Origin of the sequence: Pseudobutyrivibrio sp. MD2005 (assembly GCF_000621865.1) — a bacterium.
In the GTDB taxonomy this organism is placed as follows: domain Bacteria; phylum Bacillota; class Clostridia; order Lachnospirales; family Lachnospiraceae; genus Pseudobutyrivibrio.
This window is the reverse complement of sequence record NZ_JHXE01000016.1, coordinates 1-57,671: the sequence shown is the minus strand read 5'-3', so window position 1 is coordinate 57,671 and position 57,671 is coordinate 1. Positions and strand designations below refer to the sequence as shown.

The following is a 57,671-nucleotide window of genomic DNA, read 5'->3' as shown; positions in this document are numbered from 1 at the left end:
TATGAAGTGTTCTTGGAATTGGCGTAGCAGATAAAGACAAAACATCAACAGTCTTTTTCATCTGCTTGATACGTTCCTTGTGATTTACGCCAAAGCGCTGTTCCTCATCTATAATAAGAAGGCCTAAATCTTTAAACTCTACATCCTTTGAAAGAAGGCGATGGGTTCCGATAACAATATCTACCATTCCTTTTTTCAAATCTTCTATTGTTTTCTTTTGTTGCTGAAGGCTTCTAAAACGGCATAACAATCCTACATTAACAGGGTATCCGCCCATTCTTTGAACAAAGTTATTGTAATGCTGCTGGGCAAGAATTGTGGTAGGCACAAGATACGCTACCTGCTTTCCCTCCTGTACAGCTTTAAACGCAGCACGCATTGCAACTTCAGTCTTTCCGAAGCCTACGTCACCGCAGATAAGTCTATCCATAATCTTTTTCGATTCCATATCAGACTTTACTGCTTCAATGGCTGCAAGCTGGCCTTCTGTCTCTTCATAAGGGAAGCTTTCTTCAAATTCTTTTTGCCAAACGGTATCCTCACCATATACAAAACCATCCGTATTCTGTCGAAGGGCATATAGATCTACGAGCTCTTTTGCTACAACTCCAACTGCAGACTGAACCTTCTGTTTTGTCCTCGTCCATTCCTGCGTTCCAGCCCCAAGGCTATTAAGCTTAGGCTTTTTACCATCTGGACCAGAATACTTTTGAATCATGTCAAGCTGTGATGTAAGTACATAGAGATTACTGCCCTTGGCGTATTCAATCTTTATGTAATCACGGATGACTTTATCCACTTCCATCTGCTCAGTGCCTTTGTACACGCCCAAGCCATAGTTTTCGTGAACAACGTAATCTCCCACATGCAAATCGGAGAAAGATGAAATTGTCTCTCCCTCGTACTTTTTAATCCTATGCTTTTTCTTTCTAACATGGCCAAATATATCACCGTCAGAAAGCATTACAAATGCTGAGTCAGGATAATCAAATCCTCTTTTAATATTACCAACACATAGCATAGTTTCGCCAGGATTGATCTTATGATCTAAATCGTCAGTGAAATATGCGTTAAATCCTTCCTCCAATAAATCATCAGCGAGACGCTTTCCTTTTGTGCTGGAACTTGTTACAAGCAAGACTTTGTATTTTCTCTTTTTATATTGTAAAAGCTCTTTTGTCAGAAGCTCAAAACTTCCGTTGTATGCATTTACACCCTGAACTGCAACACTGAAATGTTCTTCAGATTTTAAAAATTTATTTTTCGCATCCAAAAGTGACATTAAAACAGTTGGTTTTTTCCCAATTCTGGCAAAAATGTCCATTGAACCGTACAACATATCCATCTGTCGTTGAAGCATGTATCCAGCTTCTACTCGTCTTGTCATTGCCTCAGCAAATTCAACCTCAGTTGATTCAGCTTTCACTATAAGTTTCTGCACCTCATCGAGAAATAGATAGGTGTTTTTAGGCATAAAATCTATAAAACTCGCCAAATCTTCACAAAAATAGTTTAAATTAGTTTCAACTTCTTGGCTCAATCCCCAGGCTCTTGTCTCCTCAATTACCCTATCAACATAGGTTTTTAGCCTGTAAGCCTCCTCAGTTTTCATCTCCTTACGATATTTTTCGTATCTGAGATTCTTCTCTTCCTCCATTTTGTGTAATCCTGCCTCAACTTCTTCAGTCGAAAGAATCACCTCTACTGCAGGAAATATTATTACAGAATCAATATTTTCTATAGACTTCTGATTGCTAGCATCATAAGAACGAATGCTATCTACTTCATCACCCCACAGCTCAATTCTTACAGGCAACTCAGCTGTAAGGGGATAAACATCAATAATTCCACCTCTAACGGCAAATTCTCCTGGATGCTCACATGTACCAACGTTTTCATATCCCATTGCAACGAGCTTTCTGCGCAATGCCTCTAATTCAATGGTATCTGTATCTGAGATGGCTACAATACCGTTCTCAAAATACTTTGGAGCAGGTAATTTGTTCATTAAAGCGTCGATTGTGGTAATAACTGTGCAGCTCTCATCACTCAAAATCGACTCTATGGCCTTCATACGCTCCCTTGTAAGGGCATTACCTCTAATATCAGACTGATAGAAAAGGAAATCCTTTGCAGGGAAAAATACAGCATTCTCATCAAAAAACCGATATTCCTCTAAAAGCTCTCTGGCCTTAAGTTCGTCCGATGTAATAATCAGCTTGTATTTTACGTCGTGGCTTATACCAAAAATAAGGTGCGCCTTATCGGCACACCCTGTTATATCATACACTTTACCATGTTTAGATAGAGCCTCTCTAAGAGACTCTATCGCTGTAAGATTTTCAAATGGTTCTAAAAATGTTTTCATATTTATTCGCCTATTAATTCTTGTGCTCTATCTAAAGCTGCATCGATATTTGGCTGGAAGTTATCCTTGCCTACGATGCTGATAAAATCAGCCTTTTCCATCATATGCATTGGCTGTTCATTAACATGTGAGAATACAACTGTTACATTCTTTTTCTTTGCTCTTTCAACCAAATCTCTAAGAGCTCTAAGAGCTGTAACATCGATAGCTGGTACAGAGCGCATTCTCATAACAAGAACCTTTGTATAATCCTTTACATTGATGCTTTCTGCTAATATATCTGAAACACCAAAGAATAATGGTCCAGTGATTTCAAATACTCTGATGCCCTTGTGAACTGGTCTAAGATCATCTACAAATTCAGCGTCATCACTCTGGTATGTCCAGCCACTAACGTGTGTTTCCTCGCTCATTCTCTTGATGAATAGGATACATGCAACAATCATACCCCATTCAATAGCTACTACTAAATCGAATACTACTGTAAGAACGAATGTAAGTACAAGTACGATGATATCTGACTTTGGAGCATACTTTACAAGTCTTACAAAAGGTCTCCACTGGCACATGTTGTAAGCAACCTGGAAAAGAATAGCTGCGATACATGGCATTGGGATAAACTTCGCATATGGCATTAATACAACAAGCACAATAAGAAGTGTGATTGAATGAACAATACCTGCGATTGGTGTACGTCCGCCGTTTTTAATATTGGCTGCTGTACGTGCAATAGCACCTGTTGCAGGGATACCACCGAACAGTACAGAACCGATGTTACCGATACCCTGGCCAATAAGCTCCTGATTACTACGATGCTTGCTATTAACCATTCCATCAGCAACTACCGCTGAAAGAAGTGATTCGATAGCAGCAAGAATAGCTATCGTAAATGCGTTAGGCATTTCATTTCTAATTAAACCAAATGATAATGATGGTAATGAGATTGTTGGAAGTCCAGCCTTTAAATCAGGATAGAGTGTTCCAATAGTGTTTACATTTAAGTGTAAGCCCTGAACCAATGCGATACTTACAAATACTGCAATGATAGATGCAGGAAGCTTAGTGAAAAACTTAGGCCAGATAATAAGTACTGCAAGACAGATAACACCTACTAAAGCTGCCTGAATGTTGATAGTATCAATATTTTCAAAGAAAACCTTTAACTTATCAATTGTTTCAATTGGCTTTTCGCCGTGGAAATCAACTCCAAAGAAGTCTTTAAACTGACCAATTAAGATTGTTACGGCAATACCTGCTGTAAAACCAGTTGTGATTGTGTATGGGATAAATTTGATTAATGCACCAGCCTTAACCACACCAAGGATTATCAAAATAATACCTGCCATGATTGTGGCAACAATCAATCCATCCATTCCGTCAGTAGCAATAATACCAGCTACAATAGTAGCAAATGCTGCTGTCGGTCCTGCAATCTGAACAGTACTTCCACCAAAAAATGAGATTAAAAAGCCTGCTACAATCGCTGTATAAAGACCTGGCTCTGGGCCAACTCCTGATGCCAAAGCGAGGGCAATAGAAAGTGGCAATGCGATGATTGCCACAATGATTCCTGATACTAAATCTTTTGCAAACTGCTCCTTGCTGTATTTCTTCATGCAAGTGAACAGCATTGGTTTAAAACTTTCCATTTCTTAATTTAAACTCCTAATCTTCTTCCTAGCATTTCTGCGTTTACCGCATACTCCATGGCCGTCTCTTTTGTAATCTTGCCTTCTCTAACCAGCTTGAATAGACTAGAATCCATTGATACCATCTCGTCAGTATCACTAGAATAAATGACACCTTCGATTTGTGGTACCTTGTTTTCTCTGATCATATTTCTAATGGCTGGGGTCACGGTCATAACCTCAAACGCTGGCACAAGTGAACCATCAATTGCAGGCACAAGCTGCTGAGAAACAACTGCTTTAATTACCATAGAAAGCTGCAAAGCTATCTGGTGCTGCTGCTCTGATGGGAACACATCAATAATTCTGTCGATAGTGTTTGCTGCTCCAATTGTATGCAATGTAGACAAGATCAAATGTCCTGTCTCAGCCGCTGTCATTGCAACAGAGATTGTCTCAGCATCACGCATCTCTCCCAGAAGAATAACATCTGGGCTCTGTCTAAGTGAAGCTCGAAGTGCAGTAACATAGTTTTCTGTATCCAAATGAATCTCTCGCTGTGACACTATTGATTTACCGTGTCTGTGCAAATACTCTACTGGATCTTCAAGTGTAATGATGTGTTTATTGTAATTTTTATTAATTTTATCAACGATACATGAAAGTGTTGTTGATTTACCACTTCCTGCAGGGCCTGTAACAAGTACAAGTCCCTTTGATTCGTTTGACAAATTGATAACTGATTCTGGTATGAGCAATTCCTTGTAATCTGGCAATGTAAATGTGATTACACGGACTACTGCTGCATATGTACCTCTTTGCTTAAAAGCATTTACTCTAAATCGAGATACATCCTTAATTGCGAAGGAGAAATCATCATCGCCCTCCTCCTTGTATTTGGTGATATCTCGGTGAGCCAGCTCATAAATCTGCTGCACTAATTCCTCTGCCATTGCAGGCATTACAGGGCCGTCATCACCCTCTGATTTATCTTCATAAGATGCTTCCAACTCAGAACGTGTCATTACCAAATCATTAACTCTGAATGAAACCTCACGTCCAGTGATGATAAATACATCGGAAGCCTTGTATTTCTTAACTGCATCTGTCAAATAAGTAACAATATTTGCGCTCATTTTTTCTCCCCCTACTCCAATATTGTAATAACTGGCTGAGTGCTATCTGCTTCCCAGCTAGATGTATTCTGTACCTGCCAACAAGTTATTTCCCCAGATGTTACCTTTACATTTAAAACCTGATTGTCATTAATGTCTACTGAAAATTCCTGATCTACCCAATCAGTTGCAGCAATTTTCTCGTATGCCTCATTTGAAGCCGCGTAGTAATCATTTGTATGGTCCCTTAATTTCATACTAAGACTGTAATTGTTGTGACTAGACGATATTGCAAGTGCAGCAATAACAGCGAAAGCCATACCTATTAAAATTACAACCATCAAAGAGGTTCCTATATTTATTATTGTACGATTTTCCCTTTTCTTCTGCTCCATATTATCTCCTATTTAAGAGCTTTTTCAACCTCTAATGAATAGATTTCTTTATCTTCCATTGTTGAAACTACTATATGCATTGTCTGACACTGGCCTGGGCTTGCAGGCTCAACCACAAGGCTTGTAACCTTATATACACCTTCCTCACCATCAGAAATGTTCCAATCCTTATCGTAATAATTGGTGTAGCCCTCGTAATCATCAGTTACTAAGTAGCTCTCTGCTGCATTTGAAGCAAGATTAATAGCCTGTGTCATTTCCTTTGCCTCTCTACTTTTTGCGAAGCTTCCGGCAAAACACTGCACACATATCGCTGAAACTATAATGAAAAAGAATATTGCAAACATTAGCTCCGTCATGAAAATTCGGGAACCATTATTCCTGTTTTTCATTTGATTCCACCTCCACTGACTTCAGCCCAATGATAACTTCTTGTTTATTGCCTGATATATCTTCGATTTGAATGTTGATTTCATTAGGATTATCCTGAGAAATTTCCATTCCGTTAATCTCCAAAATCTTATTACCAAAATCCGCTGTAATGCCTGCGCCATCTTTAGCCTCAAGCTCCATAAGGTTGCCCTCATACTCGTAAATATACAAGCTGTAGCCACTTCCCTCAGGCATCTTGATACATTTAATTCCATCTAGTTCATCAATGGATATTGCGCCACCATTGTCATGCTGTCTAACTTCTTCGCGGATGTAGGCAGTGGCAGTTCTGGCATTGGCATTAGACTCATTGGCATAAACAACTGCTCTGTAAGAGTTTACTGCCATCAAAAGAACACTCACCGCCGAAAAGGTGAATATCAAAAACAATACCATTAGAAACATGATATCTATGTTGTGTTTTCTAAGTCGCCCCTTTACCAAAGCTGCTCCTTTCAAACCATTACTTTAGGTTAATAATTGTGACATCTGGTCTCATATTTGAACCGTAAATCACATAATCTACCCTGAATTGCTCATCATCGTATATTATGCCGTAATTTTTCTGTAGATATTCGAAGCTTTCCGGGTATCTTCCCTCTGTTACATAGCATTGAATTATCGCCCTATCTATGGCATCTGAAAGACTCTGGCGCTGCTCATGGACTGAGCCAGATGATGCTTTTGATACAGCAAATAAAAATAGTACGAATATGAGAAGAAACAGTGCGGCAGAAATCATTGTTGTTCCTGCTACGTTCTTCTTTTTGATTTGATGTATGCCATCTAGGCTTCCAAATCTGGTCTTTGACATATTAAATCATCCCCGACATGATATTCAAAAGTGGTAACATAACTGAAAGTAATATGATACCAACAATAACTGACAAGATAATTACAAGTGTAGGCTCAACTACAGCGATTAAATCGTTAATCTCCTCGTCTGCCTCCTCCTGATAAGTGGTTGCAACCTTCTCAAGGACGTTTTCCATATTTCCAGTCTTTGCACCAAGAATAGCCATTCTTCCATACAAACCACCAAAAATTCCTGACTGTGAAAATGCCTTTCCTATATCCATTGTTTCAGCAAATGAATCCTTACACTTTTCTACCTTTGATTCGAATTCAGGCGCCTCAACAATTCGACCACTTACATCTAATGCCTGCATAACATCCATACCACTTGATAGTGTCATAGCCATTGCAGATGCAAATCTACTTGTTGCGATTTTCGAATGAATAGATTTGAAACGACGGCTCTTATATAGTATTCCGTTTCTGTGATTCTTTCCCCAAGATGTCTTGTTTAAGACAATGATATAGGCAACTATTGCCAAAAGAATAATAAGAAGAATCAGGCCATTGGATTTCATAAATGTACCCACAGCCAAGAAACCTGCTGATAACCCATCCATGGTACCACCAAGTTGATTGAAGACTCTACTAAAAACTGGCATGATTTCTGTAACAAGAACTATGATTATTACAAGCATCATTGCCACCATCATAAGTGGATATGTAACCGCACTTCTGATAGCATTTGAAATAGCCATTTCTCTAGAATAGTGGGCTGCAAGATTGGTAAGAACTGAGTCCATCTTACCTGTTGTCTCGCCCATCTTGGCCATTTCTACAAAATAATCCGGGAACACTCCGGTCTCATCAATTGCTTTTGATAGAGAACCTGTCTCCCCTACTACCTGTTCCATCTGAGTGAGTAGCTCTTTCTCTTCGCCTCCCTCAGATTCATCCATCATCATAGTGATTCCCTGAATTGCAGAAACACCACTATTGATCATCATTCCCATTTCGTCCGAGAATGCATATAGCTCCTCAGCAGTAAGTTTCTTTCGTAATTTTTCGCTCATAATCACACCTTTAATATTTATACTTCAGTTGATAATACGTATCATCTTCTAAATATTTCTTTACAGTACTACTACTTGCATAAGATCCAAGTGTTGGATCCATAAGTGTCCACTGAGAACCATCGAACTGGATTATCTTATCTATCCAGCCAGACTCCTTTGTGTATACAGATATCCATGCATGGTATTCAGTCCCTGCATAACCTATCTCCAACCGTGTAGGTATACCCTGACTTCTAAGCATTGCACCCATAAGTGATGCATAGTCAAAACAGATGCCTGTACCAGTTGCCAAGGTCTCGTCTACCTTTGGGATATAGCCTGACTGTACAGTCGCTGCTTTATCATGGTCGTAAGTAACGTTTTTGGTAATGTAATGATAAACATTCTGTACGACCTCGATATCCGTATTCGCACTTGATGCCAGTTCCTGTCCCTTTTTTACCGCCTTAGAATTTGCATTAAAATCTACATATGCGTTAGGGTACAAAAACATACTATAATCATCTTTTAATGTTACATTCACTGACTGAGTAAATGCTGCTGCGTATTGGTCATCATGTAGGTTCTCGTAAACGCCTATTTTGTATGTTCCGCTACCTTCTGATAATGGATAAACATCGTAATTGCCATCCAAATCCATCAGGTAATTGTAAGTATTTCCCGCTGGCGTTTCTATTAGCATTCTTACCTTAGCCGCGCTGCCGGTGTATTTGACCATTACGTATCCGTCACTGGAATTGCTCGCATCTATTGATGCATCCATGTTTTCGTATACTTCTGTTCCTCCAGCCTTAGGCTCCAACACCCTTATGGTGTTGTCCCAAGAGCCTTTAGATTCCTTTGCCACCGCCGAAGTGGAATCAGAGGATGAACCTCCGCCTCCTGTAGTTGACGGTTGCTGGCCACCACCGCATGCAACTAAGCTAATACTCAGAACAATCAGTGAAAGCAAATATCTTGTTCTTTTCATTTGCTTCCTCCACTGCTTGCCTATCCTATAATGTTTATTATTTATTATTGATAATTCTAAGAAGCTCTACCTCGCTATTAAAGCTGCTTTCTATATCCTTTGCTTTGCTATAGATTGTGCCCTGCCATGTTGCATTATCTCTGCCTGTAATCATCATAAGATATGCTTTTTCTTTACACAGCTCGAGCAAATGCTCTACCTCAAATAGCTTTTCTGCTGGATCAATATCAATAAGCTTTAACTCTGGCAATGTCTTTTTAAATGCACGGTACTTTATCTTTTGTTCAGGAAATTCTACCGCATCTAAAAAAGCATTTACCACATTGAAGAAATCATTAACATCATTAAATGTCTCTGCTTTTTCTTCATAGCAATTATAAAGCTCGCCTTTAAATCCATCATTTTCTAGATTGAATCCAACTACATTTGGCATGCGCTTCATTCTGTCTGAAATTGCCATTACTCTTCCCCTCTTACCATATCTTGAAGCTCTGCAGTATCGTAATCTGTACCTGCACTAGCAAGATTAACAGGCGCTAAATTATATTTAATATAGCGTTTTCTTGACTCCTTACTCATGTTTTCATTGATTCTGCTTTGAACCAAAACACAATCTTCTTGTGTAATGCCTAAAAGCAATACTACAAATTGATTGTTGCTATATCTTGCGTACATATCTCCACCACGGGCAGATACGCGAATAGCCTCAGATAATTCCTCAGCTAAAGTCTCTAATCTGTCAGAGCCGCTTAAAGCGTACCCCTTTCCATCTGTGATGGTGCAAAGCATAAGCCATGCTGCTTGTCCAGAACGTCTGATTACTCTTTTGATGTATCTGTAGCTCTCCACAAAAATTGGATATGTACAGTAAAATGCGCCTTCAATATCTTCCTTAGATGTATCAAGGTTCTTTTTAACCTCGCTAATCATATCGGAATTGTTTATAACCTGAGAACCAAGCTTATCAAGCTGTTCTGCCATGCTAGATGAAACTGATACACCAAGCTCTTCGAACATTAATGTCTCAGTGTCTTCATATAACTTGAGAGCATCCTTTGTCTTACCTACTTCGATAAGAGCTTCCATCTCGTATGTCTGCCATCCATCATATGGATAAAGCTTATTTGCCTTATGGCTGAGAGTGTACATATTGTCGTAGTCCTTTTGAACCTTGTACATCTCAAGTAGCTGCTTTAAGCATCTATCAAATAATTTCTTTAATCTTACTCTTGTAGTAACAACCCACTCATAACCGCTTAGAGTAGGAAGGAAATCACCGTTATATGCCTTACAAGCATGCTCTAAAAGCTTCTGCTGCACATCAGCATCATCTGATGCAAGGGCCTGCTTTGCAAGCTCTTCGAAATTGACTGCATCACATTCGATAGAGGCATTAGGAGTAATTCTGTAATTACCTCTTTTAATATATACATAATCCTCTTCTGGAAGGCCTGTCTTGAGTAATGCCTTACGAAGTCTAAATACAATTGCTCTAAGGCTGTTTGACTCATCCGCAATGCCTTCATTTTGGAATAGATTATAAATAACCTGATCTCTCGAAATACCATTTACATGGTACAACAGCATCTGAAATAGCTGATTAACCTTTGTGGTATTGTTGCGCTCTAGCACAATATGCATGTCGTTACATTTAACATCCACAGTGCCTAGAAACTTTACATTAAATACAATATTTCCGCTCATAATTCTCCCTTATTTAAATAACAAGCTTATTTTTTCCATTACAAAACTTAGTATAGAATAACAAACCGTTATTGTAAATAACAAAAAGTACAAAATTAGCCTGCATAACTGCAGGCTAATCTCTATTCAAGTTTTTCTTTAACGTTATATTTATTCATAGCTGCATCTAGATCTCCCTCAAGGAACAATTCTAACGCGCCAATCACTTTTTCGAAGGACGCATCCACCTTTTCACGGTCTTCAGCGTCATAGCGACCTAACACATGGGAAACCAAATCACCGTTCTTACATTCTCCCACACCCACTCGAATTCGAGGGAAAGCATTGGTGCCAAGCAAAGAGATGATGTTCTTTAATCCATTGTGACCACCAGCCGAACCCTTCTTTCTAACACGGATATTTCCTGTAGAAAGGGATATATCATCCGATATAACAACAAGTTCGCTCTCGCTGTCAACATCGTAATAGTCACATAAAGGTTGAACACATTCCCCGCTTAGGTTCATGTACGTCATAGGCTTTGCAAGTATTACCTTGTGGCCATTAATGATGCCCTTTCCCACAATTCCCTTTTGTTCCTTGTGGTTTACTTCTATATTGAAGTGCTTTGCGATAGCATCAATAGCTTCAAATCCTACATTATGTCTGGTTCCTTCGTACTTTCTTTCTGGATTACCTAGACCAACAATTAAAAACATACGTCTTATTCTGGGAACTCTTCCTTATACTTGTTAAGAATCATTGTCTGCATCTGCTCTCTTGTGGTTGAGCGAATAGGATGAGCAATATCCTTGTAGCCACCTTCAGAACCACGTCTTGAAGGCATAGCAATAAATAGTCCCTTATCTCCTTCAATAATCTTGATGTCGTGAATTACAAACTCCTCGTCAATTGTCACTGAGACAACTGCTTTCATCTTGCCTTCTTTTTCAATCTTGCGAATTCTAATGTCTGTAATTTGCATTTTGTTATACCTCCCCAACTGGCATGTCGTATCGATTTTTGTTACCTGTAACTATGCGGATTCCGTTTTCCCCAATATATGTAGATCCGCTGAGCAATGTTTCATGGCTCTCAACAATGCAATTCTCCACGTGCACGTTGTCACCGATGTATGCTCCATTTAAAATGACGCAGTTCTTAACAACTGAGTTGTTGCCAACGAACGCCTTTTTAAATAGTACAGAATTCTCAACAGTGCTGTTTATGATACATCCTCCAGCCACAAGTGAGTTTGTAACCTTAGAACCTGCGTTGTATTTTGCAGGTGGCAGGTCGTGTGTCTTTGAGAAGACTCCTGGTTCTGAATGGAAGAAGCTATCTCTAACATCCTTGCGTAAGAAATCCATGTTAGCTTTGAAATAGCTATCAACGTCTGCAAGGTTTGCCCAATAGCCTTCCATCTTGTAACCATAAATCCTCTTCATGTTCTTGTATCTAATGAGAATATCTGTTACAAAGTTGTATCTGCCCTCTCTGTTGCATTCTTCCAACAAATCAATGAGAGCTCTTCTACGGATGACATAGACACCAGCAGAAACGATATCTGAGTTAGCCACCATAGGCTTCTCCTCGAACTCTACTATACGTCCATCTCTATCCATCTCTACCACACCGTAACGATTGATATCATCTCCCTCAGGAAGCTTTGCGCAAACAACTGTGATATCAGCCTGTTTCTTGATGTGATAATCTAAAACCTTGTTGAAATCCAACTTATAAACACAATCGCCACTTGCAATAATAACATATGGCTCATGTCTCTTCTTTAAGAAATCAATGTTCTGCCAAATAGCATCTGCTGTACCTCTGTACCACCAGCTGTTGTTAGTAGTAACAGTAGGAGTGAAGAGGAATAATCCTCCCTGCTTTCTACCAAAGTTCCACCACTTTGATGAATTAAGATGCTCATTTAGAGATCTTGCGTTGTACTGCGATAATACTGCAACTGTCTGAATGTGTGAATTCGTCATGTTTGAAAGAACGAAATCAATACATCTATAGCTTCCGCCTACTGGCATAGCTGCAATGGCGCGCTTCTCAGTAAGCTGTTGCATTCTGCTTGAGTTTCCACCTGCTAGAATAATACCTAATGCCTTCATACTCGATCACCTGCCTTGATAATGTAGCCGCCACTAGCTAACTCTCCGTCAGGATAATCTGCCTCGCTAGTCTCGCCCTTGATTGCTGTGTTTTTGCCAATAGTTACATTTGCTGGAATTGTTGAATTCTCTCCAATTACAGCAAGACCGAATGAGTAGATGCTTGCATTAAGCTTACTCTCTGCTTCTACGCCCTGGCCAATCTTTGCTCCCTCGCCGACAACGGTATTCTCAGCAATGATTGATTTATCTATTACGCAATTTCTTCCGATTACTGCGCCTTCCATTATGATGGAATCTCGGACTACTGCTCCTTCATCTATCACAACACCTGCGCCTAAAACCGAATTATAAACTTCACCATAAATCTGAGCTCCAGCTCCAATAATTGCCTTCTCAACTACTGCTGAGCTAGCAACGAACTGTGGTTCGATGATATTCTGATTAGTGTATATTTTCCAGAACTCCTCATAGAGGTTGAACTCTGGAATAAGATCTATAAGCTCCATATTGGCTTCCCAATATGATCCAAGTGTTCCTACATCCTTCCAGTAGCTATTGAACTCGTAGGCATACATTGGTGCCCCCTTCTCATGAAGGTAAGGAAGAACATGCTTACCAAAATCACAGTTGCTCTGGTCTTTAAGTGCAAGCAATGACTCCTTTAATGCTTTCCAGCTGAATATATAAATACCCATTGAAGCAAGATTGCTTCGAGGATTTGCTGGCTTTTCCTCAAATTCGCTGATACGCTTTTCGTCATCAGCAATAACAACTCCAAATCGAGATGCTTCTTCAATCGGTACAGGAATTACTGCAATTGTAACATCTGCGCCCTTTGCCTTATGAAAATCTAGCATGGCCTCATAATCCATTTTATAGATGTGATCTCCTGAAAGGATAAGCACATACTCTGGATTATAATTCTCCATGTACTTAAGGTTTTGGAAAATTGCGTTGGCTGTGCCTGAATACCACTCACTTGTGTCACTCTTCTCATAAGGTGGAAGAACTGTAACACCACCGTTATTTCTGTCCAAATCCCATGGAATACCAATTCCGATGTGGGTATTTAGGACAAGCGGTTGATACTGAGTCAGCACACCAACTGTATCAATGCCTGAATTGATACAATTTGAAAGAGGAAAATCGATAATACGATACTTTCCCCCAAAAGAAACTGCTGGCTTTGCTACATCGGATGTTAATACTCCGAGTCTGCTTCCCTGCCCGCCAGCGAGAAGCATTGCGATCATTTCTTTTCTAATCATCCTATCATCTGCCTTTCTCATGCTGTCAGAAGGGATGTACCATTTTATAACTCATAGTACTCCCCTTTGTAACATTAGTATAGCAAAAGCCAATTTCTACTGCAATATTATTAATAATTTTTACTAATTAGTTGTTAATTGTTTGACAATACACTGTCATTTTCTACAATATCTATTTAGCTACCTTGCAACTAATTCATTTTGGGGGTAGATTAGTGTAGTTAGAAAAATACTATATTAAAGAAGGAAAACATATGTATAAGATTGATTTTAACAACAAGATACATGTTCATTTTATAGGAATTGGCGGCATTAGCATGTCTGGTCTTGCAGAGATTTTGCTTGGTGCTGGTTTCACTATTTCAGGCTCCGATAGAGCTGAATCTGATTTAACCAAGCACCTTGAAGCCATCGGCGCAAAGGTTAGTTATCCACAGGCAGCATCAAATATCACTGATGATATCGACTTGATTGTTTACACTGCTGCAATTCGTGATGACAATCCAGAATTTGCTGCAGCCAAAGCTTCTGGCAAGCCTATGCTTACAAGAGCTGAGCTCCTTGGCGAAATCATGGAAAACTATGCTCGTTCTATTGCTGTTGCAGGTACACACGGCAAGACAACCACAACATCAATGGTTAGCCAGATTCTTCTTGAGACAGCCGATGATCCTACCATTTCTGTTGGCGGCATTTTAGATGCCATCGGAAGCAACGTACACGTCGGTGACAGTGATGTATTTATCACAGAGGCTTGTGAATACACAAACAGCTATCATTCATTTTTCCCTAAATACAACATTATCCTTAATGTTGAGGCAGATCACTTGGACTTCTTCAAGAATCTCGAAAATGTAAGAGCTTCATTTAAGAAGTTTGCCGGTAATACATCCGATGATGGCATTCTTATTATTAACAAAGAAATTGATGATGTAGATTATTTCACTGAGGGACTAAAATGTAGGGTTATTACTTATTCATTAAATAATGATGCCGATATTTATCCTACTGATATCTCATTTAATGAAAAGGGCTTTGCAAACTTTACCCCTGTATTCAATGGTAAGGCTCTTGGCACTGTTTCACTTAATGTTCCTGGAAAGCACAATATTTCCAATGCACTTGCAGCTATCGCACTTACTGTTGAAATGGGCATTTCTTACGATCACATTTTAGCAGGACTTAAAAAGTTTGGCGGTGCTCACAGACGTTTCGAGTTAAAGGGCAACTATAACGGAGCTACTGTCATTGATGATTACGCTCATCACCCAACAGAAATTGCTGCCAGCCTTAACGCAGCAGCTAATTACCCACACAATCGTGTGATTGTTTGCTTCCAGCCACACACTTATACCCGCACATTAAGCTTTCTTGATGATTTTGCAACAGCTCTCGCTAAAGCGGACATAGTTGTTCTTGCCGATATATATGCGGCTAGAGAGCCTGATATCTATGGAGTAAGCTCTAAAGATATTGCTGATAGAATCGAAAAAATGGGCACAGAAGTCCATTATTTAGGCTCATTTGATGCATGTGAAAAATTTTTAGAAAAAAATCTTTTAAACAACGACCTGTTGATAACTATGGGTGCTGGAGACGTGTATTTAGTAGGTGAACACTTACTTTCCAAATAGTTATCCACATTATCCACATTTTTCGGTGTATTATTCACCAGTAAAAATGTGGATTTTTTATTGCCCTTTTTTCTAGGTCTGTTGATAGTTATCCACATTATCCACAATAGCCACAAGCCCTTTATTTACAAGGGTTCTCGGGGTTTACACCCTTTTCTTTTTGAAATTACTTTGATATAATTTGCTTACTTTTGAGGGAGAGGATAATTTATATGGCAGACATCATGCTACACACCAGTATCAATACTGGTTATACTTGCATTTCTAATACTTTTATTGACGATTACATGAAAGATGCCAATGGAGAGTATGTTAAGATTTACCTTTACTTGCTTCGTTGTCTAAATAGAGAGGATTATGATTTTTCCATCTCACAGTTAGCGGACTGTTTAGACCACACCGAGAAGGACATAATGAGAGCCTTTACTTATTGGGAGAAAGTAGGACTTCTACGTCTTGAGTACTCTGATGGGCATGAACTTTCTGGAATCTGTCTTGTCGATGTGAATGGAAACAATTCCTTCACATCCGTAAACTACGCTGCTGAGCCGGTAGTTACAACTAAAAGCGTGGCACCAGCAGTTTCAGATACACCAGCTTTGGTTAAGCCAAGCTACAGCGCAGATGAGTTAGATGCTTTCTGCGAGGAGGATGCTGTTTCAGATTTATTATTTGCAACACAGACATACCTTGGCAGACCGCTTTCAAGCTCTGACACCAACACTTTGCTTTTCTGGTACGACGGACTTCACATGACAGTAGATTTAATCCAGTACCTTATCGAGACTTGCCTCGATAACGGCCACAATAGCTTCCATTACATGGATACTGTTGCTCGCAACTGGGCAGAAGATGGAATCACAACTGTTGAGGATGCCAGAAAATCATCTAGTGCACACAACAATGCCGTTTATTCTATTAAGAAGGCACTTGGTATCGGAAACAGGGATTTAGTTGAGTCTGAGCTTAACTACATCGATAAATGGGTTAACACATTTAGCTTTAATATGGATATTATCTGTGAAGCTTGCGAGCGTACTATCACAGCTACTAACAAGCCAAGCTTCAAATATGCAGATTCTATTCTTACAAGCTGGAACAAGTCCTCTGTTAAGACTCTAGAGGATGTTGCAGCTCTTGATCAGGAATTTACTAAGGCTTCAATGGCCAAGCTTTCAGCTACTAATAAAGTAAAAAGCATTAAAGACACATCTAGTTCAGCGGCTAGATCGAAGTCTAACAACAAATTCCTTAACTTTGAACAACGCCAGAATTATGATTTTGATGCACTTGAGAAGAAATTGCTTGGTAACTAAAGGGAGGTAATTATGGCATTATCTAACGAACAATACGATGCGCTTATGCGTGAGTACAATCATAAGCAGTCTAGAAACAGCCGAATTGTTTCTTATCGTACAAAAGAGCTTTATTCTGCAGTGCCTTCACTTACACAGTTGGATGAGGAGGTTTCCAAAATCTCCATTTCATCCATTACTGCTATTTTCAGCGGCAAGGATATAGCTACCGCATCTGCTGAATCTAAAAAGAAGCTTGAAGAGCTTAAAATGAGACGTATCAATCTCATGAAATCCGCTGGTTTCCCAGAGGATTATCTTGAGCCACCATACGACTGTCCTGATTGCAAGGATACTGGATATATTAATGGAGAACGCTGCCACTGTTTTAAGCAGGCAGCTATTAATATTGTCTACAAACAGTCTAATATCAATAACATTCTTTCCAAGGAAAATTTTGATGCATTTGATTTAGATGTTTACGATAATGACTATTTTGAGGACGGTTCTGAGCTTTCGGCACGTGCTAATGCTGAAATAGCCCTAGAAAAAGCCACTAACTTTGTGCAGAATTTTAGAGAAAAAGGTGGTAATCTCTTGTTGCTAGGAAGAACAGGATGTGGAAAAACCTTCATGTCCAACTGTATTGCCAAGGCATTACTTGACCAGGGCATCTCAGTTATTTACTTTACTTCCAGCGAATTATTTAGAGTTTTTGAAGAACAGACATTCAAGAAGAATGCTAACGTTGCAGAACTTCATGATCATATTTTCGATTGCGATTTACTTATAATTGACGATTTGGGCACTGAATTTCAGAATTCCTTCACAACAGCCCGACTTTTCCAATGTTTAAATGAAAGACTATTACGAAATAAATCAACGATTATTTCAACAAATCTCAAGTTAGAAGAATTGAGAGATACCTATAGTGAACGTATTACTTCGCGAGTATTTTCAAACTATGAAGTTATTAAGCTCATAGGCAATGATATTCGTATTAAAAAGGTAATATCAAAATAATAAATTTAATATCAAAGCAAGGAGCAAAACATGCCAAACAATGAAATCGTGTTGGAAAACACACCACCTATGGCAGAGCTAGGTCTTATACCTCACAAGAGCTGCGCAACAATCGGCGAGAAGGTTAATGATTATTTACTTAAGTGGAGACAAGAGCGTAAGTGTGACCAGTCTATTATTACTTTAGCTGGTTATAAGAGCGATTCTTACATCGTTTCTGCTGATTGTCCTCGATTTGGTTCAGGTGAGGCCAAAGGTCTTATCAAACAATCAGTTCGTGGTCTTGATTTGTACATTCTTGTTGATGTAACAAATTACAGCCTCACTTATTCTGTATGTGGTCACGAGAATCACATGAGTCCAGATGATATCTTCTGTGACTTAAAGCGTATCATTGCTGCTGCAATGGGAAAGGCTAAGCGCATCACAGTCATCATCCCATTCCTTTATGAAGGACGTCAGCATCGTAGAAGTGCTCGTGAATCACTTGATTGTGCTATGGCACTTCAGGAGCTTATTAATATGGGTGTCGATAACATCATCACATTTGATGCTCACGACCCTCGTGTTCAGAACGCTATTCCTTTAAATAGCTTTGAAACAGTTTCTCCAACATATCAGTTCCTTAAGGGCATCCTTAAGAACTGCAAGGACTTAAAGCTTGATAACGATCATCTCATGATTATCTCACCTGATGAAGGTGGAACAAAGAGAGCCGTTTACATGGCATCAGTTCTTGGTGTTAATGTTGGTATGTTTTACAAGCGTCGCGATTACAGCCGTATCGTTGATGGACGTAATCCAATCGTCGCTCATGAATTCCTTGGTAACGACGTTGCCGGCAAGGATGTTATCATCGTTGATGATATGATTTCTTCTGGTGAGTCAATGATAGACGTAGCAACAGAGCTTAAAAAGCGTAAAGCAAATCGTATCTTCACAGTAGCTACTTTCGGACTTTTCACTAATGGTATGGCAAAATTCGATAAGGCTGTTGAGGACGGTATCATCTACAAGGTTGTTACTACAAACCTTACATACATTCCAGAGGATGTTTTAAATCGTGATTATTTTATCAAGTGCGACATGTCAAAATACATCGCATACATTATTGATACTCTTAACCACGAGTGTTCTATATCAGAGCTTCTCAATCCTTATGGACGTATCGAAAAGCTTCTCAACCGCTACAAAAACGGCGAATATTAATTCAACAAAATGGCCACATCGCAAATGCGATGTGGCCTTCTTTTTTTATTCGCTTTCCGAATCAGCATCTCCATCTCCAGAAGCATCCTCTTCTATTTCAGAAGTTTCTTCCTCTTCCACGTAATTCGGATCATAAACGACATATTCATTTGATTCTCTAAATACGGTATTTGAGCTACCCATCTGGCAAACGGTTATCTTATCTCCGTTTGATATATCGGAAGCCTTTATGGACAATACCTGCCCGGATTCGTACTTGGTGGAGACTTGCTCTCCATTGACGAATACCTTTGACCATTTGGTGAATTCATCACCGTATATATGCAGCCTTCCGTTAAAGAAGTATGCACTGTCTATTACTACATCATTAACGCCCATTGTAAGGTTTGATGGGCCGTATTTTGTGCCATCCTTGTATGTATAACGATCTCCGTAGAGAATATCATACTGAAGCATCTTTAAATCATTCATATACTCGCTTGTGCCATACTGAACGCCATTAGCCATTGCAGTCTGGTGATAAGCATTTATATTTCCATTATGAATGTCAAGACGATTTAAGAACTCTGATACAAGCTGATATGAAGCCAAATCCTTATCTATTTTTTCCATACCAAAGTTATTCCATGTGAAATACTTTGTCTTGTATAAATCGCCTGTAGCAACCTCGCTGCTTGATAAGCCCATTGTAGGAAGATGATCGCCAAACATAATTACAAGTGTGTCTTCTCCTCTGGCATCAAGTGCTTCGATATAGTTCTTAACAAAGTCATCTACGTTATAAATTCTATTAACGTAGTACTCCCAAGCCCAGTTTTCTTCTGGTGTCTTACCAACAGCGTTTACTTTGATTGCTGGGTCTTCCTCTACCTGATATGTAGGGTAAGCACCGTGTCCCTCAACTGTGATAGTGTAAACAAAATCGCTTTCTGGAGTTGAGTCCATGGCATCTAATGTTCCATCGATGAGAATATCATCTGTAGGCCAGTTGCCAAGCGGTGTGTAATCTGTAATATCTAAAAGCTCCTTAGATGTAAAGCTATCAAAGCCCATCATGGAGAATGCGTTAGCTCTTGAATAGAAGTTACCACCATTGTTATGAACTACGTGTGTGCTATAGCCGTCGTCATGAAGAACATCCGCATAGCTTTCACAATCTGTTTCCTTAATGATAGTCTTCTGTGGGTACTCACCTGGTCCAAAGAAGCTACAGCTCATACCAGTAAGTACTTCAAACTCTGAGTTACATGTACCTGCACCAACTACTGGAACTATACAGTGACCTGTTGAGTAGTTCTGCTCCAAATAGTGAATGTATGGGATTGGATCCTCGCTAGTCTCAAGGAAATCCGACTCTGAAACATCGTAGAATGACTCAAGCAATATTACAACAATGTTTGGCTGTGATGCATCCTGTGAAGGAATCTCAAGTGTCTTAACATAAGAAGCATCCTTCTCTAATATGCTATCAATCTTGTTCTCGGAATATCCAAATGGACGATTCATTCCTCGGTCTAATACAGAAGTAGAAAAGCCGTATAAATAACCATAATCTAAATATCCCTGTGCCAAGTTACCGAAGTAAGATGTCATAATACCGGAACTTCTAAGGAATACTGTGGATGGATATAATGAAGCGAACAGCGCAACTACTAATAATATTCTTTGCCATATTGGCTTAGGGTCCTGCTTTTTAGAACCTTTTACCATGTAGAGCACCATTATGACAATGTAAATCACAAGGGCCGTTACTGAAAGCATGGCCTCCTCTGCTGAGAAGTAGTTGCTATCTTGCATTGTCAGCAAATCGCTTATCATATACAAATCGGTATATCCAAATGGTGAAACACGATTCAACAGAATGACGCTATTTATTATTCCAAGTATGATAAAGAACATACTGATGAATACTCGCCACCAGCCTCGTCTCTTACTAAGGAATACAATGGATAATGCTACAAATACACAGTAGGCATTAAATAAAAATGGTCCTGTGTGATCTATGACAAACCCGCATGCCGCTGTAAATGAGTGTCTCGATAGCCATTCCATCAAGAATATGATGGCCATCGCCAGTGGAATGTGCATCCAAAATGCGTATTTATCCCAAAGCATCAGCCAGGTCTTATAGATCTTACTATTTAAAAAGCCCTGAACCAGCTTTGAATTTGCAAATTTAATAAATGGAACTTTTATAATATTTCCAAGCAGGCCTATGCCTGTTTTTATCTTTGAAAATAATTTTTTCATGAATCCTCCGTAAAACCTAAGACAGTATGAAAAAATAGTGTTAGAATAATAACCGATTAATTCAAATCAAAATTTCCTACGGATTATAACACTATATTTTTAATTAAGCAAGAAAGCGAGTTTATATGAAGCTACAGTTCTATAAAAAGGGAATACCTACCAAAATTATCAAGCGTGCAGTCATTTTAGTTGTGGTATTTTTTGTTTCTATTATATTCTTCGAGATTGTCACTAACATTACCGAAACACAGGAAATCTCCTCTCAGGCATCTCCTACTTTACCACTTGTATATGTAAATTATTTAGGTGACGCTTCCACTGAGCTTCACGGCTATGTATCTGAGATGGACCCGGCATATATGCGAGATGCAATAATTCCACTTGACTCTCAGCGTAATATTTCTCTTTCTATAGATTCAAAAAAGTATTCTATCGATGGGGTTTCCTACGAAATCCGCTCGCTGGATACACAGCGAAACATCGCCAATAACGAGCTTGAATACACCGAAAAGGATGGCATCATTACCACAAGCTTCCAGGCCGAGAATCTTATCGAAAAGAACGAGGAATATCTTCTAATTATTACTCTTTCTAGCGGCGATGAAAATATCTACTATTATACTCGTATCATGCAGCCAGATGGTTGTCACGAGGAAGAGATTTTGGATTTTGCTCAGTACTTCCACAATACAGCTCTTTCTGATGATGCTACTGATCTTGCCACATATATCGAGCCTGATTTATCTACAAGTGATGATTTAAGCCACGTTACAATCAACTCAAATCTTTCACTTATATCCTATGGCACATTTAACGGCCAGCAGGTAGGCGATACACATGTTGCCTTAACAGATATCAGCACCGACTATGTAAGCCTTTCATTATCTTATTTGCTTTCAAGAGATAATAATGGAAGTGACGAGTACTACACCTGCACCGAAAACTATCGTGTGCGCTACACCGCTGATAGAATCTATCTTCTTTCATATGATAGAACTATGGAGCAGATTCTCGATGCTACTTCAGTTTCATTTACTGATAATGTACTCAACCTAGGAATTACTGATTCTAATCTTCAGTATCTTTCAAATGAAACAGGTACAATCGTTTCATTTGTACAGAACGGTTCATTATATGAATACAGCCAGACCGACCGCTCACTTAAGCAGGTATTTAGCTTTATAGACGACCCTACCGATACACGTTCAATCTACAATCAGCACCAGATTCTCCTTCTTAACATCGATGAATCCGGCACTATGGATTTCGTAGTTTACGGTTACATGAATTCTGGCAACCACGAAGGAGAATGTGGTATTAACCTTTATCACTACGATGCAATCGAAGATACATCTACAGAGCAGGTGTTTATTACATCCACAAGCTCTTATCAGATATTAAATGCCAACTTCTCTGACCTTTTATATGAGACAGCGGATAATGAGTTCTACATTATGGTTAACGGTACACTTCTTTACATGTCTCTAAATGAGCTTACCACAAAAGAAGTTATGACAGGCCTCGATAACGACCAATATGCTGTTTCTAGCTCACGCAGATATTTGGCTTGGATGGATCAGGATACTATGTCAGATTCAATTCACATTATGGATTTGGAGACCGGCAATTCCTACGACATCACTGCTGGGGAGGGTCAGCTATTAAAGCCGCTAGCCTTTATGGATGACGATTTAATTTACGGCACATTAAGAGAAAGTGATATTACCACAGACGGTGCCGGCTCAACTGTTTATCCAATGTATAAGCTAACAATCGCTGATATCTCTTCTGGCTCAGGCAGAGAGCTTATGAGCTACCAGAAGAATGGTTACTATATCACTGACGCAGCCATCGATTCCTACACAATCTACCTTACTAGAATTCAAATTGATGGAGAGGGCATCATCACAGCAGCAACCGAAGATACTATCAAAAATAGCGCTGGTGAACAAAACAAAGCTGTTGATTTGAGTGTCGCGATGGATGATGTAAAGCAGCAGATAGTCACCCTTACAATGACACCTTTAGATGAAGATGAAAAGCTTGGCAACGTATCCTACGACCGTACCGGTCTTGTTTTAGCTGATTCCAACAGAAGTGTTTCTGTTGCTTCTGCTACAAGCTCAACACAGTACTATGTATACGTTGGAAGTACTGTTACTCTCGCTACTGACGATTTGATTTCAGCTATCGCAAGCTCAGATGAAAACATGGGAATAGTGCTTGATAACACACCTAAATATATTTGGAAACGCGGTAGAAAATCATACCAGAATGCAATCACCGGTATTGCAGTAGGCTCAAGTGATTCAGAGGCCTCAGGCTCTGCCAGAGCACTTTCAGCTATGCTTGTTCAGGCTGGGGAAAACGTACAGGTTCATACATTGTTAGAATCGGGAGAAACCCCTATATCAATCCTTTCAAAGACATTAAAGGATTATGATATCTTAGATTTGACTGGTGCAAGCCTTGACCAGGTGCTTTACTATGTCAGCCAAGGCATTCCAGTATATGCATACACTGGCGAAGATTCTGCAGTGCTCATCGTCGGATATGATGCAAGTTCTATCGTATACTTCGATCCGATGACAAGCTCAAACTCAAAGATGGGCATCACAGAAGCCAGCGAATATTTCGAATCCTTCGGAAACGTATTTGTAAGCTATATTGAATAACCAAGCTTACAAGCTGTAGATAAATAAAAGAATTGCAATATAGTATGTTGCGAGATTGATATAGTGAACGATTCTCTTATTTGTTCTTTTACTAAAATGATAGAAATACAAAAACAGAATAGTGAAATCACTTGCTATGAACAATGTTCCGGCAACACCTAGTATAGGAAGGCCATTGAGTCCACACTCGATGGCCTTTAATGCTGTCATGGACACGAAATAACAGTAGATTAAACAAGGCACCATCAGAGAACCTATATGCAAATGGCACCATTTTCTCATGCCGATAAAAATGAGGCATGGTACGACTGGTGCGATGTAAACAAGCACATTAGTCTTATCTGTTATTCTGCACATGTAATTCAAAAATCCCACATGGCCAAGCATAAAAGCAATTGTGCCTAAGACCATAAACTGCTTTCGCAGGTAAGTATTGTAAAGGCCCATTAGCAAATCGCCTACAAAACAGGCAAGTAATGCCCAAATCAATAGACCTAGTTTTTCACTGTAAAACTGATTCAATAAAAAGATTATCAAAAAGGAGATGCTACACACCACCTTTAATGGGACATAGTATCTCCTTGAGAATCTATTATCACATACAGCAAACAATGTAATTATTAATGCCACATAAATAATAGTTTCTAATATCATATTTTTCTCCTACCCTTATTCTTCATCATAAGCTCCTGCAAGTATAGCTTCTAGTCTCTTTTCTTTGCTCATTAGAATTGCACCAGCTCCAAGTAGGAATATTGCAAGGCAAAGTAGATATCTGGTATCGAATCCATCAGCTGTCTTTGGAGTAGTATCCTTAACGTGTCCTGCTGAAATTGAACCGTCACTGCTTACCTTATAGGTAACTGTTGTAGTGGTCTTTGTTGCGCCACTGACAATCCTGAGGCCTGTCATAGCATAACCATCTGTGTACTGGAACTGAACTGCATGATCACCTAAAGCCATATTTGCAACATAGTCTTTATTAAGTGTCATTATAGTAGAACCAGATGCTATTGTATAGTTCTCTCTAGGAACAATATTTCCATCCATCATGATGTAGGCAAGTTTCTCAACCGGGCCATTACATACGATGCGTACCGCGCCATCACTCTGACCTACAACCTGTCCTGCACCTTCGATAATCTGATAAATAAAATTACCTTTAGCTGCATCACTTACAGGCTTTGCTGAGCCAGAGCCTGATGATGAACCGCCACCTGACGAACCACCGGAAGAGCCGCCTCCGCCGGAACCTCCACCTCCGGAGCCACCGCCACCAGAATTAGGATCCTGATAGATGTAGGTGTAAACTGTTCCAGAAATGCTAGGTGTAGCTGACTTTAGTGCATAAGTCACATTTCCATATGTATAGTTGCTAATTGGTGTGTAGCTTGATGGGTCTGTTGTGGTTGTGATAGCCTGTGTAACCACTACATCACCTGAACCATTAAGTAACTGATACTGGATTGTGTATACTGTCTCACCTGAAGATGCTGTGTAAACGTATGTATATGTAGCATCAGCTGTGGCTGCTACAAATGTAGGACTTGTTGTTAGGTAGTATGTTGTTCCATCTTTATCATAGCTAGCAGGTGCATTGTGTGTAGGTGTTACACCTTCTGCTACTGTCTGTGTTTCAGCAGTTACATCTGTTACTTTGCTTCCTGACGAACTATTAAGCTGATAATCGATTGTAATTGTATAATTCTTAACTACGCTACTGCTTTGGAAAGTATATGTATATTTTGCATCGGTTGTAGCTGGGCTTAATGAAGGGTCCGAAGCCGTAACTCTAGTATATACTGTACCGCCAAATGTATAGCTTGAATCGGCATTTGCGCTTGGTGTGGTGCCTTCTTCTACTGTCTGTGTCTTTGCCCCTTCTATTGTAGTAACAATCGTACCTGCTGAATCCATTAACTGATAATCGAATGTAATTGTATACTTTGTGGTATCGCCACCACTTGGATCATCATCGCCAAATGCAAGTATAATAGCGCCACTAGTATTTATGTCGTTTACAAACTTTACTATCTCTAAATCTGCATCAAACTCATCGTTAGGACAAGTGATATAAAGTGTTCTCTCTGTCCACGGGCCCTGAGATCTACTAATACTGGTTAATGATGTGGCATCTGGTATTACCAAATGCACAACATCACTGTCATCAAAAGCACCTGCTGCAATCGCTGTTGTTCCTTTCCTAAGTGTAAAACTATGGTCGTCGCCAACTGCTCCTTTAGGAACATATACTAATGTAGAACCTTCATAGGTAGCTTCCTCACTTGTATCTGTACTATTTGGTGATGCGAGAAGCATCATAGGTGCCATTAATACCTGCTGCTCTGCAAGAGCAAGCTCCTCAGGATTAAGTTCAAGGGTAGTTGTTTCCTCTGTAGCAGGTTCTGGTGTTTCTTCCGTAGGTGTTTCTTCTGTAGGTGTTACTGTCTCTGTAGGAGTTGCTGGGTCAGTCACTTCTGGAGTTGTAACTTCATCTGTAGGCGTAGTGACTTCTGGGTTAGTTTCCTCGGTTGGTTCCTCCACAGTTGGTGTCTCCCCCGCAGCAGGCTCTCCCTCTATCACTGTGTCTTGTCCATCTTCAGTGGCAGGAACATCTACCGCAGGCTCCTCTGCTGGCTGTTCAATTACTTCTTCATTTTGGATATCCTCATCAAGGTCTGCTTCAGAAACTGAGCTACCAAAGAACGTAACTCCAGTCAGAATTATAGATGCGCTAATAAGAATACATCCTGTTTTTTTCAAAAATCCCTTTTTCACCTTCACCATAGCATCCACCCTTTAAAATCCAAGTTTATGAATTCCAGTGTTATGATTATAGTTACTTGACCCTTTTGGCCACAACAAACATTCGTCCATCTTCGGTGTAAGAGTTGCAGGTGCTAAGAGTCAATATCTTGTCTGTAGCTGCAATATCTATTGTCTCGTCGTAGACCGATAAACTTTGGATATTATCTAAAAACTCCTGGAGCTCGCTGCCTGTGACTGCGTTGATGAAATTGTAATACTTGTAGCTGTCATCATCGTCATAGCCTACCGCTGATAAGCCAACCCCTACAATTTCATATTCCTGCTCCTCATATAGAGTTTTAAAGATTATCGTCTTATGCGACTGATAATAATCGTAATCTAAGTATCGCTTAAGCCCACCAAACATGGTCCCTGACCGCATATTGTGACCATAAATGATGGTGTTTGTAGTAGGATTTACTATATCGCATCGATAATCGACGAATAAAGTACCCGCTGTACTATCTGCTCCATAGAAATCTCTTCTCAAGTAGTATTCTGGCTCGCTTGGGGACTGCATAACCGGATAGTTGATATCGGTATCAACCACATTTAAGATTCCCACAAAATCGCCATTTTGCTGGTACAAATCTTGAAGCTCTGGTAGAACATCTCTATCATCTTTGGCATAATCTGTATCCCATGGACTCTCTATTAAATCCTCTGTAATATCGCTAGATTTAGCCCCATTTTCATCAAGATTGTCGCTATTTGAGTTCTCTACAGAATCTATATCGTCATTTTTATTATTAATATTAACTTTATTTTGTGAATTATTAGTGTCCTGACTAGAAATTTGCTCTTGTCTTTGTGCAATTTGCTTTGCTATACGACGAGTTTCAAGTATATCCCTTACCTCTACCGTGACAAATACGCCCACAAGGACAACCGCAATTGTGACAAACATTAGGCCTAGACGCCTAGAACTTTTTGCTTTTGTGGCTGCCTCCTCAATGATTTCCCTATCATCTAAAAGACCTGCTGACTTATTAGCCACTATGTCAGCTACATGCTCAGTATACTGGGCACCAATAGGACTACTAAAGGTAATAATCCCATCGCGAATATCATTATAAAGGCGCAGCGCAACCTCTGGATCTTGTATATCAAGCTCCTCATTGATGCACTCAATTTTCTTTACATCTTCCTGTGCCGCCCTGTACTCGTAGCGAGTCTCAAACTCAAACCCGCCAATAATAAACCTCTTCTTCCCCATACATCATTCGTCCTTCTCCAAAGGAATATATTATGCCTAATTTTATTTTAAACAAGTACATGCCTTTTGCAAACTCATTTCACAGTTTTTACGCAAAGTTACTATTTTCAGCGCAAAAAGACCAGAGGGCTTTGCGGCCCCCTGGTCTTTGGGTTTTGAGTTTATGGTGCTACGGCTGGCTTGTGGACAGATGAATTTACTCTGGTCCAAACACCATCTATGTAGGTGTAACCATCAATGTGGTAGTAGTAGGTTACGCCGCTTGTAAGCTTAGAATTTGTGTATGAGCCTGTTGATGCTGGAACGATTGCGATAACCTTGCCTTCGCTAGTTTCATCTTCAGCCCTGTAGATGTAGTAGCTTACGATGTCTTTTGTTTCTGTCCATGTAATCTTTGCCTTTGTAGCAGATGTTCTTGTAACTGTAATATCCTTTGTAGCAATATCTGTGATTGCTTCTGTAGATACTTGTTCACTGTAGATCTTACCATCTGCAGGTGTTCCATCTACAGAATTTGCAAATGCTCTTGCTACTATCTGATATTTTGTGCTTCCCTTTAAGCCTGTGAATGTGTTCTTGCCTGTTAATCCACCTACATTTGCAAGCTGTACTGTCTTATAGGTCTTGCTTGTTGCATCATATTCCTGAAGCAGAAGCTGTGTTCCATTAGAGAATATGTCGCTTACCCACTGAGCTGTGAGGGAATCGCCTGTGTTTTCTGTTACTCTAAGGTTGGCAACTGGATGGAGGACTATTGAGTATTTCTCTGTTGTTGTGCCTACTATGTTTTCTGTATTTCCTGTTAATGTGATGTAGCCCGTGCCATTGTTGTAAATGTAGTTGCCATAATCTACTTTGTAATCAGTACCTGCAGTAAGATTTGTAGTCTGTGACTCGCCTGTCTTAAGGTTGCTAGACTGGATAAATACTGTAGAGGCTGGCTTCAAGGCCTTTCCTGTATATCTTTGGTTGGACTTGTTAAATACAACAGTACACTTAGAAATAGGTCTAGGCTTGATTTCGTATGTAGCCTTTGTTACTCCAGATTCATTTCCAATCTTAAATGCTACAGATGCTTCAATGGTACCGATGCTTGTTGTGTCTGTTGTTGATGCACTGTTTCGCTTGTAAGTTACACCAGTAACAGTTGCTGTAGGAATGCTTACGCCAAAGGCTGGCTCTATAGGCTTTCCTGTCCAATAATACCAATCCTCATAATTAGTAGCCTTTACCTTATTTAAATCGTACTCAATATCGTATGCAACTGTCTTTGTGCCTGACCAGTATGCACTAGCTCTACCTGCATATTCTACCCATGCATCTACAACATAACTGTTATCAGATTTCTTGTTCTGCACAAAGTATTCTGTATCATAGGTAAGAATAGCATCGTAATTTAAGCTGTTCTGTGATGGAAGAGCCAAGTATACTCTAGGGTCTCCAGTGGTGATATAAGTGCCTGTGTACTGCTGTACAGGAATGTCTCCATTACCTGCTACAAAATTGCCATTATCATCTATATAATAGGTGTCTGTCTGTGAAAGATTTCCCCAAATATAGAAATCTAATGTCTTCTCACCACTATAGTTTCCGATACCTGTAACAGTTATGGTTGATACACCAGGAGTGATGTTACCAGGTATTGTAACTTCTGTTTCCTCGCCACTTATTACAGTCTTAATTTTCTTAGTGCCATAGCTTACTTCATAGTGAACACCTTCGGTAAGTGGTTTGCTAGATTCATTTGTTACCTCAATCTCAGGTGTGATTGGCTTACCAGAATCATAATTATAATTATTTCCATCTGTGCCATTAATGAATCTTACGTCAAAGTCATTGGCGATATCATGAGCTATAATTATGTAATTCATCTGATAGCTAATAGCTGCATCCGGTACATAGTAGTTGCCGCCTGCTTTGTTCAAGTTGCCTGCATCAGCACCAGTTGCCTGGAACTCAACTGTTACCCAGCTATATAGGTTACGCTCACCATTTTCAAAGCTAGATACTGTTTCATTATTTGGGTAATCTAATTTAAGCTCATTGCTATCTATCTTCTTTGGTGTCTTTAAAGTGTTATCCCATACAGAAATTGTAGGTTCCACTGGAATACCGTTGTAAATGCTGTAATAGTATCCTACATAATTTGCAGCTTCCTCTTCTGTTAATAAGCCTGTATCTACAAGGTGTGTCTTTGCTGTTGCTGATGTAAATGGCTGCGCTACACCTGTAAAGTTGAATGTAAGCTCTCCGCCATCTGTCTCCATTACATCAGTATCAAATGGTCCACCTATAGCTGTTATTGCTTTTCTATTAATTGCATACTTCTGCTTAATAGTTCCGCAATAGTCGCCGCTACCTGTAATAACTACATACTTGTAGCCTGCATCAATAGAAGAATCCTCATCACCATCTCCATCTGTGTAGCTGATGGTGTATGCTTTCTTAGGAAGTGTTTTATTGCCCTGCTTTACAGTAATTGTAGAAGGTTTTTGTGCCACTCCATTGTACTCATTGAAGCTCCATGCCACTGTATCTGCGTTATCAGGAACATAAGTATATGTAGATTTATCTGCTCCTGACATTGTGTATACAACGCTTAAATCTGTAATGGTATTAAGGTTTACACCAATATTGAATGGGATTCTGATTGTTCCTGCGTAATCACCATTTCCTGTGATTTCAATATATGGTGATGTGGCAGCTGCTGTAGCATGTCTTCCACCCTTTTCATCTACTGTGTTTGTCTTACTCCACTCGGCAGAAGCAGCTTCTGTATTTCTAAATGGCTGTACTGTAAACTCTTCATCCTTTAATCGATAGTCTGTGTCATCTTTTCTACCCTTGTCGTAGATAACAACTGTTGGTGTATCGCCGTCATCAAGGGAAACAATATCGTATACATAAATTACCAAACATTCATTAGAGTATGAGCCATTAGCTTCTTTCTTAACACCTCTGGTCTCGTACCGAACATTTGTAGAATCATACTTCCATAAGCCTTTAAATCCTGGGTCATCACCATTCTCATAGTAATAATGGTAATTATCCTCTAATGAGCGTGATGTGATTTTAAAGTCCTTCTCAATGTAAGTCTCTTCATCACAGTTATGTGCTCCGCGAATTCTAAGGATATAAGAGCCTTGGCTTTTTAATTCAGTCTCAGCTGTATTTGCTGCATTAAATACCTCAATTGTGTAATCACAGTTTGTCGCATCATCCTGTTCTGATACAAGAGTGACATCGCCTAGTGTCACTGTAACAACATCATAAGGATTAACTGTGCCACCATTAAATTCTGCACTGTCAGGGCTGATTGTTACGTTGTCTGCCAGCCTCAAATCCAGTTTGTTGATAGTAAATACATAATTGAATGGACTAGGAACAAGATAGTTCTCACTTGTACCCTGACTGATTGTTACATAAGCATCTTCACGTGCTGTCTTATTACTGTCTGGATATGTAACGATGTACTCTGTTCCTTCATCAAGTATATCTGAGCCATTTTTAATTACTAGACTCGGCTTAACAACAACCCCCGGTCCAGCATAATATACAGGTGCTGCCAGTGAAACCATTCCCGGTGTAATGGTTACAGGGTTAATGGTATATTCCTTAGATACTACTCCTGAATATGCTCCAATACCTGCTATTAGCACAGTCTTTGTTCCTACATTTTTTGCATCCTTAGGATATGTAACAGTGTAATCAATATTATTTCTAAGAGTTCCATTGATTGGATGTTCTACTGTAACTGTAGGCTTAATATCAGAACCTGTATAATCAAAGGATGTTCCGCCTAATGTGACTGTACATGTGTTTATATCCAATCCTGTTATAGAAAAGTTTGCTGTACACTTATTCATGCAGTAATCGTTTGGTGATGGCGATGGCACAGCTGTAATTTCCCTATCTGTTGTTATCTTTGAAAGTGATTCTGGCGAGAATCCAACATAACCTACACCCTCCGCTTCTGGAGAATATACTGTAACTGATGTACCATCTGCTTTTTCAAATTTAATAACTGCATGATCCGCAAATACAAATGGCTTCTCTGGATTGTATGATGCAGAGGTAATTGGAAGACCTGCATCGTTTATAAAGCTCAATGTACATTTGTTTAGATCATACTTAATAGTGAAGCTTATTGCTTCCGTATTAGTCTTTGAATTAGGTATAAAGTAGTCACTATTATCACTTGCACGTAATACTACATACCACTTTCCTACCTCCACTGCATCTGTCTTATTAGCAGTATCTGTTGCTTTGTAGTACTCTAATACATAATCACCTTCAAACTCAACTCCCGGTGCCTGGGTCGCGCCACTTATAACATCACCTACTACTTCTACCTGTATTACGTCTCCAGTATAAGCATAGACTGTACCGTTCTTTATACTGATATCGTCTGCCCCATAGTATTGCAAATCTGCAAGGAAGCAAATGTTAACTGCAGTACCTGTTGTATCGATGTACTTAAGATTTTCTGCTGTTCCCTTACATGCATACTGTCCCACTAGAGATAAGGTTGGATCTGGTCCTGGAAGGCCATTTCTATCTCTTTTAATAGTGTAGTTATATACGGTTGTGCTATCAGGAAGTGTAGTTGTGTTGCTAAGTGTTTCTGTATAACCTGATGTTGGGTCTACAGGGACATACTTAATCACTGGATTAAGTGACTCTGCAAGTGTTCCATCACCATTTAATCTGTATGTTCTTTGTGGCATAGTAACTTCCGCATAAGCAGAGCCTAAATCAAGCTGAATACTAAAGTTGGCCTTCAGATAGCCACTATATGTGTTTAATCCTTTCAGATAAATCCAGTTGGCGGTCTTGTAAGAAGGCGCACTGTTAGCACCACTTGTTGATGTTTCGCTAGCGTACTCTGACTGCTTTCTTATCTCCGCTAATACTGCAGCTTCTGTACTTGCGTTTGTTACTACGATTTCATAATCCTCTCCTCTGGTAAGTGTCTTTGTTCCAGAAGATACTACAAGTGGAAGATCGCCTGTCTCAACCTGCGTCTTGATTTCTGCAGGTGTCAACGCTACTGCTGCATAATCTATACAGTTTTCATTTCCAAGCACTGCTGTAAATCCTTCTAGTGTGTTAGGAAGGATCTTATAGTTCACTACAATACTTTTTGTTGCAAAGTTAGTATTTTCGATATTTATGGTTGCAGATGCCATGCTTGTTCCATCTGTAGGCTCGATGTTGTTTTTGTATGTAATAGTATAATCTGTGCCTAAAGCAAGTACTCCGCCACTGGCATTTGTAAATATGATATTAGGCTTAACTTCCTGCCCAGTATAAGTATACTTAGGGAAGTTATCTCCTGTGATTTCATACTGATTATTCTCTGCATCTGTTGTAGCAAGCTTTGTGTCATCACTTATTGAATCAATATATACATCGATATAGCCCTCTTTAATTTCAAAATGGAGCGTATCAGTACCTGTATAGTTTCCAATACCTGAGATAGTCTGCTCTTTAAGTGTAGTGCTTGCATCTACTCCTATATTTACAGGATATGGTGTGAAATCTGTGCCGCCTTTAAGCTTGCATGAATAGCCTTCTATTACTGTTGTCTGTCTTGTTGCACTACCATATGTAAAGATATAAGTAGGTTCAATCTTTATTTCTTCACCTGTATATGACTGGCTTAACTCAGTCTTAGTTAAGTACATTCTATCAGCAGGAACATCCTCCTGCTTTACTGTCTTTATATCCTGAGGAAGTATCCTATACTTAACTGTTGTTGAGCCGTAGAAGCCGCCTTCTCCACTTGCTGTCACTTTGTAAGTTACGATATTGTAGTTAATATCATCTATTGCACTTGTGACACGCGCTGGGAAGGTCTCTGGATTTTGTCCCCCCAATGTACTAGATATCTCTGTTGAAGCAATGTAAGTAGTACTGATTGGTTGCATATTTGTATCATATAGTTCAATGATAGGAGCCTTATTATATCTCCATGTCACATCAAACGGTGTTGTCAAAGATGTGTTTGCAACTGCCATATCAGTGCCAGCCGATGGTATAAATACCTCGTTTGATGTTGAGTAATATGCGCTTTTAATTCTTACAAGTGCTTCTGAAATATCTGTTCCAACCTTGTAAGTCTTTACTACTTCACCGTCATAATCGCCAATACCTCTAACAACCACATACTTTGTGCCTGCTGTAGTTGTAAGCTCTGTATTATCTGTTGTAGATTCATAAGTATCATAGCAGTCCACTGTATAGTTTGTGTCTACTGCTAATGTCTTGCCATTGTAGGTTACGGTTGGCTCTGCCTTTACCTTAGTACTAGCATCTATCCAAGGATAAGACTCAGGAACAGTGACCATATCCTCTGTGATAGTACATTTCTGAATTGAGAAATATATAATCGCATCACTTCCAGCATAGTTGCCTATACCTGTAACTCTTACGTAAGGCGAGGTTGTAGTATTGCCTACTGTATAAGTAGCCGCATTGACATTGTTGTAGTAGTCTAAACCATAATCTACACCGTATTTAAGCTCAGCATTATTCTTTGAATATACTTTTATAGATGGTCTAGCTTCACCGCCTGTGAATGTTGCAATATAATCGCTTGTATAACTTCTTGTATATACTCCACCTGATTCACTTTCACCTCCAGGTACAGGTGTTGCAGTATATGTCTCAGCTATTATGATATTTGTGTATCTTTCAGTGTTACTTGTAATAGGGAAAGTAAGCACTACTTCACCCTTTAAGTTGTTCTGACCAGTTACTGTTACTGTAGCTGTTCCCTGATTCTTATTCTTTGCATATGAAAGGCTATAGTTTGCTTTACCGTTATTCTTAGGATCAATTTGTTTTATGATATTAGTATTGTTGATTTTTACTTCAACATCTGGAGTCTTATCATTTCCATCATAAATTGGGTCGTATGTATTAGCTAATACCTTGGCAAATGCCTTCTGTGTATCAGTAATCGATAGTTCTTCCTGTGTGATATTGAAGCTATATGCGCTACCACTAAGAGTACCGCTATAATTACCCTTACCTTCGATAATGTAAGATGCTTTTCCTACATTGTAGTTATTTGTATAAGAGATATCATAATCTGTGCCTTTTACAAGATATCCTGTTGTTCCATACTTAATAACAATATCAGATGTGCTTGCATCGCTATCACCTGTTGCGCACTTAAGAGTGATATCATCGCCTGTAAATGTATAGTTTGTAGTTGATGAAGGCTTAGTTACCTTTACTTTTGAGCTATTAATTGGGCATGCCACTACTGTATAGGTACCTACTACTGTAGCAAAATCCTTATAACTTCCTGTAGACACTGGAGCTATCTTGATATATTTTGTACCTACATTCTTAGAAACAGCCTGTGTACATGCTTCATTATCAAATACTTCAATTGTTACATCTACATCCTTTGTAAGTGGACCTATACCTGGAAGATATGCATAAATACTTGGAGTTCCCTCTGTATTATCAAAAGTCTTCTTATATCCTGTTGCATAATTATTGGATGCTGTTCCTTTACCTGAACTTCCAGTAATTCTGATTTCCAAATCAGTATCATATTTTGCGATTATCTGATACTGTCCTGTTTTTGTTATATCTGTTTCAAAGTTTGTTCCCTCATTTGAAAGAATCATTCTTGCATAGGAACCAAGGTCAACATCTACATCTGGGAAGCTGGCCTTATAATCAGTTGTTGGTATAACAACACCTGTACTATTAAATTTAAGTGTGTAATCTTCGCCTTCTACAATCTCTTCATCTCTATAGAACTGATCTTTATAATCACCCTTGCCGCCTGTCCATGTGATTGTTGTATTCTTTAAAGATGCTCTATCGATTGTGAAATCGCACGACAAGCTACCAGTGTAGCCACTGGTGTTCTTCATGGTAAATACGATGGTCTTTACGCCTGCGTTAACTGCATCTTCTGTAGTTAAGTCATTTTTGTTATAAATCTTTACTTCAGCAGTCTCTTCTGTGATTATTTCATTGACTACATTGTCATCCATATCATAGAAGGTTACTTCGCTCCAACCTTCTGTTGTAGGAGTGAGAGTATATGCTTCTGCCTTATATGTAGCCGTTAATAAAGCTGAATCATCACTTAGTGACACTTTAAATAGCTTTGAAACATCCGTGTCAGTTATAGCCTTTGTAATGCTGAAACTACCTGTAAAGTTTCCTTTACCAGTAATTGTCATAAGATATGAAATTCCTGTGGTAGCTATGATAGGCTCAACTACATCTACTGTAAAATCAGTGGTATCACTAGTAGAGAATACCGGCGTTACTAGCTTATCACCTACTTTGATTGCTCCATTGCTATTAACATTTGTTACTGCTGTAACTTCATTGCCTGACATAGTGTAATCTGCATTCTGAAATGCAGTATTACCATCACTGCCAGTTGCAGTTATATCAATGGCTTCAATATTGAAGTATCTTTCATATGTGTATGTGGATACTGAATCAACTGTGTACTTAATTGTTACCTTTGCTTTTCCTACATTTTGGTTATCTGAATAGCTTGTGTTTACATCTACTGTGGAGCTTGAAGCATTTGAATATGCGATAACTGCCGGTGTCTGCTCTTCACCATTATATGTAAGATTAAGTGACGCAGTATCCCCTATTGTTTCCGTACCACCAATATAGAAATTAAGTACCTGCACAGTAACAGTTACAGGTTTATTGTTATAATCTCCTGTAATGGTTGTGGTACCAGGGCCCACTGCCGTCATGTTACCATCCGCATCAATCTTTACAACGTTTTCATTTCCTGATGTCCATGTAATAGTTCTTTCAACTGATGGATTTGATAATGTTGCTGTAAATTTATCTGTATCGCCTTTTGCATAGTGATATGCTCCATTTCCATCAGCTGCTGCATCTGCTGCCTGAATTTTTGTAATGTAGTATGTGTCAGTTATGTCCGTATATGTTTCTGAAACCTCCTCGAAGATTCCATTGTATGAACCACTTGACCATACATTTGTTGCATTTGTAAGATAGGTCTCGATATTGCCATTGCCATATCCAATCTGGCAAGCATTATCCATACTTACAACTACAGAATAATAGCTACCCTTTGTAATATAGGCATTGTCATTGATAATGGTTCCATCTGGTAGTCCTTTATCATTGACTCCACTAATGCTATCAAATACTACATCAACCTCATAATCTCCTGCTGCAACATTTGGCATAGTATATGTCTGAGTTGCTAATAGCTCGCCACTTAATGGGTCTGTGTTTGATGTGAGATTCTTACGCAATTCTACTGTAAACTTTGTGCTACCAGTATTTGTGTATCTAGTGTAGAATTTTGTACCTGTTATTACAGTATAATTTGCGGATCCCTGACCTATATATGCAAACTTCTGTGTACTAGATAGTGATACATAATTTCCTCCTGAAATAGTACCTGTTGCGTATGTAGAAAAATGTTCTGCATCAAAGGATACATTCTCTCCTGAAACATCACAGTCAATCTCTGTTACAGTTTCATAGTCATCTTCGATTCTGAAGGCTGCGATTTCACCATCTTCGTAATCTGGAAGCTCTTCTACACCTTCAAAAGTTACTTCTACTGTGTTATCATCTTCCGCTGGTTGATACTTGTCTCCATGACGGTCATAAATATTGATATCAAAGGCTTCAAAGGCTGTAAATGTACCTTCTTCCAACTGTTCATTTACGATATCATTAATCTTATTTAAAGATTTTGTATAGATAGTTACTCTTGAGTTTCTTGGCATTTCACCTGAAACAGTAACCTTTACACCATGGATTGTCTTTGAAACACTCTGATATGTAAGGGTCATATCTTCGTAACCGCAGTACTTACATACCCAGTCCTCATCAAATTCACAGTCCTCAATGACTTCTTCGCCGCATTTAATGCATCGCTTTGTATGAGTGCCATCGTCATTTGAAACGTACTCATACTCATGCTCACATTCTTTTTCTTCTAACAATTCATATCCGCAATGAATGCAGACACCTTCTTCAAATTCACAATCTTCTGTGCGGTCTTCCTCGCCACACTCTTCGCATTTAACTGTATGTGTTCCATCATTATTTGAAACATATACCCATCTATGGTCGCACTCTTTTTCCTCTTCTTCTAGCTTTTCAAGTAATTCCTTTTCTTCTAATGCCTTCTTCTCTTCCTCTGTTAATTCTGGCTGCTCTATCTCATCTGGATTTACTACTTCTGGATTATCTATATTTTCTGGGTCTACTGAGGTCTGGCCTTCTACTGTATCTTCTGTAGCTTCTGTTGTATCAGCTGGGGAATCTACAACATCTGTAGGGATTTCTGGATCTGCTGGGTCCTGTGGCACACCTGTCTCTTCGCCTGGTTCTTCCGCTGGCTCTGCATCAACTACAGGCTCTGGCTCAGCTGCCGGCTCTGGGTCTGCTGCTGGTTCTGATTCAAAAGACACAGATTCAGCAGCTCCACCATCATCTGATGCAGCTGACTCTTCGCTTACCTCCGTACTTGATTCTACGTCTTCGTCCGCCAGTGATGAGAAATCATTTCCCATCATTGACGTTACAAGCAACATAGCAAGTAAGAATGCTGTTAATCTTTTAAAGAAATTCACACGGTTGTTCATAGGCCATTTCCCCTTTGTTAGATCCCCATTTCTAACTACTTTCTTTTGATTTCGTAGGGCATTTTCTTGTTTTTTCCAACGAAAAATAAACATAGCTATACCACTACAATTTCCATATCGGAATTTCTTATTATTAATATTACAGACAACTCCCGTTTTTATTATGAAATTTCTGTGAATATACCGTAAAAAAAGCTCTGCCTCAGAGGAAGCAGAGCTATTTTGTTATTCACTTTAGAACTGTAATAAAGCCATTACGCTTTGGGCGTTTGCGTTTGCCTGGCTAAGCATTGCCTCACCTGCCTGTGCAAGTATTCTATCCTTTGAGTAAGATACCATTTCGTCTGCCATGTCTGTGTCACGAATTCGAGATTCTGCTGATGTTGTGTTCTCAACTACATTGTCGAGGTTTTTGATGGTGTGCTCTAGGCGATTTTGCATTGCTCCAAAATAGCTTCTTACACCGCTGACGAGCTTGATTGCCTTGCCAAACTCATCGATAGCTGATGTTGCTCTTTTTTCTGTTAATACATCTGTATTACCTACTGAAAGAGCATCGCAATTCATGTTGAATAGCTTAATTTCAAGCTTATTCTCATCTTGTCTATCAGAGCCGATTTGAAGGACTACATTTGCTGCTGAATCGCCTTCTACAGCCACTTCATTGTATGATGTCTCTACGTTGTTAATCATAATAGGCTGATCATCATTTACTGCAGTCTCTCCTAAGATTGATGATCCGCCTGTCTTCAAATCGCCTGTAATTACAGAACCTGCCCCGCCCAAACTATTGTATGCAAGCCTTCTTACAAATTCAGTAGGACTAGCCTTGCCAGGTTTAAGAGTTGTAATGCTACCATTATTGATTTGATCAACTAAACTATCTGCAGAAACACCTACAGCACTATTCATTACGCTATTAAAGCTACTAGTTTTATCATTTAAGAAAGACTGGAATATTTTGCTTGCGCCGCTTGCTATTGAGCTTGCTGAAACATCATTTCCGTCTGCGGCTAGATATGAAGCATAGGCTGCTGCCAAATATCCATGGCCATACTCATTTGTTTCTACTGTCTTTGACTTCAGATAATTTGATATTGCGCTATCTGAGCTAGTGTCATTTGCGTTGCTCAAATTCTTTACAGTGTTCGATAAGCTATTATTCCAACCTGTTGTAAATCCGCCTCCTGCAAGCTGTGCTGTGCCTTCCACAAACCAAAGTGGGAAGCTGGTTGATGGATTCGACTGAGACATTCTTTCAGGGAATGCCACATCCATTACACCGTGCATAGTCTCATGTGCTATTGTAGATTCAAGTAAAGTCTGCTGCTGTTCAGACATATTTACTGATGGGAAATCATCCTTATCGACCTTCATAAGCAATGAGCTTGCAGCAAAAGTCACTGGGGAACCCATGCTAAATGATGCCTGCATATATGCCAGTTTATTGCTCACGCCATCAATATAATCCACTGAAAGTGTTGTATAATAAGGCGATTTATCTGGGGCCGCAAGTGTATTAATAGTATTTCCAAGAGGTGAGAATGATTCCAAAATCTGCGAAACGGCATTTGGAAAGAATTCATCCTTTATCTTGCCAGCCAGGGTATTTACCGCGCCTTCTGAGCCTGCTGTTGCAGAAATGCTCTTTAGATTTGGCATATATCCATCCTCAGTAAACACATTAAGCTCATTAAATTTAGTCTTTTTGGTAATCGAATTAATTTCGTCTTTTATCTTTAGAATTTCTTCGTTGATGTTTATTCTATCGCTATCTGACAATGTACCATTAGAAGCCTGTACTGCAAGCTCATTACTTCTTTGAAGCATGCTATGCACTTCTTCCAAGGCGCCATCAGCGATCTGAACCATAGAGATTCCATCGCTAGCATTTGTTGAGGCCTTATCCAAGCCGCGGATTTGCTTACGCATTTTTTCTGATATTGTTAACCCTGCTGCATCATCTGCTGCACGATTGATTCTATAACCGCTACTAAGCTTTTCGCTTGATTTTCCAATGGATGAATTTGTGATATTGTACATGCGGCTAGCATTGCTAGCATTTAAATTATGTTGAATGACCATATATCTTTTTCTCCATTCTTAAAATATTTGCCTCGAAATACTTGTTACGATAATTATTTCGGCTAATATATTTTTTACTTCACCCCTCTTGGAATTTTTGGCAGAAAAAAACCTAAGCAAAATCCTTCAATCCCGCTTAGGTCCTACAATTATCAACTATTTATTATCCACCAAACACTTTAAAAGCAACTCTTCAAATGGCTCATAATTTAGCACTGAGCTTTCTTTACTCGCCAAAATCATATCGTTTTTAGTGGTTCTCGAAAAATCTATATCGAAATGATTACTATTCTTACAAATATACTCGATAAACACTCGCTGAGCTCTACCATTCCCCTCTCTAAAAGGATGAATCATATTTATCTCACCAATGAGATATGCAAGCTTCTTTGCCATTTCCTCCTTGTTATCCACATTCATAAGATAATCCTGATGAATTATCCACTCTTGTACTTTTTTAAATTCGATTTCGATGAATTGTGTCAGGCAGAAAATGGTGCCCTTGGAAATATCAACTGTGCGGATTTCCCCCGCCCACTCGTATATGTCTTGGAAAAGGTATTTATGAATCTTTTGAAGATGCTGCAACGAAAAATCCCCAGGAATAGGACGCTTGATAATCTCAAAATACCGCGCTGAACTAAGCTCCTGCTCAACTTTGAAGAGCTCCTCTTTATCGTGGATATCAAGTTTGTTCTTCAAGATATGAGTGTGTGGATAACAGTACTGACCGTTATCTTCGTACTCATAACGGTAATATTCATCCATCATAGGCTTATCCTACTGAAACATATCTTGATGTAATCTCTCGAACTACATCCTCAACATCAACTTCGTTTGAGAGTATCATCCTGCCTCTTTCTATCTCCTGTGGTGTCAATATCATATCTTCCATTGCGAATGAAGCAGATATACTAGCTATTTTTTCGTCTGTAGACATTACTCTCTCCTTATTTATCGGTCTAATCCTCATATTTTACAACCATTCCCCTCAAGACATTTACATTCTTAACTAGCATTATACCACATAATGCTTTTTTTATTAACCCGCTTCCTCAAAAACCTCTCCACGCCCTCTTAGGCCCCTACACCAAAGCTCAGCCTAGCCCCGCCCCACTAGGCTGCCGCAGGCCCCGCTTATTTTTATTGCCTGCAAGGCCCCTCCCCCTGCTGGCTCCAGCGCTGTACACGTGGGGCATTGCATGAATATTGCGTTTTTCTAATGGACCATTTATGCATCTTTTATTTACATGTGTCTTTTGCAGGCCTGTACAGTTTGAAAAAATGAATGTCTAGGGGTGAACACTAGAAGAATTTAATGAATATATTTTAAAGAATTTTTGCAGGTAACTTGGGCGATTTTGGAATGCGCTTAGAAAAATAGAAGCAGGTTTTGCAATATATAGGTATGCGCCGACACGGACGTCGGCGCAAGTGCGTAAGCAACAGGACGTTGCATGGAGCACGGTACCTATATATGCAAAACCTGCTTCGTTATTTTTCTTAGCAAATGTAATATGAGCCCAAGTTACTGCAAAGATTTTTAAAATATATTTGTAGGTATAAAAGTGTTCGCCCCATCCACACATTTTTTCAAACAGTTCATTCCGCAACAAGACACATGTGCGATGCATAAATTTGGTCCATAAGAAAAAGCAGCAATATTCGCAAAATCACCCCACGTGTACAGCGCTGGAGCCAGCAGGGGAGGGGCCTTGCGGGCATGCCTGGATTTGGGAGGGCGGCAGCCCAGTGGGGCGGGGCGTCGCTAAATGAAATGGTGTAGGGCCCTAAAAGGCATAAAAGGGGCGTGGTTGGTGTTTTTGTCAACCACGCCTGTGTTATTATGCGTTTTGAATTTTTCCTGTGTAGAGCTGGTAGTATTTTCCGCCTTCTTGGATAAGTTCCTCATGGTTACCGCGCTCAATTATGCGGCCCTGATCAAGAACCATGATACAGTCGGAGTTGCGGATAGTTGAAAGTCTGTGGGCAATTACAAATGTTGTACGTCCATGCATCAGCTTGTCCATACCGTCCTGTACGATTTTTTCTGTACGTGTATCGATTGATGATGTGGCCTCATCAAGGATAAGGACTGGTGGGTCGGCGATTGCTGCTCGTGCAATGGCAAGTAGCTGTCTCTGACCTTGTGAAAGGTTGCCGCCATCTCCTTTGATTACGGTGTTGTAGCCCTGTGGTAATCGGCGGATAAAGCTGTCTGCATTGGCAAGCTTAGCTGCTGCAATTACTTCTTCCTCTGTGGCGTCAAGCTTTCCGTAGCGAATGTTGTCTGCGATAGTGCCTGTGAAAAGATGTGTGTCCTGAAGCACTATGCCAAGGGATTTACGTAAATCGGCCTTTTTTATCTTGTTGATATTGATTCCGTCGTAACGAATCTTGCCATCTGCAATGTCGTAGAAGCGGTTTATAAGGTTGGTGATGGTTGTTTTACCGGCACCAGTTGCTCCTACAAAGGCGATTTTCTGGCCTGGAGTGGCGAAAAGCTTGATGTTGTGAAGTACAGTCTTTTCTGGATTGTATGCGAAATCTACATCGTCGAATACAATGTCGCCTGTAAGCTTCACGTAAGTTGTTGTGCCCTCAGCCTTGTGGAAATGCTTCCAAGCCCACATGCCTGTACGCTCTTTGCACTCTACTATCTCGCCATTTTCTTCCTTGGCGTTTACAAGCATTACGTAGCCATCGTCAACCTCTGGCTCTTCATCAATAAGTGTAAATACTCGCTCTGCACCAGCCATAGCAAGAACGATAGACTGGAACTGCTGTGACACCTGCATGATAGGCATGATAAATGATCGTGTGAACTGCAGGAATGAAACAAGTGCTCCAAGTGTAAGTCCTGTCCAGCCATTGATTGCAAGTGTGCCACCTACAACTGCACAAAGCACGTAATTTACATTACCAAGCTGAGCGTTTACAGGGCCTAAGCTGTTTGCAAGTCTGCTGGCTTTATAAGCATTTTCATAAAGTCCCTCGTTTAATTCGTTGAACTTCTCCATTACTTCTTCTTCGTGACAGAATACCTTTACGACCTTCTGTCCATTCATTATTTCCTCGATGTTACCGTTTACTGCACCAAGGGCCTGCTGCTGCTTTCGGAAATAATTTCCTGATGTGCCAGCCAAATACTTGGTTGTGATTGTGATAACAGCAATCATTGCGATGGTAACACCTGTAAGTGATGGTGATAGAATAAGCATGTACACAAATACTGTCACGATAGTGATTGCACTGTTGAACATCTGTGGGAAGCTCTGCGAAATCATCTGACGAAGTGTATCAATATCATTTGTGTATACTGACATGATATCGCCGTGAGCATGTGTATCAAAATATCTAATTGGTAAGTCTTCCATCTTTTCAAACATTTCGTTACGAAGGTCCTTTAATGAACCCTGGGCAACGAAAATCATTATCCAGTTGTATGAAAATGTTGCAACAACACCAACTGCATAATATACAATCAAATGCTTAATTGCTGCTGCAAGTGGGGCAAAATCTGTGCTTCCTTCTTTTATCATTGGAAGAATGTAGGAATCAATTAATTCCTGCATAAAGGCTGTTCCCTTAGCGTTGCAGATTACAGATAAAAAGATACAAATTATTACCACTACAAGCTGGATAGCATATCTCTTACCTATGAATTTTACAAGGCGGCCAAGAACTCCACGTCTAGCGGCCTTTTGCTCTTTAGTCAATTTTGGTACTGATCCTGGTTGTGGTCCTCTAGGCATTCTTGACACCTCCTTCCTGATCTACCTTGTCAAAGTCGCCGCTGCCAGCGCCTGTCTGCTGCTCGTAGATTTCTTTGTAGATTTCATTACTAGCCATAAGCTCTTCATGTGTACCTATATCATTGAGCTTACCATCGTCCATAACGATAATTCTGTCTGCATCCATTACAGATGAGATTCTCTGAGCAATAATTAGCTTCGTAGTGTTTGGAATCTCTTCCCTGAATGCACGTCTAATACTTGCATCTGTTGCTGTATCAACAGCTGAAGTTGAATCATCAAGAATGAGAATCTTTGGCTTCTTCAAAAGAGCTCTTGCAATACAGAGTCTCTGACGCTGTCCACCAGACACGTTAGTTCCACCCTGCTCAATATGTGTGTCATAGCCATCTGGGAACTTTTCAATAAACTCATCTGCACAGGCAAGCTTTGCTGCATGTCTCACCTCTTGATCTGAGGCATTTTTATCACCCCAACGAAGATTTTCAGCAATTGTACCTGAGAAAAGTACGTTGTTCTGAAGTACCACCGAAACCTGATTTCGGATTGTTTCCACATCATATTCCTTAACATTGTGTCCACCTACTATAACCTCACCCTCATCCACATCATAAAGACGGGAAATCATTGATACCAGGGTAGATTTTGCAGAACCTGTTCCACCAAGTACACCGATTGTCTCACCAGATTCAATCTCTACATTGATATGATCAAGAACTGGTCGCTCTGCTGTTTTGTTATAACCAAACACAACATCATTAAATTTGATTGAGCCATCCGGTACCTCGTAAATTGGATCAGCTCCGTTTGTGATAGTTGTCTTTTCTTCAAGTACTTCGTATATACGACGCATACTTGCAACAGACATTGTTATCATAATGAAAATCATTGCAAAGAACATCAATGACATAAGAATGTTCATGCAATATGAGAACAATGATACTAACTCTCCAGTAGTAAGAGTTTCATCAATAACAATAGCATGTGCTCCGAACCAGCTTATGAGGATAATGCATGTATAAACCACAAGGTTCATCATTGGCATAGTAAATGCTATCATCTTTTCTGCTGCTGTTGCAGCCTTGTAAATTCCATCGCTTCCGCTTATGAATTTTCTCTTCTCAAAAGCTTCTCTAACGTAAGCCTTAACAACTCGAATACCAGTTACATTTTCCTGTACTGATGCATTTAAATCATCATATCTCTTCATCAATTTTTCGAAGAGTGGTCTTGTCTTAACAAGCACAAATGTCATGAATCCAAGAATAATAAGCATTGCAATTAAGAAATTAGATGCTAGTCTTACATTAATTCTGAATGATAATATCATTGCAACAATTACAGTAACAGGGGCTCTAAAGCCCATTCTAAGCACCATGATAAATGCGTTTTGAACATTTGTGACATCTGTTGTAAGACGTGTGACAAGGCCTGCTGTTGAGAACTTATCAATATTTTCAAATGAGAATGTCTGAATGTTTTCAAACATCTTCTTTCGAAGGTTTTTAGCAAGGCCTGCTGAAGCCTTCGAACCAAGGATTGCTCCCATAATTCCTCCGAAAAGTCCGATAAATGCACAAATCAGCATATATCCACCTATACGGTAGATTTCACTAAGATTTCCCTTTTCTACACCTTTGTCCACAAGGTCTGCTATTAAAAGTGGAATAACCATTTCCATAGCAACCTCAAGAATCATGAAAACAGGTGTTAGATAAGCAGAAAGCGTGTACTCTTTAGTCTCCTGTAAAATTCTTTTGACCAAAATTAGTCCTCCTTCTTTAATTTTATATATGATTTGTAGTCTTTAGCGTTTTTCTGCATCTTGTCCAAGACCTTAATTACCATATCTAACTCCTCGTCAGATATATCCTTCGTAATATAGTTCTCGACCTCCATAATCTGGGTTTCGATTTCCTGATTAAACTCATGCCCCTTCTCTGTTACAACGATTTGTTTCTTTCGTCCATCGCCATCAACAGGAACCTTTGTAATAAGTCCATCTTTCTCTAAAGTCTGTATAATGTCTGCAAGTGTTGACTTTGGAAAATGAAATACATCCTCTAAATCCTTCTGGAAAATCGGCTCCGTCTGTCTAACAAAATAGCCTATTATCCACCCCTGCTTAGTAGAACTGATACAAGCATCAGCCTCTTTCATGCCTCGGTTAATAGCTTTTTTCACTTCTCGTTCTATACAGCCACACATGAAACCCACGTGGGTTCTATTATCAAATTCCTTTGTACTCATAACACTCCTTTCTGTCCGATTAATATATTACGGGTTCGGAATGTCCGTTTTCGGATTGTCCGCTTTCGAACTATTTGCGATTATACACCCTAATTTGTGTTCAATCAACAAACAAATTCTAAAAAAAGTGTAAAAAATTCCACGGGTGTTTTTTTCCGTGGTATAGTAAACAAAGAGTTAAGTCTTTAATTTGGTGAGTTAAATAATTAATAAAAGGAGTTAGGAATGAGAGAAAGAAGCAAAGATTTACGAGTTCGCAGAACTCTTACCGCTGTTAGAAAAGCTTTTAACGAATTGGTTTTAGCTCGTAATTACCGAGACATCTCTATTACTGATTTGACAGATCGAGCTGGTATTAACAGAAAAACTTTCTATCTTCACTATGCATCTTTGGACGATCTAGTATATGAAGTCGAAGAAGAAATGGCTCATGAAATTTTAGAGAATATTGGTAAATACGCTAAAGAGCGTGATTTAACTGGATGTATCACATACTTCTATAAATATCTAGAGTCATGCTCTAAGGTTCAGAAGAAGCTGATGTGCGATGAATACTACAGTTTCTTCTATAGAGCCGTTACAGATATCGTGCTGAGCAGCGAAGAGTTTTCTGCATTTTTCGCAGTAACTGAATATCCAAGTATTGTCCGTTCATATACTCGTGCTATTACAGCTATTTATATGGACTGGCTTGAGGGTGGAAAAGAAATCAATTTCACTGTGCTTACAGAAATGGCAGGACAGCTATTAGAGAATGGCTATAAGTCAGTAATTAAAGAAAAATCTGAATAAAGAATAAAGGCCCCCTTCCATCATTGATGGTTGGGGGCCATTTTTTGCTTATTAAAGTATTAACTTCATTGCGCCATAGATACCAGCGTCATTTCCTAATGAAGCAAGTATGATTTTTGTGTTCTTGCAACCATGGAAAGCAATTTGGTTGAATCTGTATTCAACTTCATCAATCAAATACTGTCCAGCCTTAGAAACTCCGCCACCGATAACAAATGCTTCTGGGTTTACAACACATGAAATTACCTGTAATCCCTGAGCAAGATACTCGCAAGCTCTCTTAACAATTTCTTTTGCAACTACATCACCCTTCTTTGCCTCATCAAATACAGCCTTTGCATCAAGGCTTTCGATGTCACGAAGTGGGCTTGCATCTTCGTTCTCTGCAAGTCTAATTCTAGCAAGACGAGCAATACCTGTTGCTGAGCAATACTGCTCTAAACAGCCGTGATTGCCACATCCACATGTGTTTTCTTCTGTATAATTAACTCTGATATGTCCAATCTCTCCTGCTGCACCGCTTGCACCACTGATAATCTCATCATTGATGATAACGCCACCGCCTACACCTGTACCAAGTGTCACCATTACAGATGAAGAATATGCTTTAGCTGCGCCCATCCAAGCTTCACCTAGGGCTGCAACATTAGCATCATTACCAGCTTTTACCTTAAGTCCACCAAGGCATTCTGAGAATTCTTTTTCTACATTGAAAACTCCCCAGCCAAGGTTAACACATCTATTCACCACACCATCATTTGAAACAGGGCCAGGAATACCAATACCTACACCTGAAACATCCTCTGATGATATGTTCTTTTCTTCCATCTTCTTTACAACAGTCTGAGCTAAATTCTTAAGGATGTTTACTCCACCGTTTGAAGTATCTGTAGGTACTTCCCACTTTTCAAGTAACTCTCCTTCTGTTGTAAATAAACCACACTTACATGTAGTTCCCCCTAAATCAAGTCCAAAACCATACTTAGCCATCTTAAAATAAATCCTCCATTATTCCTCAACCACCGGTTCTGTAGTGGTTGTAATCTGAACGTCCATAGCATTGTCAGGTATAGCGCCCTCTGGAATCACTGTGCCGTCAAATGTCTGGGTTATAACTCGATATGAATCGTCCTCCTCCTGATTTTCTTCCCCTTCAGGGAATTCCTCATCGAAGACACCATAAGGTTCTTCTTCCTCCCCTTCTTCGATCTCCTCTGGATCTTCTTGCTGTTCCTCTGTTCCTATATATTCCACTGGTTTTTTAAATTCAGCCGGAACCAGTCCTTCATGAATTACATTCATGTATTCTTCCCAGATAGCAGCTGGATAAGATGAACCTGTTAATCCAGGCACCTTTCTTGGCTGATCATAACCGACCCAAACGCTAGTAGTATAGTATTTTGTATATCCTACAAACCAACCATCCCTATTGCTATTTGTGGTACCAGTTTTGCCAGCCGCCGGCATTTCGCCAAGGCTTATGCCCTTTGCTGTACCGTCAGTCAATACCGATTGTAGCATATCTGTCATCGTTCGTGCAGCATTTTCTTTATAAACTTCTACTTCCTGCTGCTCAAACTCATATATGACATTTCCATCTGCATCAGTGATTTTCTGAATGCAGGTTGGGTCACGCATATAGCCATCGTTGCAGATGGTGGCATAGCCTTTTGCCATTTCAAGTGGACTGACTCCAACTGTCAATCCACCAAGGCATGCTGCCATTCCATAGTCGTCATCTACTATCTTGGAGAACCCCAAGTCCTTAAGGTACTTTAAGCCTACTTGTGGTGTGATTTCTGAATATAATTGCCACGCTATTGTGTTCTTAGAGGCAGCAACTGCACGCCTCAAAGTTATGTCTCCTTCGTACTTTCCAGTGGCATTTTCTGGACCATCCTCCAATTTTACATCATGAACAATAGTGTCTGGCGTATATCCCATTTCGATAGCTGGTGTATAAACTATCAATGGCTTAATAGAGCTGCCCGGCTGCCTGTAACTTTGAAATGCGCGATTTAGAGTGTACCCTGTAACTGCCTGACTCCTTCCGCCGACTATTGCCTTTGTCATTCCTGTGCTATTATCTATGCACACACCTGCACCCTGTAAAGAAAAAATCCCCTCTTCATTTACTTCATCAAACTCTGCAAGATTAGTATCAATGGCATTTTGAAGTTCATTTTGCATATTCATATCTATTGAGGTGTAAATTCTATAGCCATTTGTAAATAGAGTCTTGTTGGCCTGGTTATACGCCTCTTCATAAGCTTGATTATAGGCAGCTTCCTCATCGTCGTTTTTAAACTCAGTTTGAAACTCAAAACCATTTGTCTCCATTAATGCTCTGGTAGCGCAGTAATAAACATAGGTTTCTACATAATTATTCTTTACTTTATCTGGCCTTACCAGTGTGATTTCTTCATTTACAGCACTGTTATAAGTATTTTCATTAATTATGCCATCATTTTTCATTGCTTGAAGGATAAGATTTCGTCTAGTGATGGTATTCTGCGGGTTTACCACTGGATCATAGTAGGTCGGACTATTTGGAATTGCCAGCAAATAGCATATCTGAGATAAATCCAGCTCTGAAATATCCTTGCTAAAATAGCCCTTTGCCGCAGCTTCTATTCCATAATATCCATTAGCAAAATACACATTGTTCAAATAAAACTCTAGAATCTGTTCCTTTGAATACTTTTGCTCCAGCTCAGAAGCTATATATATTTCCTCCACTTTACGCTGCCATGTTTTTTCACTGGTAAGAAACATGGTTCGTGCTAGCTGCTGCGTAATTGTACTACCGCCTTGAGTGATTTCTTTTTCACGGATAGTTGTGATTAACGCTCTGGTTATTCCTTTATAATCTATTCCGTTATGTTCAAAAAACTTTTTATCTTCAATGGAAATCAGGGCTTTCACTACATTCTCTGGAATCTGATCGTAGGTTATGTAATAAACATCCTTTTCGCCTTTAAGAACGGAAATTGTCTGCCCGTTAGAATCGTATACCTCGCTTGTCTCTATCTGTCTGAAGGTATCCACCGTAGATTTGCGCACAATAGAAGTAGCCTCTGATTTGAGTGCAGAGACCTGAGATGCGTAGCCACTTGCGTAGTAATAAGTTACTCCTGCTACCACTATGAGTAATAAAACGATTTGAATCTTGATTAACCGTAGGATCTTTTTGTCCTTGGCTTTCATTCATCGTTACCCCCAAATGTGTCTTACTTATATAGTACCATAATGTCTTTTCTTTGACATTTTTACCCGTAAATTTTGTTTTGTTAATTATATATTCTTGTAATTATCCTCAGATATCCTTATCATGGAGTTGTTCGGTGATTTTTTACTGATAGACACTTAATTTAGGGAGGTTTTTAACGTGGAAAAAGAAAAAATTGGCGTTACAAAAAATGGTGAAGATATTGTTGCATACACACTCATAAATAAAAATGGTATGCAGGCAAAAATTATGAATTTTGGATGTAATCTTCTGGAGCTATGGGTTCCAGATTCAGAAGGCCTTCTTTCTGATGTTGTTCTTGGATATGACAAAATCGAAGATTATTTCGTAAATGGCCCAGGCTTCGGCTGCTGTATCTGCCCTAACGGCAATCGTATCGGCGACAGCAAGTTCACTTTAAACGGTGTTGAGTACAAGCTGGATGCCAATGATGGCAAGAACAATCTACATTCTGGCTTCAATCCAATGCACAAGCGCATTTGGGATGTTGAATCTGTAGATGATAGCCACATCACATTTACTTGCCACAAGGCTGACGGTGAATGCGGTTTCCCTGGCGAAATGGACATCACTATTACTTATACTTTGGGCGATGACAACTCAATTCGCCTTGATTATTCAGGGGTTTCGGATGTTGATACAATATTCAACCCAACCAATCACAGCTACTTTAATTTGAATGGTCACGACTCTGGATCTGTTATGAACCACATTGTATGGATTGATGCAGACAGATATACTCACACTGATCCAGAATCTATCCCTCACGGAGAATGCCGCGAAGTAAAGGGAACTCCAATGGATTTCACTACTCCGAAGGCTCTCAGCAAAGACACAGATGCTGATTACGACCAGCTCAACTGGGCTGGCGGTTACGACCACAACTACTGCTTAAATCATCACAATTTAGACAAGCCAAGTTGCACACTTGAAGATCCTGAGAGCGGCAGAAAGATGGAAGTTTACACAGACTTACCTGGCGTACAGCTATACGCTGGCAACTACCTCGACAGCACCCATATCGGCAAGGGAGATTGCCCTTACGACAAGCGCTACGGAGTATGCTTCGAATCCCAGTACTACCCTAATGCAATCAACGTACCTACCTTCGAGCAGCCAATCGCCAAAGCTGGCACCAAGGCTCACTCAACCACCATCTACAAATTCGTATAGTCCGCCAGTTACGGCTAGCCTAGCCCGCCAGTTACGCTCTCAAGCCCGCTGGTTACGGCTTATCCAAGTCCGCTGGTTACGGCAACAAGTTATTGCATGCGACATCCAAGGTTCACATGCTCCCGCAAGGCATCCTCCATATCAGCCATGGGTCCCCCCGCCGGCGTGGGTCCCACCCATGACTGTATGGCGCCTCCTTGCTCGCGCTTGCCAAGTTAATGAGCCGCACCAGTAACTTGTTTCCTACCAGCTCATCGAAGAGACGTAATCTGGCAACTGAAGTAAAGCTTCGTTTACTACGATATAACGCCGCAGGTTTATACAAAAAATAAAGCCCTACTCGTGTGATGAGTAGGGTTATTTTTATAAGCCAGTAGCTATCTAGCTCTTGGGGAGGCTCAAGCGAGACGTGTTGTCGAGCGGAGCTCACCAAGGCTTGAGAGCGTAACTGGCGTATATGGCTAGCCGTAGACTATTTTACACGAAGGCTTTGATTTGCTTGTAGATACCTGCGGCGTCGAGCTCGTACTTTGCAAGGAGCTTTACGGCTGGGCCAGATTCTCCGAAGGTGTCGCGTACGCCGATTCGAAGCATCTTTGTTGGGCACTGCTCTGAGAGAACTTCAGCTACGGCGCCGCCGAGGCCTCCGATGATTGAATGCTCTTCAACAGTAACAACCTTGCCAGTCTTTGATGCGCTCTTTACGATGAGGTCTGCATCGATAGGCTTGATTGTGTGGATGTTGATTACTTCTGCATCGATGCCATCTTCAGCAAGCATCTTGGCAGCCTCAAGTGACTCGTTAACTTCAAGACCTGTTGCGATGATTGTAAGGTCCTTGCCTTCTTTGAGGACTACGCCTTTTCCGATTTCAAACTTGTAATCAGGGTTGTCGTTGATTACAGGTACTGCTAAACGTCCAAATCTAAGGTATACAGGGCCGTCCATCTTGTAAGCAGCCTCTACTGCAGCCTTAGCTTCAACGTCGTCAGAAGGGTTAATAATAGTCATTCCTGGGATTGTGCGCATAAGTGCGATATCCTCGTTACACTGATGTGAAGCGCCGTCCTCACCTACTGAAATACCAGCGTGAGTAGCACCAATCTTTACATTAAGGTGTGGGTAACCAACTGAGTTACGTACCTGCTCGAAAGCACGTCCAGCTGCAAACATAGCAAATGATGAGCAGAATGGAACCTTTCCTGTAGATGCGATACCAGCAGCGATGCCAACCATGTTTGACTCTGCTATACCACAGTCAATGTGACGCTCTGGGAACGCCTTCTTAAAAATACCTGTCTTTGTAGCCTCTGCAAGGTCTGCATCTAAAACTACTAAATTATCATATTTCTCACCGAGAGCAACAAGAGCGTTACCGTAGCTCTCACGAGTTGCGATTTTCTTTACGTCTGCCATTCTTACTCACCAGCCTTTCCTAATTCTTCCATTGCAATAGCGTATTCTTCATCGTTAGGAGCTTTTCCATGCCATCCTACCTGATTTTCCATGAATGATACGCCCTTGCCCTTTACAGTCTTCATAACGATTGCTGTAGGCTGGCCCTTTGTCTCTCTAGCCTCTTTGAAAGCTGCTCTAAGCTGGTCAAAGTCATTACCATCTGCAACTTCTACAACGTGGAAATTGAATGCTCTAAACTTATCTGGAATTGGATATGGGCTGTTAACATCCTCGATACGTCCATCAATCTGAAGTCCGTTGTTATCAACGATTACACAAAGGTTATCAAGCTTCTTTGCACCTGCAAACATTGCAGCTTCCCATACCTGACCTTCCTGGATTTCACCATCACCAAGAAGTGTGTACACTCTATAGCTCTCATTTGAAAGCTTTGCAGAAAGAGCCATTCCAACTGCAACAGAAATACCCTGGCCAAGCGAGCCTGAAGATGCATCAATACCAGGTGTATGCTGTACACATGGATGTCCCTGAAGATGACTTCCAATACTTCTTAACCCCTTTAAGTCTTCTACTGGGAAGAATCCCCTCTGTGCAAGTGTTGAATAAAGACCTGGTGCTGTGTGACCCTTTGAAAGTACAAATCTATCACGATCTGCCTTCTTTGGATCCTTTGGATCAATATTCATCTCCTCAAAGTAAAGGTATGTAAATACCTCTGTTGCTGAGAGAGATCCGCCTGGATGTCCAGCTTTTGCTGCATGAACACCTTCAATGATGCCCTTGCGGACCTCATTAGCTGTTTTTTTGAGCTCTTGATTTGTCATTTTTCTCCTCCTAATATTTATCTCATTTCATCTAATGTAATTAGCATGATATTTTTGATTGCAGATGAAATGGTAATAGCATTTTCATGAAAACCAGAATTTGAGAATACAAGATAAAATGCATCTCCCTGTCTATGTAATTGCTTAGTTTTTTCTATTAATACTTTAAGCTGAGCAACCTCTATTGGCTCTTTAATGTAATAACACTGTGCATATATAGTTGCTGATTTACCTTCACATTTACCTAATGAAACCAAATCAAATCCATCTGTAGTACCGGCTTCGTCATCATTAACCCACCAGTTACCAATTTCTTCAACAGTAAATGGCAAAAGATTCTTATCGCTTCTATCCTGCAAGTATTCGCCACACATTTTGATAAATACATCTTTCATGTATTCATCCATTGTTTTTTCAGCTTCTTCCCAGAGACCATCTATGTCTCTTGAAACATATTTATCATAATTTGCTACCACAATCTTATACCAGAATAATGTGCTGGCATTTACTATGGAATAGCGAGTCTTTTTTCTATTTGTTAATTCTGTAATTGCGGTATCCTTTGTGCATACCCCAATAGACATTAACGAATTAAGATATGGTACAACCACATCTTTTGGCTTATTAACCTCAGCAGATATCTGATTTACTCTGTTAAGCCCCTTTGCCAATGTTGTAAGCATATAATTGTAATATGATAATTCTCTAAGCTCTGTAGCCATTACAAGCTCAGGATTCAAGCCTAATGCTGAATTTCTATCTAAGAATAATCTAGCTGCAATTTCTTTTATCTTATTCTTTCCTTCAATAGGCTTAATTGCATATTCATCATAACCTTCAATACCTAACAAGGCTGCTGTACGAACTAAGTTATATGGTATTCCACCTGTTATTCCATATAAAAAAGCTGCTTCCTTGGGACTTGCATCTGCAAAAAACTCACAAGAATCATAAAATCCAAGAGGCTTTACAACTAAATCAAGACCTACTAAGTCCTTCCAAATGGCCTTCTTGCCTTTTATATATTTATCTACAAGCATGAATGCATCAGAACAAAAAATGATTTTAACAGGTAAATCTTTCCATTTTGTTGTGATATACTCATGTAATAATTTGTCAAAATCTGGGTCTGCTTTTACGATATGAGGATATTGATCAAATATGATAAGCTGCTTTTCTTTTGCTGCCTTCTTTGTAATTTCCTCACAAAAAGATATTCCATCTAATTCAGTTGAAACGCCAATGTTTTTGCCAAGCATTTCAAATAAATGCTTGCTAGTAGTCTCGTATGCTTCAAAAAATATAGCATTTTTATCAGCAATAAATTCTTTGATTAATGTAGTCTTGCCGATTCCTATCTGACCAGAAATCACAGCAACATCTGCATTATCCCCCTCATAAAATCCATTTAGCTGTTCTAATTCGCCTTTTCTTCCTTTAAACATAACACCTCTCCTTTTGCATCGTCCTGCGACGTGCAAATCCATGGTATCACGTTTCAACTATTACTGCAATATCTACCGCTAATGCAATATTTGATTTAGTTATATCTAAACTATTTTTAGATATTCTTTATTAAACTTCTTTTACTTTAGCATTATCCATTATTTTTATCAACAATGTATTATCTTTTTTTACCTTTTAATGGCAAAAATATAGGTTCTTGATTTCATCATAAAATCAAGAACCTAATAAAATCTACTATTATGCTAAAAACTCTTTAATCTGGTTATGTATGATCTCCATTAACCTCTGTCTCGCTTCTAATGCTGCCCATGCAATATGAGGAGTAATGATAAGCTTATTACTATCTTTTATTCCTCTTAGTGGATTATCAGCAGACATTGGCTCTATATCAAGTACATCAAGCCCTGCAGCCGCAATGTCGCCATTCTCAAGTGCATTAGCCAAATCTTCTTCTACAATTATAGGACCTCTGCCTACATTTATTAGAATTGCACTTTTTTTCATTTTATTGAAAGCCACTTTATCAAACAAATGAAGTGTATTATCGTCGAGTGGTGTATGTATTGAAACAATATCAGCTGTTGCTAAGAGTTCATCGAACTCAACTCTCTTATATTTAGGATTATTATTTCTACCGCTAGTTGAATAATATACTACATTGGCTCCTAGACAAGTAGCTATATCGGCAACACGAGCTCCAATTGCGCCTAAGCCAACTATTCCCCATGTTTTTCCATGTATTTCATTAAATCTCATTTCAAAATGAGTGAATAGTTTATCATTTACATATTTTTCTGATTTTACATAATTATCATAGTAGTTTAGATGCTCAAATAGATACATAGTAAGAGCTAATGTATGCTGTGCAACAGCCTCTGTTGAGTATCCAGCTACATTTCTCCACTCTATGCCTCTTTTTGCCAAATACTCTTTATCAAGATTATTTGTTCCTGTTGCAGTTACGCATACCAGTTTAAGATTCTTAGCTTCACCGATTGTTTCTTCGTTGATAGGAACCTTATTAATTATAACGATATCTGCATCTTTTGTTCTTTCTGCGGCCTCTTCTTTTGTTGAGTAATCGTAGATTACCACTTCTCCAAAATCATTAAATTTGGATAAATCTATATCATCACCGATTGATTTGCGGTCAAGAAATACTATTCTCATTTTTCCCTCCTTTATACAAATAAAAAAACCTTCAAGAATTATATCTTGAAGGTAAATAAAAAACAAGTGCCCAGAGTCGGAATCGAACCAACGACACGAGGATTTTCAGTCCTCTGCTCTACCAACTGAGCTATCTGGGCACATTTTCGTGACTCGTTATACAAGTCACTGAGTTGCGGGAGATAGATTTGAACTACCGACCTCCGGGTTATGAGCCCGGCGAGCTTCCAGACTGCTCCATCCCGCGATAATAAAAAAGATGGGCGGTGGTGGATTCGAACCACCGAAGCAATTTGCAGCAGATTTACAGTCTGTCCCCTTTGGCCACTCGGGAAACCGCCCATGTTACTAACAATATTCAATTAAAATGGGACCTACAGGGCTCGAACCTGTGACCCCCTGCTTGTAAGGCAGATGCTCTCCCAGCTGAGCTAAGATCCCATAAACAATATTAAGATAATTAACGACCCCAGAGGGACTTGAACCCTCGACCTCCGCCGTGACAGGGCGGCGCTCTAACCAACTGAGCCATGAGGCCATTTAGATTGCTTTAGCAACCTCAAAACTTCATACAATAGTTATTTCATCCTGACTACATATTTCCTTTTTAGAATAAACCTTCGATCTATTAGTATTCATCAGCTGAATGTGTTACCACACTTACACCTTGAACCTATCTACCTTATCGTCTATAAGGGATCTTATTTCCTTGAAGGAAGGGGATATCTCATCTTGAGGGGGGCTTCACGCTTAGATGCCTTCAGCGTTTATCCCGTCCAGACTTGGCTACTCAGCTATGCCGTTGGTCGACAGCTGATACACCAGTGGTCCGTCCACCCCGGTCCTCTCGTACTAGGGGCAGCTCCTCTCAAATATCCTACGCCCG

The 57,671-nt window shown here is 39.7% G+C and carries 39 protein-coding genes, 5 tRNA genes and 1 rRNA gene (1 of these 45 running past the window's edge); 7 read left to right on the top strand and 38 right to left on the bottom strand.

What is annotated here, in order from left to right; all coding sequences use genetic code 11:
* From mfd to T498_RS0107300, 15 genes are all read right to left on the bottom strand, one after another.
* On the bottom strand, positions 1 to 2,368 hold the 5' portion of the coding sequence (gene mfd / locus T498_RS0107370) for a transcription-repair coupling factor (RefSeq protein WP_028235351.1). It extends 1,160 nt beyond the left edge of the window; only the first 2,368 of its 3,528 coding nucleotides appear in the window; the start codon lies at positions 2,366 to 2,368; its stop codon lies beyond the left edge, outside the window.
* Between the two features lie 2 nt (positions 2,369 to 2,370).
* A complete protein-coding gene (locus T498_RS0107365; RefSeq protein ID WP_028235350.1) occupies positions 2,371 to 4,017 on the bottom strand; it encodes a SulP family inorganic anion transporter in 1,647 nt (548 codons plus the stop codon).
* Positions 4,018 to 4,025: 8 nt separating this feature from the next.
* Positions 4,026 to 5,132, bottom strand: a complete 1,107-nt coding sequence (locus T498_RS0107360) for a type IV pilus twitching motility protein PilT (protein ID WP_028235349.1) — start codon at positions 5,130 to 5,132, stop codon at positions 4,026 to 4,028.
* Between the two features lie 11 nt (positions 5,133 to 5,143).
* A complete protein-coding gene (locus T498_RS0107355) occupies positions 5,144 to 5,506 on the bottom strand; it encodes a hypothetical protein (RefSeq protein WP_028235348.1) in 363 nt (120 codons plus the stop codon).
* An 8-nt stretch (positions 5,507 to 5,514) separates the two neighbouring features.
* Positions 5,515 to 5,898, bottom strand: a complete 384-nt coding sequence (locus tag T498_RS16195; RefSeq protein ID WP_028235347.1) for a hypothetical protein — start codon at positions 5,896 to 5,898, stop codon at positions 5,515 to 5,517.
* On the bottom strand, positions 5,882 to 6,382 hold the full coding sequence (locus T498_RS0107345) for a DUF4860 domain-containing protein (protein ID WP_081779713.1): 501 nt from the start codon (positions 6,380 to 6,382) through the stop codon (positions 5,882 to 5,884). Before T498_RS0107345 ends, T498_RS16195 begins: the two co-directional genes overlap by 17 nt.
* 19 nt (positions 6,383 to 6,401) lie before the next feature.
* Positions 6,402 to 6,752 (bottom strand): hypothetical protein, encoded by a 351-nt coding sequence (locus T498_RS0107340; protein WP_242839215.1) that lies wholly within the window; start codon positions 6,750 to 6,752, stop codon positions 6,402 to 6,404.
* A gap of 1 nt (position 6,753) precedes the next feature.
* Positions 6,754 to 7,806, bottom strand: a complete 1,053-nt coding sequence (locus T498_RS0107335) for a type II secretion system F family protein (RefSeq protein WP_028235344.1) — start codon at positions 7,804 to 7,806, stop codon at positions 6,754 to 6,756.
* A gap of 10 nt (positions 7,807 to 7,816) precedes the next feature.
* The gene (locus tag T498_RS0107330; protein ID WP_028235343.1) at positions 7,817 to 8,779 is read right to left on the bottom strand and encodes a transglutaminase-like domain-containing protein; all 963 of its coding nucleotides are present in this window, start codon (positions 8,777 to 8,779) and stop codon (positions 7,817 to 7,819) included.
* 37 nt (positions 8,780 to 8,816) lie between these two features.
* On the bottom strand, positions 8,817 to 9,239 hold the full coding sequence (locus T498_RS0107325) for a hypothetical protein (RefSeq protein WP_028235342.1): 423 nt from the start codon (positions 9,237 to 9,239) through the stop codon (positions 8,817 to 8,819).
* Positions 9,239 to 10,483, bottom strand: a complete 1,245-nt coding sequence (locus T498_RS0107320) for a BTAD domain-containing putative transcriptional regulator (protein ID WP_028235341.1) — start codon at positions 10,481 to 10,483, stop codon at positions 9,239 to 9,241. The genes T498_RS0107325 and T498_RS0107320 overlap by 1 nt, the downstream gene beginning before the upstream one ends.
* 122 nt (positions 10,484 to 10,605) lie before the next feature.
* Positions 10,606 to 11,181, bottom strand: a complete 576-nt coding sequence (gene pth, locus T498_RS0107315) for an aminoacyl-tRNA hydrolase (protein WP_028235340.1) — start codon at positions 11,179 to 11,181, stop codon at positions 10,606 to 10,608.
* A gap of 5 nt (positions 11,182 to 11,186) precedes the next feature.
* The gene (spoVG, locus tag T498_RS0107310) at positions 11,187 to 11,447 is read right to left on the bottom strand and encodes a septation regulator SpoVG (protein ID WP_028235339.1); all 261 of its coding nucleotides are present in this window, start codon (positions 11,445 to 11,447) and stop codon (positions 11,187 to 11,189) included.
* A 4-nt stretch (positions 11,448 to 11,451) separates the two neighbouring features.
* Entirely contained in the window at positions 11,452 to 12,585 is a 1,134-nt protein-coding gene (gene glgD, locus T498_RS0107305; protein WP_028235338.1) for a glucose-1-phosphate adenylyltransferase subunit GlgD, read from the bottom strand.
* Complete coding sequence (locus T498_RS0107300; protein ID WP_028235337.1) at positions 12,582 to 13,856, bottom strand: glucose-1-phosphate adenylyltransferase; 1,275 nt, start codon at positions 13,854 to 13,856, stop codon at positions 12,582 to 12,584. Before T498_RS0107300 ends, glgD begins: the two co-directional genes overlap by 4 nt.
* 254 nt (positions 13,857 to 14,110) lie before the next feature.
* Here T498_RS0107300 and murC point away from each other — a divergent pair, with 254 nt between their 5' ends.
* The 4 genes from murC (at position 14,111) to T498_RS0107280 (ending at position 19,017) form a co-directional block, all read left to right on the top strand.
* Positions 14,111 to 15,490, top strand: coding sequence for a UDP-N-acetylmuramate--L-alanine ligase (gene murC, locus T498_RS0107295; RefSeq protein ID WP_028235336.1), 1,380 nt, complete (start codon positions 14,111 to 14,113; stop codon positions 15,488 to 15,490).
* A 212-nt stretch (positions 15,491 to 15,702) separates the two neighbouring features.
* Positions 15,703 to 16,806, top strand: a complete 1,104-nt coding sequence (locus T498_RS0107290; RefSeq protein WP_028235335.1) for a DnaD domain protein — start codon at positions 15,703 to 15,705, stop codon at positions 16,804 to 16,806.
* A gap of 12 nt (positions 16,807 to 16,818) precedes the next feature.
* Positions 16,819 to 17,808: an ATP-binding protein gene (locus tag T498_RS0107285; protein ID WP_028235334.1), complete on the top strand. Its 990-nt coding sequence runs from the start codon at positions 16,819 to 16,821 to the stop codon at positions 17,806 to 17,808.
* Positions 17,809 to 17,838: 30 nt separating this feature from the next.
* The gene (locus T498_RS0107280) at positions 17,839 to 19,017 is read left to right on the top strand and encodes a ribose-phosphate pyrophosphokinase (RefSeq protein WP_028235333.1); all 1,179 of its coding nucleotides are present in this window, start codon (positions 17,839 to 17,841) and stop codon (positions 19,015 to 19,017) included.
* Between the two features lie 45 nt (positions 19,018 to 19,062).
* On the opposite strand, the gene T498_RS0107275 is transcribed toward T498_RS0107280, so the two are convergent.
* Entirely contained in the window at positions 19,063 to 21,267 is a 2,205-nt protein-coding gene (locus T498_RS0107275; protein WP_028235332.1) for an LTA synthase family protein, read from the bottom strand.
* Between the two features lie 125 nt (positions 21,268 to 21,392).
* On the opposite strand from T498_RS0107275, the gene T498_RS0107270 reads away from it, so the two are divergent.
* Entirely contained in the window at positions 21,393 to 23,942 is a 2,550-nt protein-coding gene (locus T498_RS0107270; protein ID WP_051524661.1) for a hypothetical protein, read from the top strand.
* Between the two features lie 6 nt (positions 23,943 to 23,948).
* On the opposite strand, the gene T498_RS0107265 is transcribed toward T498_RS0107270, so the two are convergent.
* The 10 genes from T498_RS0107265 to T498_RS0107220 form a co-directional block, all read right to left on the bottom strand.
* The gene (locus tag T498_RS0107265; RefSeq protein WP_028235330.1) at positions 23,949 to 24,596 is read right to left on the bottom strand and encodes a lysoplasmalogenase family protein; all 648 of its coding nucleotides are present in this window, start codon (positions 24,594 to 24,596) and stop codon (positions 23,949 to 23,951) included.
* Positions 24,597 to 24,611: 15 nt separating this feature from the next.
* A complete protein-coding gene (locus tag T498_RS0107260; RefSeq protein ID WP_028235329.1) occupies positions 24,612 to 26,729 on the bottom strand; it encodes a hypothetical protein in 2,118 nt (705 codons plus the stop codon).
* Between the two features lie 52 nt (positions 26,730 to 26,781).
* Positions 26,782 to 27,966 carry a class B sortase gene (locus T498_RS16190; protein WP_051524660.1) on the bottom strand — a complete coding sequence of 395 codons (1,185 nt, stop codon included), beginning with the start codon at positions 27,964 to 27,966 and terminating at the stop codon, positions 26,782 to 26,784.
* A gap of 161 nt (positions 27,967 to 28,127) precedes the next feature.
* Positions 28,128 to 38,600: an Ig-like domain-containing protein gene (locus T498_RS15225; protein ID WP_036978091.1), complete on the bottom strand. Its 10,473-nt coding sequence runs from the start codon at positions 38,598 to 38,600 to the stop codon at positions 28,128 to 28,130.
* 234 nt (positions 38,601 to 38,834) lie between these two features.
* On the bottom strand, positions 38,835 to 40,685 hold the full coding sequence (locus tag T498_RS0107245; RefSeq protein WP_028235328.1) for a flagellinolysin: 1,851 nt from the start codon (positions 40,683 to 40,685) through the stop codon (positions 38,835 to 38,837).
* 156 nt (positions 40,686 to 40,841) lie between these two features.
* Positions 40,842 to 41,456 (bottom strand): Fic/DOC family protein, encoded by a 615-nt coding sequence (locus T498_RS0107240; protein WP_051524659.1) that lies wholly within the window; start codon positions 41,454 to 41,456, stop codon positions 40,842 to 40,844.
* Between the two features lie 4 nt (positions 41,457 to 41,460).
* Positions 41,461 to 41,625: a hypothetical protein gene (locus T498_RS16730; protein ID WP_155951035.1), complete on the bottom strand. Its 165-nt coding sequence runs from the start codon at positions 41,623 to 41,625 to the stop codon at positions 41,461 to 41,463.
* Positions 41,626 to 42,529: 904 nt separating this feature from the next.
* Complete coding sequence (locus tag T498_RS0107230; RefSeq protein ID WP_028235326.1) at positions 42,530 to 44,440, bottom strand: ABC transporter ATP-binding protein; 1,911 nt, start codon at positions 44,438 to 44,440, stop codon at positions 42,530 to 42,532.
* Positions 44,433 to 46,205: an ABC transporter ATP-binding protein gene (locus tag T498_RS0107225; RefSeq protein ID WP_028235325.1), complete on the bottom strand. Its 1,773-nt coding sequence runs from the start codon at positions 46,203 to 46,205 to the stop codon at positions 44,433 to 44,435. Before T498_RS0107225 ends, T498_RS0107230 begins: the two co-directional genes overlap by 8 nt.
* Before the next feature lie 2 nt (positions 46,206 to 46,207).
* Positions 46,208 to 46,690, bottom strand: coding sequence for a MarR family winged helix-turn-helix transcriptional regulator (locus T498_RS0107220; RefSeq protein ID WP_028235324.1), 483 nt, complete (start codon positions 46,688 to 46,690; stop codon positions 46,208 to 46,210).
* A gap of 225 nt (positions 46,691 to 46,915) precedes the next feature.
* Between T498_RS0107220 and T498_RS16185 the strand changes: the two genes are divergently transcribed.
* Positions 46,916 to 47,482, top strand: coding sequence for a TetR/AcrR family transcriptional regulator (locus T498_RS16185; protein ID WP_028235323.1), 567 nt, complete (start codon positions 46,916 to 46,918; stop codon positions 47,480 to 47,482).
* A 51-nt stretch (positions 47,483 to 47,533) separates the two neighbouring features.
* On the opposite strand, the gene T498_RS0107210 is transcribed toward T498_RS16185, so the two are convergent.
* Positions 47,534 to 48,472 (bottom strand): ROK family glucokinase, encoded by a 939-nt coding sequence (locus T498_RS0107210; protein ID WP_028235322.1) that lies wholly within the window; start codon positions 48,470 to 48,472, stop codon positions 47,534 to 47,536.
* A gap of 18 nt (positions 48,473 to 48,490) precedes the next feature.
* Positions 48,491 to 50,689, bottom strand: coding sequence for a transglycosylase domain-containing protein (locus tag T498_RS15215; RefSeq protein WP_081779711.1), 2,199 nt, complete (start codon positions 50,687 to 50,689; stop codon positions 48,491 to 48,493).
* Between the two features lie 181 nt (positions 50,690 to 50,870).
* On the opposite strand from T498_RS15215, the gene T498_RS0107200 reads away from it, so the two are divergent.
* Positions 50,871 to 51,905, top strand: coding sequence for an aldose epimerase family protein (locus T498_RS0107200; protein WP_028235321.1), 1,035 nt, complete (start codon positions 50,871 to 50,873; stop codon positions 51,903 to 51,905).
* 477 nt (positions 51,906 to 52,382) lie between these two features.
* Here T498_RS0107200 and T498_RS0107195 read toward each other — a convergent pair whose 3' ends face one another.
* The 10 genes from T498_RS0107195 to T498_RS0107150 all read right to left on the bottom strand — a co-directional run.
* Positions 52,383 to 53,321 (bottom strand): transketolase family protein, encoded by a 939-nt coding sequence (locus T498_RS0107195; RefSeq protein WP_028235320.1) that lies wholly within the window; start codon positions 53,319 to 53,321, stop codon positions 52,383 to 52,385.
* A gap of 2 nt (positions 53,322 to 53,323) precedes the next feature.
* Entirely contained in the window at positions 53,324 to 54,148 is an 825-nt protein-coding gene (locus T498_RS0107190; protein ID WP_028235319.1) for a transketolase, read from the bottom strand.
* Positions 54,149 to 54,165: 17 nt separating this feature from the next.
* On the bottom strand, positions 54,166 to 55,593 hold the full coding sequence (locus tag T498_RS0107185; protein WP_028235318.1) for an ATP-binding protein: 1,428 nt from the start codon (positions 55,591 to 55,593) through the stop codon (positions 54,166 to 54,168).
* 259 nt (positions 55,594 to 55,852) lie between these two features.
* Positions 55,853 to 56,785, bottom strand: coding sequence for a D-2-hydroxyacid dehydrogenase (locus tag T498_RS0107180; protein WP_028235317.1), 933 nt, complete (start codon positions 56,783 to 56,785; stop codon positions 55,853 to 55,855).
* Between the two features lie 67 nt (positions 56,786 to 56,852).
* A tRNA-Phe gene (locus T498_RS0107175) sits at positions 56,853 to 56,925 on the bottom strand.
* A gap of 33 nt (positions 56,926 to 56,958) precedes the next feature.
* Positions 56,959 to 57,032, bottom strand: a tRNA-Met gene (locus tag T498_RS0107170).
* Between the two features lie 13 nt (positions 57,033 to 57,045).
* A tRNA-Tyr gene (locus T498_RS0107165) sits at positions 57,046 to 57,127 on the bottom strand.
* A 26-nt stretch (positions 57,128 to 57,153) separates the two neighbouring features.
* Positions 57,154 to 57,226: transfer RNA gene (locus tag T498_RS0107160), tRNA-Val, on the bottom strand.
* A gap of 23 nt (positions 57,227 to 57,249) precedes the next feature.
* Positions 57,250 to 57,323, bottom strand: a tRNA-Asp gene (locus T498_RS0107155).
* Between the two features lie 70 nt (positions 57,324 to 57,393).
* Positions 57,394 to 57,671 (bottom strand): 23S ribosomal RNA (locus T498_RS0107150); the annotation flags it as partial.

Excerpts from the sequence above, each read along its gene's own strand:
- T498_RS0107230 (WP_028235326.1), bottom strand. The coding sequence starts at position 44,440 with ATGCCTAGAGGACCACAACCAGGATCAGTACCAAAATTGACTAAAGAG.
- T498_RS15225 (WP_036978091.1), bottom strand. The coding sequence starts at position 38,600 with ATGAACAACCGTGTGAATTTCTTTAAAAGATTAACAGCATTCTTACTT.
- T498_RS0107210 (WP_028235322.1), bottom strand. The coding sequence starts at position 48,472 with ATGGCTAAGTATGGTTTTGGACTTGATTTAGGGGGAACTACATGTAAG.
- T498_RS15215 (WP_081779711.1), bottom strand. The coding sequence starts at position 50,689 with ATGAAAGCCAAGGACAAAAAGATCCTACGGTTAATCAAGATTCAAATC.
- T498_RS0107195 (WP_028235320.1), bottom strand. The coding sequence starts at position 53,321 with ATGGCAGACGTAAAGAAAATCGCAACTCGTGAGAGCTACGGTAACGCT.
- T498_RS16730 (WP_155951035.1), bottom strand. The coding sequence starts at position 41,625 with ATGTCTACAGACGAAAAAATAGCTAGTATATCTGCTTCATTCGCAATG.
- pth (WP_028235340.1), bottom strand. The coding sequence starts at position 11,181 with ATGTTTTTAATTGTTGGTCTAGGTAATCCAGAAAGAAAGTACGAAGGA.
- T498_RS0107320 (WP_028235341.1), bottom strand. The coding sequence starts at position 10,483 with ATGAGCGGAAATATTGTATTTAATGTAAAGTTTCTAGGCACTGTGGAT.
- T498_RS0107190 (WP_028235319.1), bottom strand. The coding sequence starts at position 54,148 with ATGACAAATCAAGAGCTCAAAAAAACAGCTAATGAGGTCCGCAAGGGC.
- spoVG (WP_028235339.1), bottom strand. The coding sequence starts at position 11,447 with ATGCAAATTACAGACATTAGAATTCGCAAGATTGAAAAAGAAGGCAAG.
- T498_RS0107365 (WP_028235350.1), bottom strand. The coding sequence starts at position 4,017 with ATGGAAAGTTTTAAACCAATGCTGTTCACTTGCATGAAGAAATACAGC.
- T498_RS0107280 (WP_028235333.1), top strand. The coding sequence starts at position 17,839 with ATGCCAAACAATGAAATCGTGTTGGAAAACACACCACCTATGGCAGAG.
- T498_RS0107325 (WP_028235342.1), bottom strand. The coding sequence starts at position 9,239 with ATGGCAATTTCAGACAGAATGAAGCGCATGCCAAATGTAGTTGGATTC.
- T498_RS0107330 (WP_028235343.1), bottom strand. The coding sequence starts at position 8,779 with ATGAAAAGAACAAGATATTTGCTTTCACTGATTGTTCTGAGTATTAGC.
- T498_RS16185 (WP_028235323.1), top strand. The coding sequence starts at position 46,916 with ATGAGAGAAAGAAGCAAAGATTTACGAGTTCGCAGAACTCTTACCGCT.
- glgD (WP_028235338.1), bottom strand. The coding sequence starts at position 12,585 with ATGAAGGCATTAGGTATTATTCTAGCAGGTGGAAACTCAAGCAGAATG.
- T498_RS0107355 (WP_028235348.1), bottom strand. The coding sequence starts at position 5,506 with ATGGAGCAGAAGAAAAGGGAAAATCGTACAATAATAAATATAGGAACC.
- T498_RS0107260 (WP_028235329.1), bottom strand. The coding sequence starts at position 26,729 with ATGGTGAAGGTGAAAAAGGGATTTTTGAAAAAAACAGGATGTATTCTT.
- T498_RS0107220 (WP_028235324.1), bottom strand. The coding sequence starts at position 46,690 with ATGAGTACAAAGGAATTTGATAATAGAACCCACGTGGGTTTCATGTGT.
- T498_RS0107240 (WP_051524659.1), bottom strand. The coding sequence starts at position 41,456 with ATGATGGATGAATATTACCGTTATGAGTACGAAGATAACGGTCAGTAC.
- T498_RS0107245 (WP_028235328.1), bottom strand. The coding sequence starts at position 40,685 with ATGGTCATTCAACATAATTTAAATGCTAGCAATGCTAGCCGCATGTAC.
- T498_RS0107180 (WP_028235317.1), bottom strand. The coding sequence starts at position 56,785 with ATGAGAATAGTATTTCTTGACCGCAAATCAATCGGTGATGATATAGAT.
- T498_RS0107360 (WP_028235349.1), bottom strand. The coding sequence starts at position 5,132 with ATGAGCGCAAATATTGTTACTTATTTGACAGATGCAGTTAAGAAATAC.
- T498_RS0107185 (WP_028235318.1), bottom strand. The coding sequence starts at position 55,593 with ATGTTTAAAGGAAGAAAAGGCGAATTAGAACAGCTAAATGGATTTTAT.
- T498_RS16190 (WP_051524660.1), bottom strand. The coding sequence starts at position 27,966 with ATGGGGAAGAAGAGGTTTATTATTGGCGGGTTTGAGTTTGAGACTCGC.
- T498_RS0107290 (WP_028235335.1), top strand. The coding sequence starts at position 15,703 with ATGGCAGACATCATGCTACACACCAGTATCAATACTGGTTATACTTGC.
- T498_RS0107265 (WP_028235330.1), bottom strand. The coding sequence starts at position 24,596 with ATGATATTAGAAACTATTATTTATGTGGCATTAATAATTACATTGTTT.
- T498_RS0107335 (WP_028235344.1), bottom strand. The coding sequence starts at position 7,806 with ATGAGCGAAAAATTACGAAAGAAACTTACTGCTGAGGAGCTATATGCA.
- T498_RS0107270 (WP_051524661.1), top strand. The coding sequence starts at position 21,393 with ATGAAGCTACAGTTCTATAAAAAGGGAATACCTACCAAAATTATCAAG.
- T498_RS0107285 (WP_028235334.1), top strand. The coding sequence starts at position 16,819 with ATGGCATTATCTAACGAACAATACGATGCGCTTATGCGTGAGTACAAT.
- T498_RS0107300 (WP_028235337.1), bottom strand. The coding sequence starts at position 13,856 with ATGATTAGAAAAGAAATGATCGCAATGCTTCTCGCTGGCGGGCAGGGA.
- T498_RS0107275 (WP_028235332.1), bottom strand. The coding sequence starts at position 21,267 with ATGAAAAAATTATTTTCAAAGATAAAAACAGGCATAGGCCTGCTTGGA.
- T498_RS16195 (WP_028235347.1), bottom strand. The coding sequence starts at position 5,898 with ATGAAAAACAGGAATAATGGTTCCCGAATTTTCATGACGGAGCTAATG.
- murC (WP_028235336.1), top strand. The coding sequence starts at position 14,111 with ATGTATAAGATTGATTTTAACAACAAGATACATGTTCATTTTATAGGA.
- T498_RS0107340 (WP_242839215.1), bottom strand. The coding sequence starts at position 6,752 with ATGTCAAAGACCAGATTTGGAAGCCTAGATGGCATACATCAAATCAAA.